The organism is Candidatus Dormiibacterota bacterium (genome assembly GCA_035544955.1).
GTDB lineage: Bacteria > Chloroflexota > Dormibacteria > CF-121 > CF-121 > CF-13.
Window position 1 is genome coordinate 57,268 of record DASZZN010000023.1, and the last position, 49,544, is coordinate 106,811.

Annotated in this window: 40 protein-coding genes, 1 tRNA gene and 1 pseudogene (1 of these 42 running past the window's edge); 17 read left to right on the forward strand and 25 right to left on the reverse strand. The window is 65.5% G+C overall.

Features of this window, described 5'->3' with window-relative positions; translation table 11 throughout:
* From VHK65_08420 to VHK65_08435, 4 genes are all read right to left on the reverse strand, one after another.
* A protein-coding gene (locus tag VHK65_08420; protein HVS06178.1) for a bifunctional transaldolase/phosoglucose isomerase crosses the window boundary here: on the reverse strand, nt 1-2,034 show its 5' portion. It extends 762 nt beyond the left edge of the window; 2,034 of the gene's 2,796 nt are visible here — the first part of the coding sequence; its start codon is at nt 2,032-2,034; the stop codon falls past the left edge of the window.
* A gap of 105 nt (nt 2,035-2,139) precedes the next feature.
* Nucleotides 2,140-6,381, reverse strand: coding sequence for a choice-of-anchor D domain-containing protein (locus VHK65_08425; GenBank protein ID HVS06179.1), 4,242 nt, complete (start codon nt 6,379-6,381; stop codon nt 2,140-2,142).
* A 61-nt stretch (nt 6,382-6,442) separates the two neighbouring features.
* Nucleotides 6,443-7,588, reverse strand: coding sequence for a hypothetical protein (locus tag VHK65_08430; GenBank protein ID HVS06180.1), 1,146 nt, complete (start codon nt 7,586-7,588; stop codon nt 6,443-6,445).
* Nucleotides 7,588-8,787 (reverse strand): hypothetical protein, encoded by a 1,200-nt coding sequence (locus VHK65_08435; GenBank protein ID HVS06181.1) that lies wholly within the window; start codon nt 8,785-8,787, stop codon nt 7,588-7,590. Before VHK65_08435 ends, VHK65_08430 begins: the two co-directional genes overlap by 1 nt.
* A gap of 179 nt (nt 8,788-8,966) precedes the next feature.
* Between VHK65_08435 and VHK65_08440 the strand changes: the two genes are divergently transcribed.
* Nucleotides 8,967-9,617 (forward strand): response regulator transcription factor, encoded by a 651-nt coding sequence (locus VHK65_08440; protein HVS06182.1) that lies wholly within the window; start codon nt 8,967-8,969, stop codon nt 9,615-9,617.
* A gap of 5 nt (nt 9,618-9,622) precedes the next feature.
* Here VHK65_08440 and VHK65_08445 read toward each other — a convergent pair whose 3' ends face one another.
* The 3 genes from VHK65_08445 to VHK65_08455 all read right to left on the reverse strand — a co-directional run bounded on the left by VHK65_08445 (nt 9,623) and on the right by VHK65_08455 (nt 13,732).
* On the reverse strand, nt 9,623-10,417 hold the full coding sequence (locus tag VHK65_08445; GenBank protein ID HVS06183.1) for a hypothetical protein: 795 nt from the start codon (nt 10,415-10,417) through the stop codon (nt 9,623-9,625).
* Nucleotides 10,344-13,256 (reverse strand): hypothetical protein, encoded by a 2,913-nt coding sequence (locus VHK65_08450; GenBank protein HVS06184.1) that lies wholly within the window; start codon nt 13,254-13,256, stop codon nt 10,344-10,346. The genes VHK65_08445 and VHK65_08450 overlap by 74 nt, the downstream gene beginning before the upstream one ends.
* A gap of 323 nt (nt 13,257-13,579) precedes the next feature.
* A complete protein-coding gene (locus VHK65_08455) occupies nt 13,580-13,732 on the reverse strand; it encodes a hypothetical protein (protein ID HVS06185.1) in 153 nt (50 codons plus the stop codon).
* Between the two features lie 280 nt (nt 13,733-14,012).
* On the opposite strand from VHK65_08455, the gene VHK65_08460 reads away from it, so the two are divergent.
* Nucleotides 14,013-14,747, forward strand: coding sequence for a DUF4157 domain-containing protein (locus VHK65_08460; protein ID HVS06186.1), 735 nt, complete (start codon nt 14,013-14,015; stop codon nt 14,745-14,747).
* 6 nt (nt 14,748-14,753) lie between these two features.
* Here VHK65_08460 and VHK65_08465 read toward each other — a convergent pair whose 3' ends face one another.
* Together VHK65_08465 and VHK65_08470 are read right to left on the reverse strand one after the other, a co-directional pair.
* Nucleotides 14,754-16,880, reverse strand: coding sequence for an ATP-binding protein (locus VHK65_08465; protein ID HVS06187.1), 2,127 nt, complete (start codon nt 16,878-16,880; stop codon nt 14,754-14,756).
* 4 nt (nt 16,881-16,884) lie between these two features.
* Entirely contained in the window at nt 16,885-17,703 is an 819-nt protein-coding gene (locus tag VHK65_08470) for a DUF4255 domain-containing protein (GenBank protein HVS06188.1), read from the reverse strand.
* Nucleotides 17,704-17,936: 233 nt separating this feature from the next.
* On the opposite strand from VHK65_08470, the gene VHK65_08475 reads away from it, so the two are divergent.
* The 13 genes from VHK65_08475 to VHK65_08535 are packed head-to-tail and all read left to right on the forward strand — an operon-like array spanning nt 17,937 to nt 29,983.
* Entirely contained in the window at nt 17,937-19,460 is a 1,524-nt protein-coding gene (locus tag VHK65_08475; GenBank protein ID HVS06189.1) for a phage tail sheath family protein, read from the forward strand.
* Nucleotides 19,461-19,471: 11 nt separating this feature from the next.
* Complete coding sequence (locus VHK65_08480; GenBank protein ID HVS06190.1) at nt 19,472-19,933, forward strand: phage tail protein; 462 nt, start codon at nt 19,472-19,474, stop codon at nt 19,931-19,933.
* Nucleotides 19,934-19,947: 14 nt separating this feature from the next.
* A complete protein-coding gene (locus tag VHK65_08485) occupies nt 19,948-20,352 on the forward strand; it encodes a hypothetical protein (GenBank protein ID HVS06191.1) in 405 nt (134 codons plus the stop codon).
* Complete coding sequence (locus VHK65_08490; protein ID HVS06192.1) at nt 20,349-20,513, forward strand: DUF6760 family protein; 165 nt, start codon at nt 20,349-20,351, stop codon at nt 20,511-20,513. The genes VHK65_08485 and VHK65_08490 overlap by 4 nt, the downstream gene beginning before the upstream one ends.
* Nucleotides 20,514-20,570: 57 nt before the next feature.
* The gene (locus VHK65_08495) at nt 20,571-22,367 is read left to right on the forward strand and encodes a hypothetical protein (protein ID HVS06193.1); all 1,797 of its coding nucleotides are present in this window, start codon (nt 20,571-20,573) and stop codon (nt 22,365-22,367) included.
* A gap of 11 nt (nt 22,368-22,378) precedes the next feature.
* The gene (locus VHK65_08500; protein ID HVS06194.1) at nt 22,379-22,807 is read left to right on the forward strand and encodes a phage tail protein; all 429 of its coding nucleotides are present in this window, start codon (nt 22,379-22,381) and stop codon (nt 22,805-22,807) included.
* Between the two features lie 7 nt (nt 22,808-22,814).
* Nucleotides 22,815-23,504, forward strand: a complete 690-nt coding sequence (locus tag VHK65_08505; GenBank protein HVS06195.1) for a peptidase M23 — start codon at nt 22,815-22,817, stop codon at nt 23,502-23,504.
* Between the two features lie 4 nt (nt 23,505-23,508).
* Complete coding sequence (locus tag VHK65_08510; protein HVS06196.1) at nt 23,509-25,308, forward strand: VgrG-related protein; 1,800 nt, start codon at nt 23,509-23,511, stop codon at nt 25,306-25,308.
* On the forward strand, nt 25,308-25,640 hold the full coding sequence (locus tag VHK65_08515; GenBank protein HVS06197.1) for a hypothetical protein: 333 nt from the start codon (nt 25,308-25,310) through the stop codon (nt 25,638-25,640). Before VHK65_08510 ends, VHK65_08515 begins: the two co-directional genes overlap by 1 nt.
* Nucleotides 25,637-26,038, forward strand: coding sequence for a GPW/gp25 family protein (locus VHK65_08520; protein ID HVS06198.1), 402 nt, complete (start codon nt 25,637-25,639; stop codon nt 26,036-26,038). The genes VHK65_08515 and VHK65_08520 overlap by 4 nt, the downstream gene beginning before the upstream one ends.
* A gap of 32 nt (nt 26,039-26,070) precedes the next feature.
* A complete protein-coding gene (locus VHK65_08525) occupies nt 26,071-28,020 on the forward strand; it encodes a putative baseplate assembly protein (GenBank protein ID HVS06199.1) in 1,950 nt (649 codons plus the stop codon).
* Nucleotides 28,017-28,622: a phage tail protein gene (locus tag VHK65_08530; protein ID HVS06200.1), complete on the forward strand. Its 606-nt coding sequence runs from the start codon at nt 28,017-28,019 to the stop codon at nt 28,620-28,622. Before VHK65_08525 ends, VHK65_08530 begins: the two co-directional genes overlap by 4 nt.
* A complete protein-coding gene (locus VHK65_08535; GenBank protein ID HVS06201.1) occupies nt 28,619-29,983 on the forward strand; it encodes a zinc ribbon domain-containing protein in 1,365 nt (454 codons plus the stop codon). Before VHK65_08530 ends, VHK65_08535 begins: the two co-directional genes overlap by 4 nt.
* On the opposite strand, the gene VHK65_08540 is transcribed toward VHK65_08535, so the two are convergent.
* Nucleotides 29,980-32,877 carry a BTAD domain-containing putative transcriptional regulator gene (locus tag VHK65_08540; GenBank protein ID HVS06202.1) on the reverse strand — a complete coding sequence of 966 codons (2,898 nt, stop codon included), beginning with the start codon at nt 32,875-32,877 and terminating at the stop codon, nt 29,980-29,982. The genes VHK65_08535 and VHK65_08540 overlap by 4 nt on opposite strands.
* Nucleotides 32,878-33,357: 480 nt before the next feature.
* Here VHK65_08540 and VHK65_08545 point away from each other — a divergent pair.
* Nucleotides 33,358-33,431 (forward strand) — tRNA-Arg (locus VHK65_08545).
* A 115-nt stretch (nt 33,432-33,546) separates the two neighbouring features.
* Nucleotides 33,547-33,843: pseudogene (locus VHK65_08550) on the forward strand (leucine zipper domain-containing protein).
* Between the two features lie 342 nt (nt 33,844-34,185).
* Here VHK65_08550 and VHK65_08555 read toward each other — a convergent pair.
* The 15 genes from VHK65_08555 to VHK65_08625 all read right to left on the reverse strand — a co-directional run.
* Entirely contained in the window at nt 34,186-34,758 is a 573-nt protein-coding gene (locus VHK65_08555) for a hypothetical protein (protein ID HVS06203.1), read from the reverse strand.
* A gap of 20 nt (nt 34,759-34,778) precedes the next feature.
* The gene (locus VHK65_08560; protein ID HVS06204.1) at nt 34,779-35,690 is read right to left on the reverse strand and encodes a DMT family transporter; all 912 of its coding nucleotides are present in this window, start codon (nt 35,688-35,690) and stop codon (nt 34,779-34,781) included.
* Nucleotides 35,691-35,713: 23 nt separating this feature from the next.
* A complete protein-coding gene (locus VHK65_08565) occupies nt 35,714-37,156 on the reverse strand; it encodes a pilus assembly protein TadG-related protein (protein ID HVS06205.1) in 1,443 nt (480 codons plus the stop codon).
* A 14-nt stretch (nt 37,157-37,170) separates the two neighbouring features.
* Entirely contained in the window at nt 37,171-37,695 is a 525-nt protein-coding gene (locus VHK65_08570; protein HVS06206.1) for a TadE/TadG family type IV pilus assembly protein, read from the reverse strand.
* Nucleotides 37,692-38,231: a TadE/TadG family type IV pilus assembly protein gene (locus VHK65_08575; protein HVS06207.1), complete on the reverse strand. Its 540-nt coding sequence runs from the start codon at nt 38,229-38,231 to the stop codon at nt 37,692-37,694. Before VHK65_08575 ends, VHK65_08570 begins: the two co-directional genes overlap by 4 nt.
* 218 nt (nt 38,232-38,449) lie before the next feature.
* Entirely contained in the window at nt 38,450-39,727 is a 1,278-nt protein-coding gene (locus VHK65_08580) for a cytochrome c biogenesis protein ResB (protein ID HVS06208.1), read from the reverse strand.
* A 33-nt stretch (nt 39,728-39,760) separates the two neighbouring features.
* Entirely contained in the window at nt 39,761-41,215 is a 1,455-nt protein-coding gene (locus VHK65_08585; protein ID HVS06209.1) for an NADH-quinone oxidoreductase subunit N, read from the reverse strand.
* Nucleotides 41,212-42,741 carry an NADH-quinone oxidoreductase subunit M gene (locus VHK65_08590; protein HVS06210.1) on the reverse strand — a complete coding sequence of 510 codons (1,530 nt, stop codon included), beginning with the start codon at nt 42,739-42,741 and terminating at the stop codon, nt 41,212-41,214. Before VHK65_08590 ends, VHK65_08585 begins: the two co-directional genes overlap by 4 nt.
* Nucleotides 42,738-44,621: an NADH-quinone oxidoreductase subunit L gene (nuoL, locus tag VHK65_08595; protein ID HVS06211.1), complete on the reverse strand. Its 1,884-nt coding sequence runs from the start codon at nt 44,619-44,621 to the stop codon at nt 42,738-42,740. The genes VHK65_08590 and nuoL overlap by 4 nt, the downstream gene beginning before the upstream one ends.
* 6 nt (nt 44,622-44,627) lie before the next feature.
* Entirely contained in the window at nt 44,628-44,933 is a 306-nt protein-coding gene (gene nuoK, locus VHK65_08600; GenBank protein ID HVS06212.1) for an NADH-quinone oxidoreductase subunit NuoK, read from the reverse strand.
* A complete protein-coding gene (locus tag VHK65_08605) occupies nt 44,933-45,439 on the reverse strand; it encodes an NADH-quinone oxidoreductase subunit J (protein ID HVS06213.1) in 507 nt (168 codons plus the stop codon). Before VHK65_08605 ends, nuoK begins: the two co-directional genes overlap by 1 nt.
* Nucleotides 45,433-45,945, reverse strand: a complete 513-nt coding sequence (nuoI, locus tag VHK65_08610; GenBank protein ID HVS06214.1) for an NADH-quinone oxidoreductase subunit NuoI — start codon at nt 45,943-45,945, stop codon at nt 45,433-45,435. Before nuoI ends, VHK65_08605 begins: the two co-directional genes overlap by 7 nt.
* Nucleotides 45,945-46,952, reverse strand: coding sequence for an NADH-quinone oxidoreductase subunit NuoH (gene nuoH, locus VHK65_08615; GenBank protein HVS06215.1), 1,008 nt, complete (start codon nt 46,950-46,952; stop codon nt 45,945-45,947). The genes nuoI and nuoH overlap by 1 nt, the downstream gene beginning before the upstream one ends.
* Nucleotides 46,949-48,838, reverse strand: a complete 1,890-nt coding sequence (locus tag VHK65_08620) for a molybdopterin-dependent oxidoreductase (GenBank protein HVS06216.1) — start codon at nt 48,836-48,838, stop codon at nt 46,949-46,951. The genes nuoH and VHK65_08620 overlap by 4 nt, the downstream gene beginning before the upstream one ends.
* The coding region (locus VHK65_08625; GenBank protein ID HVS06217.1) for an NADH-ubiquinone oxidoreductase-F iron-sulfur binding region domain-containing protein at nt 48,838-49,544 on the reverse strand (707 nt) is incomplete at its 5' end. The genes VHK65_08620 and VHK65_08625, both read right to left, overlap by 1 nt.

Genomic DNA, 49,544 nt, shown 5'->3' on the forward strand with positions numbered 1-49,544 from the left:
ACCCAGCGCTTCGTCCGCGACCGGCACCAGGCCCTTGCCTTCTTTGCCGGTGCTCTCGGCGATCAGCTGCTCCGCCCACACACCGAAACTCTGTACCGCGGAGGGCGTAACAATCGTGATCTTGTCCCGCCCGACCATTGCCGCCTCGGCGAAGACCGCCCCCAGCCAGGCTCCCGGGTTCTCGCCCACCGGGACGGAGGGGGAACACGCCCGCATCATGGTCGCCGCTCGGTCGAGCAGGTCCGAAAGGTCCACCCCACCCAGCGCGGCCGGCACCAGGCCAAAGTACGAAAGGGCCGAGTACCGGCCGCCGATATCCGGGGGGTTGAGAAAGGTGCGGCGGAATCCTCGCCGTGAAGCCTCGTCGGCCAGCGATGTCCCCGGGTCGGTAATCGCGATAAACTGCTTCCCTTTCTGCCCCGTCTGCTGCCAGAAGTAACGATAGTGCGACAGCGTCTCCAGCGTGGTCCCCGATTTGGAGGCGACGATGAAGACCGTCTTGCGAACATCGATCGCCTTCTCCATGGCGATGATGGCGGCGGGATCCGTGGTGTCAAGGACATGCACGTCGAGCGCGCCCTTGGGCGCCCCGAAGGTTTGCCGGAAGACTTCCGGAGCGAGGCTGCTGCCGCCCATCCCCATCAGGAGGACGTCGCTGAATTCCTCGCCAACCAGCTCTTTGCGCAATGCCTCGAGCTCGGGGACGCGTTTCTCCATCCGGTCAGCAACCTGGAGCCAGCCCAGCCGCTCGCGGATCTCACTTTCGGCACTCCCGTTCGACTTCCAGAGCCCGGCATCCTTCTCGGCGATCCGGCGAACGACCGCCGCCTGCTCCAGTTGTTGCAGGCGACTATTGACCGAGGCGTCGAGTGCACCCAGTTGTGCCTCGTGGGCACCGACCGATCCCTTTTTCAGCTCCTTCTTCTTGTTCGTGATCTCTTCGAGTAGCTTGTCGATCGAATCGGCGAACAGCTTGACGCCATCGATGCGCAGGTCAGAGGTGACTTTGTCCATGTCGATGCCAATCGCCGCCAGATCGCTCAGAACCTTGTGGGCGCCATCGACATTTTCGAGCAGGCTGGGACGAACCTCGCCATGCTCCTTGAAGGCCATCATGGTTTGCTGCGGCATGGTGTTGACCGTCTCCGGGCCGATCAGTTCCTCGACGTACATCACATCGCTGTAGGCAGGATTCTTGGTTCCGGTGCTGGCCCAGAGGCAGCGTTGCACCGACGCGCCCTCCGCCCGAAGGTCGGCGAACTCGGGCCCATTGAAGATCCGCTGGAATGCCTGGTAGGCCATCTTCGCGTTGGCAACGGCGGCCTTACCCATGAGCTGCTGCAACCTCGCCCGTTCCGCCGGATCCTTGGCGGCGGCGATCTTCTGCTCGAGCAGCTTGTCGACGGCGGTATCGACGCGACTCACAAAGAAGCTCGCGACCGAGGCGACGTCGACGGGGTGCCCCTGCCGCATGCGCTGCTGCAAGCCGCGGATGAAGGCGCGGGCGACGTCTTCATAGACTTTGACCGAGAACATCAGCGTGATGTTGATGTTCAGGCCGTCGGCGATGCATTGCTCGATCGCGGGGAGTCCGGCGTCCGTCGCCGGGATCTTGATGAAGATATTCGGTCGCCCAACGCGATCGAACAGGTCGTGGGCCATCGCGATCGTCCCCTTGGTGTCGTCGGCGACCCGTGGCAACACTTCGATGCTGACGTAACCGTCCTTGTGCTTGGTCTGGTCGTAGACGGGCTTGAGCACGTCGGCAGCCATCTGGATGTCCTCGACGATCAGGCTCAGCATGATCTCCTCGTCGGGGCTGCCGGCCTCCACCAGCGTGCGGAGTGCGTCATCGTAATCGCTGCTGCCGCCGATCGCCTTCTCGAAAATCGTGGGGTTGGAGGTCATGCCCACCACGGCATCCTCCTCGATCATTCGTTTGAGCTCGCCGGACGTCATCAGGCTCCGGCGGATGTAGTCGAGCCAGACGCTGGTGCCTGCCTCGTAAAGCTCGAATAAGGGGTTCTTCGCCATCGCTCCTCCTATGGCCCGAGCGCTGTGGGGCCACGTACTAGAGTCTCACACCGCGCGGTGGCAGGTCTCCCTCCCCCTCTGGGGGAGGGTAGGGTGGGGTCCGGCTTAGGTCCCGACGCCGCTCAGGGTAATCCGCTGGGTCCCGGCATTGTCGATGATCGTGACGACGCCGGAAAGGGCCCCAGTGGCCTGCGGGAGGAAGGTCACGCTGATCGTGCAGCTGACTCGGGGTGCCAGGGTGCTGCCGCAGTTCGTGGTCATCGTGAAGTTATCGCCGGCGAGGCTGATGCTGCCGATTGACAGCGGGCCGTTCCCTGAATTGAACAGGACCACCGTCTGCGGCAGGGTCGAAGTCCCGGAGGTCACGCCACCGAAGTTCAGGTATCCGCTGCTCAGTAATGGCCTGGCCGCGGTTCCGGTTCCGCGCAGACTGACCGTTTGAGCGCCGCCTGGGCCGTCGTCGTAGAGCGTCAGGGCGGCGCTGCGAACGCCGTACCCGCGTGGCGCGAAGCCGACCGTAATCGCGCAGGATGCGCCGGGTGCGATCGCCCGCAGGCAGTTGTTCGTCTGCGTGTAGTCGCCGGCGGCGGCTCCACTGATCCCGACCGAACGGATCGTGAGCGCGCCGTCGCCCGTGTTCGTCACCGTCACGACCTGCGGCGCCGCTGTTCCGCCCACGTTCGCGCCGGGCGAGAGCAGCGCCGCGCTCAAGGTCGCCATCGGCTGGTAGGCAAGGCCCGTGAGCCGCACGACATCGCTGGAGCCGGGAGCCGCGTTGGCGTCATCCGTCACGACCAGGCTGCCGCTGCGGGCCCCGCCCGCCTGCGGCGCGAAGGTCACGTCGATCGTGCACGAAATCCCCGGGAGCAGTTGCGCCGGACAATGCGGGGTGGCTCTGAAATCGCCGGTGGCCGCGATCGCGCCGATGGTGAGCGGCCCGTCGCCGCGGTTCGTCAGCACGACGCTTTGCGGCGCGCTATTAGACCCGACGTTCTGGCTGAATTTGAGGCGGTCAGGACCGAGGTGCGACAGCGCCATGGTCGCCACACCCATCACCTGGATCCGCTGCGGGCTGTCGGCTGAGTCGTCGGCCACGACGATGTAGCCGTCGCGCTCCCCGAGGGTGCTGGGGATAAAGGTAATCGTGATGGCGCAGCTGGCGCCAGCTGCGAGCACCGGCGGGCAGTTGTTGCTCTGCGAGAAGTCGCCGTCCTCACGGATGGCGCTAAGGTGGAGCGCCGCCTGCCCGGTATTGACCAGCCTGATGGTTTCTGAGCCACTGCTGCTGCCCAGGTTCTGGGTGAAGATCAGCGATTGGCTGTTGAAGCTCGCCGCTGGTTGCGCCACGCTTCCCGTAAGCGGCACCGATTGCGAAGCGCCCCCCGACGATCCGTTCCCGCCGGCATCGTCCTTGATGGTGAGCGTGCCGCTGCGCGTCTTCTTGTCGTCGGGGCCGATCTGGTTGAGCGTAATCGTGATCTGGCAGCTACTATGGCCGGTCATCACACTCGGACAGTTATTGCTCTGGCCGAAATCCGGGTCGGTACCTTTATCGAGGGCGATCGAGGTGATGTGCAGCAGGCCACCGCCGTTGTTCGTCAGCGTCACGGTCGCCGGCGTGGGCGGCGCGTTGACCGGCTGATTGATGACGACCGCGGGCGGACTGAAGGTCACGAGGGCTGCCGTCGCTTCACCCTTCAGGGTGATCAGTTGCTGACCTCCGACCGCATCGTTGGGAATCACAGCGCTGCCCGTGTGGGTGCCGAGGGTCGCACGCGGCTGAAAGGCCACCTCGAAGGAGCAGCTCGTCCCCGGCTCGAGCTTCGCCTGGGCGCAGGTGTTCTTCAAGGGGTCGAGGTAGAAGTTGTTCCGATCCGCACCGAGATCGACCGCCCCCATCACCAGTAGCCCGCTGCCCGTGCTGGTCACAGTCACGCTCTGCGGTTGGCTGCGCCCGGACAGGTTGGTTGGATCGAAGTTGACCTGGGTGCGCTGGATCCCGGCCTGGGTGACGCCCAGCCAGCGGACGCGGCTGTTGAAGCTGTCGGCGACGAGCATCGCGCCCGAGTCCCCAAGCATGCTGAGGCCACGTGGCGCATCGACTTCGGCGGCGTCGGCCGGGCCGGCGTCGCCCTGAAGTCCCGAGGTGCCGATTCCCCCGAAGGTCGTCACCGCCTGACCCGTGAGGTCAATGCGACGAACGCGGTGGTTCAGGTAGTCGGCGACGTAAACGGTACCCTGGTCAACCGTCGCACTCCAGGGACGATTGAAGTGGGCTTGGGCCGCCGCGCCGTCGCCGAATGCCGGTGCGCCATCCCCGGCGATCGTCTGGATCACGTCGGATGCCTTCGGATCCGCGCTGACGGCAGCGACCCGGCGGATCCGGTGGTTGAAGCTGTCGGTGATGTAGAGGTTGGGCGAGGCCGCGGTGTCGAGCGCAACACCAAAGGGGAAGTACAGATCGGCCTGGCGCGCGTCGCCATTTTCGCCGCTGTACCCGAGCCGGCCGCTGCCGGCCACCGTGAAGATCGAGCCCACCGACGATACCTTGCCGTTTCCATCGAACCGCAGTCCACCCACGACTTCGCGCACGCGACTGTTGTAGGTGTCGGCGATGAAGAGGTTGCCCGCCGGATCGACGGCCAGTCCGGTCGGATAGCTCAGCGACGCCTGGTTCGCGGGTTTGCCCTCGTCGGTGCTGGCATAGCCTGCCGTCCCGGTGCCGGCGACGGTCGCGATCGTCTGATGCGTCAGGTCGATCGCGCGGACGACATTGTTGAAGGTATCGGCGACATACAGCACGTTGTGCGGGGTATCGAGCGCCCCACCCATCGGGTACGCCAGCCGTGTGTCCGTAGCCTGGGTCGAGGGGATCCCCGGCCCGCGCACCCCACCGATTCCGGCAAGCGTGCTGACGTCGTCGTCGTCGTTGTCAGGCTTCGTGTCGTCGTCAGGTTTCGCATGGTTGGCCGCGTCCGTGTCGTTCGTGGTGAAGGTTCGCACCGAATGATTGAAGGTATCGATCACGTAGCGTTGGCCGGTCACCGCTGGCACCGCCGCGTTCAGTGGCGACCCGGTTCCTAGGTGCGAGAGCACGGCCGCCGGGGCTGCAAATTGGGCTTGGCCCGGTGGCTGGCCGTTGCCGGCGAAGCTCGCCGTCCCGTTGCCGGCTTCGATATGAATGTTGTGCGCGGGCGTCGTGGAGAGGGTGCCTTCCAGCACTCGCAGCAGGTTGTTGCCGGTGTCCGCGATGACGACGTCGCCGTTCGGCCGAACGGCGACCGCCGTCGGTGCGGCGAGCTGCGCCAGGATCGCCGGGCCACCGTCGCCAAACTCGCCGGACTTGCCGGTCCCAGCGACGGTTCGCAGGAAGTGATCCCCGATCGCCAGCTCGCGAACGACGTTGTTGCCGGTATCGGCGATGTACAGGTTCGCCTTCTCGTCGAAGGCGAGCCCTGATGGCTGCCTCAGCAACGCTGTCGTGGCGAGCACGCCGTCGGTATAGCCGGCATTCCCCGTGCCGGCCACGGTTGTCAGCGAACCCGTGACCAGGTCGAATCGGCGGACCACATTGTTATAGGTATCGGCGATGTACAGCCCATCGCCGTTGATGGCGAGGCCGCGCGGTTGGTTCAGGGGTGCGGCGACCAGTGTCCGGATGATGCCGCCGCCGTCGATCGCCCGCACCCGGTTGTTGAGGGTGTCGGCGACGTAGACCGTCCTCCGCTTGCTGTCCCAGGCGATCCCGTATGGCGAGTTGAGCTTGGCCGTCGCGGCCGGGCCCTGATCGCCGGCGTACCCGAAGGTCCCGGTTCCGGCAATGGTGCTGATCACCGCCGTCTGTGCGCCGCTGGGGTTATCGATCGACGGGATGGTGACCGTCGCCTTGCGCACCTGGTGGGCGAATGTGTCGGCGATGTAGACGTCGAAGCCGGTCACCTGGTAGCCCACCTGCGTGACCTGCCCGATGGCGACCGCATACGGGCCGGCCAGTTGGGCCTTCGCCGGGTCACCAGCGTCGCCCGCGACCGCCAGGCTCCCGGCGCCGGCAAAGGCCACCTCGCTGTTGTCGATCAGCAGCCGGACCACGTGGTTGGCCGGGTCGGCTACGAACGTGTAGCGGCCGAACACCGCGAGGCCGAAAGGCTGTTGGGCGACGTCGGTCGGCTTGCCAGCAGCCGGCGCGCCGGCATAGGTCGAGAGTTCAGGACGGCCCGCGATTGGGGCGGCGAAGGCCACGATGGGCGGCGAGGTGACCGCGATCTGTGGGACGGCGAGGCTGGCAAGCAGGACGGACGGACCCAGGGCGCGCCACCACCGGCTCCCCCAGCGGCGTCCTCTCATCATGCGGTTCCCCCGTGCGTCGCGACGACCCCCGCAGGCATCATACCCTGAACTTCAGCCAAGATCACCGCCGAAGGACCAAATCGGTGGGTTGCGAGCGACCGGGCGTCACCAGGAAAGGCGCGTCCGCCTCGATGGCGGAGCCGGCTCGGTCGCCGAACGGGTTCGCTACGATCGCCTGCAGCATCCGCGGGCCCAGCAGGTCGTGATAGAGCACGAGAATTGGGAACTGGAACGAGCCGTTTGCGTCGGTCTTGATGATCTTCGGCAGCGGCGACCGCAGCGCCGGGGCACCCCAGTTGAGGAAAACGATCGACGCGTTTGCCGGGAAGCCCGCGCCGACGACGTTCGTGACGAAGCCAGGCGGCCCGATCGGCGGATCGAGTGCGACGGAGGGCTGGAAGCAGGGAATCTGGTACGTCGCGTCCGCTTCCCGTTGCCGGAAATCGTCGGCGCGCACCAGGTGCACACCCTCGGACCGGCTCCGCACCTGGATGCCCAGGTTGAAGTGGCCGAAGACGTCAGTTGTCCGTTCGAAGCTTTCGGGCGTCCCGCCCGGGCCGGCATCGAAGGTCACGAGGACCGCGCTGTACGGATTGAAGTTCACACCGTCAACTGTGATGGTGTATGTCACGGGAGGGACCGGGGCCGGCGTCGGCGTCGGTTTCGGTTTCGGTGTAGGCCGCGGTGCGCCCGGCTTGAATGTGTCGGACGTCAGCGCGATGGCCGTAGCCGGCTGGAAGCATCCTGGCGTGACGGTGATTGCGGCGGGCGACACGATCGCCGTGGCCGGCTGACCACTCTGCCAAGCGATGAACGCGCGGTTGCTTTTGTGCACCTCGAGCCCATCGGTGAACGTTGCCTGGATGACGTCGATGCGGGGATCCTTGCCGTTCGAGTAGACATAGTTCGCGTGCCCCGCTTTGTCGGTCGTCGACTTCGACACCGCGGCCTGTTTTTGCGCGTCGGTCACGTTCGCGAAGGTGACGGCAACGTTGCGGACCGCGATCCCACGCCAATCGACGACGGTGGCGGTGAGGGTGATGGGGCCCGGCATGTTGACCGGATCCGACGCCGGATCGAGCTTGATCCGCGTCGCCGGGAAACCCGCCGCCAGGCTAGCCGGCGCGGCGAGGGCCGCGCTGCCGACGACAGCGACGACCACGGCACCAACGAGGATCGCAGCCGCCGCCAACCGGAGGCTGCGCATTAACTCGGCGGGTTCTTGAAGTACCCGCTGTAGTAAACGGATGCGTCGCAGGTAGTGCCTTCCGGCGGGGTGCAGGTCAGCTCGATCTTGTCGTTCTTTTGGAACGTCAGCGGTGTGATGAAGTGAAAGTCGAGGTCGCGGAAGTTGTCGAGCTTGAGTTGCAGTAAGACCTGGTCCTGGTTCGTTTTCGCATTGAACCGTGACAGCTTCAAGTCGCCGGTCAAGCCGTTGGGATTCTCGAAGACAAGATCAGTAACCGAGAGGCCGCCATCGGCAGGAACGGTCAGACTATTGCTACCGACGAGGCGCGCGGCGTAGGCATCGCCGCCAAATGGGTTCGCGCCGGTCACCCCGCCTCCGCCACCACCCGTAGTCGGCGGGTTCTGTGCCTTCAGGCTGTTGACCTGCGCTTGCAGCGAAGAGGTCTGGGGCGCGACCGCTTGGGTTGCGGCGCTCTGGATATTCGGCTTGACCAGAAGGAACCACAACAGCACCAGGACTAGTGCCAGGGCCGCGAGGCCAATCAGGGCGGGGAGCAGCCACGGCGGGATAAGACCCTCCTGCTGCATCGTCCCGTCCACAGTGATGGGCGGCAAGTTGTCCTGGTGAACGATGACCTTGTAGGGGTTGGTCTTTGGCGGGCCGGTGAAAAAGCGCGTTTTCGGTGACATCCGCACCGAGGCAAAGCTGGCGGTGCCGGGTTCCGAACTGAGAGCCGGCGGGGTGATCGTGAAGTTAAGCTTGCGATCGGGATCGGCCGCCGTGAGGCGAGCACTGATGCGCACATTGCCACGGTTATCGAGCGCGAGGCGGGCGTGCGCACGGGACCGCCCTTTCGCTGTCCGTGGGATCAGCTCGGCGAATGTGTCGTTGAACGGACCGACTTCAACGACGCCTTCCTCGACAAGCGAGGCGCGAGCATCTTCGCGCGACTTGACCCTGACCGCAAACGGGACAGCGCGCGCCGGGACGCTGGACGACTTCGGCGGCTTGAACCTGATGCGCGCGACCGCCTCGGCTCCCGGAAAGAGGGGAATGACGGCGGGCTCCACAATTGCCCACGCGGAGGCATCGCCCAGGACCTCGATGGTGAACTGATCGACCACCGTCCCGGAGTTGCGGACGCGAACCTCGGAGACGGCCTCGCCACCCGGTGTGACAGTGACAGCCTTGCTGGCAAGCGTGGCGGTAGCAGCCATGGCGCTCGAATCATAGGTAGCGCTCCGTGGCGCGGCCATAGCCAGAAAGGAAGACCTGCAGGCATCGCCTGCTGCCCGTTAAGTCCCCGTTAAGTGCCCGGAAAGTCGAGACCATCATAATGCGGCCAGCAGCGCAAGGGCAGCAGGAACCTGCCCGGGCCCCAGGAGGAGGAAAACCCGTGATCGCTACCCGCCCATCCGTCTTGACCGACCGTACACGCGTCTACATCGCCACATCTGATCCTGTTTCGCGAGCCGGCATCGCCAGCCAGCTTCGATCCCACCACGGACTCGACATGGTCGAAGAGCGCCAGGTCGATGCTGAGGTCGTCGCGCTGGTCATTGCCGACCAGATGGACGAGGAGACCGCCCAGACCATTCGCGCATTGAAGCGTCGCGGCGTCGAGCGCGTGGTCTTGATCGTGACCCGTGTCGACGACACCGGCTTACTCAGCGCGCTGGAAGCTGGGGCCCGGGGCGTGCTGCGCCGCAACCAGGCAACACCCGAGAACCTGCTCGAAGCCATCCGTGCCGCTGCCGGCGGCGAGGGGGCGCTCTCGCCTGACCTGCTGGGCCGCTTGCTGGACCAGGTCGGTCGCCTGCAGCGCCAGGTCTTGAACCCGCGCGGACTGAGCTTTGCTGTTCTGACCGACCGGGAAATCAAGGTCCTCAAGCTGCTCGCGGACGGACTGGACACCGCGGAGGTTGGCCGCCGTCTGTTCTATTCAGAACGCACGGTCAAGAACATCGTGCACGATGTCACAAGCCGGCTGAACCTCCGCAACCGCACCCAGGCGGTCGCCTACGCGCTCAGACAGGGCCTGATCTAGCGGACCTACTCCAATAGCAAGCGAGTGAGACGCTCGCGTTGCTGAGGGTCGCCGACGACTCGGTCAAGGCGAGAGGCAGCGTCCTTTCGAAACTGCTCGGGCTCTCCGCGTAGCGCCGTGAGGAATTCCTCCCGCTTCTGCGCGTCATCGACGTTCGCCAGGACTGCGTTGACCCTGGTCGGCTGGCCGGCCAGAACCTCCAGGACGTGGCTGAGAACCCAGTCAAGATCCAACTTCGTTAGACCCGCAACCAACGATTGGCCGTTGGAAGGATCAACTACAGATCGTTTCAGGCGATCGAGTACTTCTTGCGATTGTGAGCGGGTTCCGGCGATCGCCCGCAATAGCTGCCATCGAATGTCGCTGAATCCAGGAGTTATTGCCGGGATGCCTTGAAAGAGATTAGGTCGTTCATCGAGGATGCGAAGTAGGGCCTGACCATCAAAGCCGCGAGGAAACGTTTCGATTGCTAGGATGGCGCCAGCTCGCACTTTCGGGTCGCTGTCTGTCAGGAGCGTCATGATGGCGTCCTTAACCCGTGGCTCCAAGGGCGTTCCGCGCGTTGCGTGCAAGACGGTCGTTACACCATCTTCCGGACCGTACGCCGTCCTCGATGGGAAGACGTCTTCTCCTTCAAGTGCGCGTCGAAACATCCCCACAAGGTCTGATTGAGGACCGATCCGAACGCCATTGACGACGATCTCATCTTTTCCCACGGCGGCCAGATTAACGTGTAGCCCCAGTGCCGGCTGGTTCCTTGTCTTGTACGGGCTTGACGTTCGATGGAACGGCAGCGCCACCCAGGGCCGGTGGCACGTAGGGACCGCTTGGCACAACGACCGTGCTGCCAGTCGCAGCACTGACTGGTACAGGCGGTCCGACGGCCTCCGGGACGCCGCCTTCGGTGACGCCGAATACGCTGCCCGCCGGTGCCTCCCCCCACTCAGAAAACTCGATTCCGTCGAGCGGCGTGGGTTTCTTGAAGCCAGCAGTCCTGGCCGTTACGGGATCGAGTGTGAATCGGACTGTCCCAGGAGCGTATCGCGCTCGCTGGAGAGCGAGATCGACGATGAGCTCGGCGAGGCTGTATTGCGCTGACTTGGCCCGGGGAACCCACCAACCCACCTGCTTCGACAGCATTGCACTCGGGTAACAGTCTCGGATGGGATCAAAAATCGACGGATCCTTCTGAATCGCCTCAATCCAACCATCGAATTCGGGATATTGGTTCCGGTAGGCCGGATCCAGCATGTACTGGTGTACCGACCTCAAGTCGATAATGCGAGTCATTCCGCCGTGCTCGTCGAGCACATCGAGGGGGATATCGTCCCCCTTGAAAAGGAAGGAGTTCGGGTCGTCGCGAACGACCTGTCTCATTGCTTCCCAGGGCGTCAGTTTGGGATCGGCCTGCAGCTTGACGTCGACCCGCTTGAAAAACTCCGTCTTGACGGCATCGGTCAATCCGACACTCGGGTCGCGATTGACGAAGTCAATCTTGTCAGCTCCTACAGCATCTCCACGGGCCTCCGCCTCTCTGCTCAGCGCGTCAACCAAGTCGGGCAGCTTAGTGGGCCGCGGGCCCCCGGCGGTTGTTGTTCCCGAGCTCGTTGATGTCGGCGTGGTGTCCGGTTCGGAACCGAGCTTCTCCTTAGCCCAGTCGAGGGCACCTTTGCCAACCAGTTTGCCGCCTGCCCACAATTCGGCCCCCACGGCACCGGCTCCAGTCATTCCGCCCTCAATACCCGCCGCTGGCAATTCGATGGGCCGAACGAATGGGCTGCTGCCGCCACCCTTCGCAGCCAACGCAATCATCACCAGGGAAACAAGGCCCGTTGTGATTTTTTCCGTACGTGCCTCGGCGTCGAGATTCAGCTCCTTCCCCGTCGCGATCGACGATGACGTGATGCCTTCGTAGAGGGATGTGAAACCGGTTGCATCGGACACCGAGAGGAGCAACAACGCCCCAACGCCCATGTTGGCCGTTTCCGGGCTGTGGCTACGCTGGTAATAGGCGTAAATCGCACCAGCCGCCAGGAGGATGGCTCCCGCGATCATCATGGCGCCGAACGCCGTGAGCGCGACGCCGAAGAAAGCAGCGACGAAAGCGACCACGAGGGCCAGCGCGATGACGATCACGAGGCCAATCAGCAGGCCGCCAAGCGCCTTCAGGATGCCCATACCGATTTGGGCAAACAGGCTGCGCTCGTGTTCCTCTTTGGCCTTGTCAGCAGCCGCCTTGACGTTGGCTTGCAGTCCCGGCAACGGTTCCTTTGCCTTGGCTACTGACTGGTCCGCCGCCTTGGCCGAGTCTTCCGCGAACTGGTCATTGAGCTTGACGGGACTGGCGACGGCTTGTGTCGCGGCTGTTTTGATCTGATCCAGTGACCCGCTCGTGATCGTGTCGTGGTGCTTACCCAGCGCATCGACGACAGTTGCCACTGATTCCTTCCGCTTTGCGGTCGTCGACTTGATATGGCTGATCGCCGGCAGCAAGCCTTTATCGGCGCTTTGACTCGCGGCTGAAGCAACGGCGCCGAGTCCCTGCACAACCTGCGCGCTGGTTTTGCCAAGACCGGCAGCAACGTGACCATGAGCGGCGTCGATCTGTGCCTGAGTAGCCGCACCAGCGTGAGCCAGGTTCGAATGCTCGGCTGCGAGGACCTCATCTACCGCAGACGGATCCGGCATCTGCACCGAGAGGAGCTGCCCGGTCAGTTGAGCCGCGCGCCGCTCGATTTGCGCCGACTGATCTTGTGCCGCGTGCTCGACGGCCGACGCAGCTTGCCTGCCGGCTCGATTCAGTTGCTCGGCCTGTTTCTTGCCACCCGACTCAATTAACTGGATGGCTGCGGACTCCGAGTGTGTCAGCGCCGTGCTTACATGTGACTCGACGCCGGACAGCTGCTGGACCGAGGCACCGGTAATGCTGTGCAGCTCGGCGGCTGCAGCCTGGCTCTCGGCACGGATCGCTTGCGTCACCTGTGGTACCGCGTCGGTTATCTGCTTGTCGACAGTCGAGGCGTATTCCGCATGCTTCCGGTCAAAGGTCGGCGCGCCGCCTCGCAGCTCACGGCCGATGCCTGGTCCCTTCGCGGCGATGTCCGCAGCCGTCTCCCCCGCCACCTTCATCGCGGCTTGCGCTTGTGCCCTTCCGGTGTCATCTGAACCATATTTGGCGGCCTCCCGCATGCCAATCTCTCGCGCCGCCAGTGCGCCAGCTGCGATCTCTGCTTCGGCGCGCGTGGCGTTCGCCTGCGCGGTCTCCCCTGGCCGCCCACGCTCCTCTTCGAGCTTCTGATGCATCTGCGTCCGCTGCGCTTGGGTCTCCGTGGTAAAGGCTTCGAGTCGTTTCGCGGTGGACGTTTCAATCAGCTGATGATCCTGCTCGGTAGCGGCTTGGATCGCCTGATGCTCTGCATCCACCTGCATACCGAGGTCCCCCCGTTTCTTGACGAAGCCTGCCGAGACCTCGGACTTCTTCCGGGCGATGCCACCCTGGATAGTCGCGCGCTCCGCTGCGACCTGGCCGAAGATCGCCTCTTTGGTTCCGGCAGCCTTTTGCTTGATTGACGTCGCGTGTGTCAGCGCAGCTAGCTTCAGCTGGCTTACCTGAGCCTCGACCGTAGCCCGGGCCGACACGGCATCATAGCCGGGCTGAGGCGTCGTCGATGCATCCGCAGGCGCCGCTGCCGGCGGCGGAGGAACGGGCGTTACGTCAACCGTGGGAGCAGCTTCGACGGCCGGAAGAATCTCGGTGCTGCCTGATGTCGATTTTGACTCAGCGACGATGTCGGTTGAACCTGGGCGACCCGGCGGCGCCGGAAGTTGGACCGGTGGGCCGCTCGCCACACGCGGCAGCTTGACCGCCGGCGGGCTCGGGATGGGCTGAGCCGCTGGGTGCCGTGCCAGAGATGACGTCACCAGTTGAGTAACGGCGGAATTCCCTGCGAGGCCTTGCAGGCTCAGGAGCTCCATGGGTGAGATCGGTGCCCCATGACCCAGTGGTAGCGCAGGAGTTTTCCCACCATCCTGATCACCGTGGGCAGCTTGCCGCCGGCTGGTTTCGGCTTGGTCGTCCTGAAGCGCGCGTATGCCGTCCACCTGGTGGCCTTCACTGATTGAGCATTGGAATCGGGCGACGGTCAACCGTCGGCCGGGCAGCCGCGAGTGAACCGAATTCTGCCTCATGGGGAAGTGCGCGCGTTGCGTGCTCCGAACATGGGAGTAACACTTCCGTCCACAAGCCGTCCGATCCTTGTTGCCCCTTCGGGCAAGCGGCAATGCCCCGAGACCTGCGCCGTTGAGCGTTGACCCGAGCGGCCAATTGGAGTGAGATCAGGCGGAAGGACCTTGCGCGCCTGTTGGTAGCAGCGTGAGTTCGACGGAGGCATAAGCATGCAATCGCACGAAAACGATCTTCTGATCAGTCCGGAGAGCCACCAGGCGCCAACTCGGCAAAAAGACGCCGCGGAGTCGGTCGGCCCCGAAGCGCTGATGCACGGCCGCACCGATGTATTGACTCCGTCCGCCGTGATGCACCTGCAAAAGACGGCCGGGAATGCCAGCGTCACCGCTGCACTCGAGGAACAGGTGACGTCGCCAGTCAAGGACGTCGTCGGCTCCGGAGGCGGGTCCCCGCTCGATCGCGACACTCGCAGCTTCATGGAGTCCCGCCTGGGCGCTGACTTCAGCGACGTCCGGGTCCACAGCGGTGGCAAGGCCACCGAGTCGGCGCGTTCCGTCCAGGCGCACGCCTACACCGTCGGCAACGACGTCGTTTTCCAGTCAGACAAGTACGCGCCCGAGAGTGACTCCGGCAAGCGCATGCTGGCGCACGAGCTGACCCATGTCGTGCAACAGCGATCGGGGCCTGTCGACGGCACGCCGGCCGCGGGCGGCATCCAGGTCAGCCATCCGTCAGATCGGTTTGAGCAGGCCGCGGAAACCAGCGCCGATCGGGTCATGTCGGCCGCGGCACCGAGCGCCGAGTCGCATGCGGCCGCGGCCCCTGCTGTGCAGCGCGCCGACGCGGGTGCTCCGCAAGAGGAGACGGAAGAGCCGGCGACCGCCCAGCCGTACGCGATCCAGCGTACAGAGGCTGGGGGGGAAGATAAAGACGAGGATGAGTAGCGGCCTCTAACCGAGGAAGTGGTAGTAGGGGCCGAACTCCGACTCGACACAGAGGCGACCCATTTTCAGGTACTCGCGCTGCGTCGCTCTGATCAAGTGGGCCATCGATAACGGCTGACCCTGCTCGGCGGCAGCGTAGGCCGCCGCCACGACGATGTTCCGGATCCCACCGCCGGCCAGCTTGAACGACTCGGCCAGAAAGGCCAGATCAAGATCTCCGGCGCGAGGCATCGCGGTCCCCAGGCTTCGCTCCCACAACTTCAGCCGATATTCCCGCTCGGGTTCGGGAAAGTCGACCAGTGAGTCCAGACGGCGGGTGAAGGCCTCGTCGAGGTTGGACCGCAGGTTGGTGGCCAGGATGGCGATGCCGTCGAAGAGCTCCATCCGCTGGAGCAGGTAAGCGACCTCGACGTTGGCATAGCGATCGTGCGCATCGCTGACTTCGGAACGCTTGCCAAACAGCGCATCGGCCTCATCGAAAAGGATCACCCCGTTGACGCGCTCCGCTTCGGCGAAGATGCGGTCGAGGTTTTTCTCGGTCTCGCCGACGTACTTGTCGACCACCGTGGCCAGATCCACGGTGTAAAGGTCAAGGCCGAGCTCGCTGGCGAGCACCTCGGCCGCCATCGTCTTACCCGTCCCCGAGGGCCCGGCGAACAATGCAGTCAATCCGCGGCGGCGCGCCGACGGGCCGCCCATCTTCCAAACATCGAGCACCTGCTCGCGATAACGCGCACGCGTCAGGAGTTCCTTGAGCTGCGCCATCGTGTCGGGCGGCAGAACCAGGTCAACAAAACCAACCGCGGGCTGGATACGGCGCGCCAGACGTTCGAGGCCGGCGGCGTTCTGCGCACGGGCGCCCGCTTTGAGCTCGTCCTCGTCGAGGGGGATCTCGCGGGCATGCGCCTCCATTCGGGCCGCGAGCGCAGCCCGATGCACCTGCTCCGCCGTCAGCCGGAACTGCGCCATGGTGCCTGCGAGATCGAGCCCGGGCGGCGTGTCCCCGTTGAGATTCCGGCGCCACAGCTCCGCGCGCTGGACCGCGTCCGGGATGGGCGCCTCACAAATGAAGGGCACGTCGCGCGCCCAGCCCGGATCCCAACTCCGGGCGCCGACGAGGACGACCATCGAGGGCATCTCCGAAAAGGCGCGAACCGCTGGAAGTCCCTTCGCGATCAGGACCTCGACCGGGCCGGCGACGACGCCCGCTCCCGTCAGGCCGGCCTCCCGCGCGGTCAGGGCGGCGACGATCGCGAGGTCATCTTCCGGGCGCAAGCGCTCGAGATCAAGCGCCAGCGTCGGTCGGCCGACCTGCGCGAAGGCGCTCGACGCGAGCGCCGCGCCGGATGCTCCCGGGCGCTCGCGAATGTAGGCAAGCCTCCCCCCACCCCGACCCTCCCTCCCAAGGGGGGAGGGAGATTCGGCGCTCGGTTCATCCTGCATCCACCGCACCAACGTCGCCGCCTGCTCCGGCGCCGCGGGTTCGGATTCGTAAGCCAGAGACGCGACCCCGGCGTCGGGGATGTCGCTCCCCAGCAAATGGGCGGCGACACGGTCGGGCACGCGCAGTGGCCGGGTCAGGACCGGCCGATCGTTTTCTTCAACCTGCACCAGGTACTCGTCAACCAGTGGCGCGCCGGGCGCGAGGCGGCTCCGCGCATAGGCGCTGCTCGATGGCAAACCGCATAGCTCCAGTCCGAGCCCGACGCTGGCGCGACGGCGCGAGACATCGTCCTGCAGATAGCCATATAAGCGCTCAAAGCGCGCGTCGACATCCGGGGCCATCGCGATCAGGAGTAACTCGATGTCGATCTCGTCGAGGTGAAAATTGCGGGCCAGGCGGCGCAGTCGCAGGTCGGCACCTTCCCGCTCGGCGCCATCGGCGGCGGCTTCGATCTCGTCGCATGCCTTCGCCGCGTCAGGATCGGGGGCAACCGGGCCGGCTTTCTCCGCCAGCAAGCGGTCGACATGAACCTGCGAAATGTAGAGCCCGCGAAATCGATCGTCGGTCTCCGGATCCGTCGCCCGGCGGCGCGCGACGGCCGCGCGGACGCGCGCCTCGACCAGCTCCAGCCGACGCAGCACGTGGACGAGGGACGGATCGGCGACGGCGGTCAGGCCTGGCGCCGACATCGGCTTAGGAGCGGTTGACGCCGCGAATGCGCAGGATGCGACCGGGCTGCTTCTCTTTCCCGGAGCGAACCACTTCTTCCTGGTAGGGCGCAACACCGGGCTTGTCAACCGGCTCGCCCGGCTTGAGCCGCCCCGAGGCCTTCGGCCCGCCGGGTCCGGGCGCGCCGACCGGCTTGGCACCCTCGGCGGCTGCCGCGCCGCGGCGAGCTCTGCCGCCCCGCGCTGCTGGCGTCGCCCCATCTTCGGCCTCGCCGTCGGGTCCCGCGAAGGTGAATCGCGGCTCTTCGAGGACCGGCGGACCGGCGGGAACGGCCACCTTGACTTCGAAGGGTGCATTCACAACCAGGTCGAGGGACGCCTTGAGCTCGCCGCCCAACGCTGACCAGACGTCGGAGATCGACCGGTCCTGTGGGGGCGGAAGGGCGATGTTGAGCAGGATTGGTTGACGCGCGTCGGCGAGCACCCCGCTGAGCGTGTCGGCCGGCATGGTTGGATGCCGCAAGAAGCACGCGAGCAGCGAGGAGAGCAGACGGTGTTCGTCTTCGGGCCGCTGTGTCCATGCCGTCACGAGATAGGAGAGCTTGAATCGGCGTGGCGGCGGCCGGCGCTCGGTGACCAGTCGGGAATTGCTGGCATCGCCGCGGATGTCCTGCCACATCACCTCGCGCTGTTCGAGGTCCTCGCGGATGTCGTAGAGATAAAGATCTACGGTCGGAGTGTTGCGCCGCGAAGACCATTCCTTGTTCGGCGCATCGAATGCGATGTCGGCTTTCGATCCGTTGAGGGCATCCCGTTTTACGAGGGCGCGCAGGGACTCATCCACGTCCTGGATCATCGCTCTCTAGGGTTGCCGCTTCGGTCGCGCCTCACAAGTCGTCTGCGGGCAGCCGTTGGGGTCAAGTTCCTGCCTGATTGGGCAACCTCGAGCAAAGCTTGCCGTCCCTTCGGGCATTGCCGCTTACCCGTTCACTGGCCCGCTCGTCCCTTGTGGCGAACGAGCGCCGATGCGACGCTCGGTTCCGTACCTGACGGCATTCAACAGGGAGGAGATTGCCCATGCCCAATTACTTGTCGCCCGGCGTATACGTAGAGGAGGTCGAAGCCGGCTCACGCCCCATTGAAGGGGTTGGGACCGCGACCGCCGCCTTTGTCGGCCTCGCCGAGAAGGGTCCGGTCAACGCCCCAACGTTGGTCACCAACTGGAGCCAGTTTTCGCAGACGTTCGGCGGATTCCTGGAAGGGTCGTATCTCGCGCATTCGGTCTACGGCTACTTCCTGAACGGCGGTGGGTCCGCCTACATCGTCCGGATCGGCGCCGACGGCCATGCACCATCAGCCCAGGCCGAGCTGCCGAGCGCGAAGGACAAGTCACTGGCAGGGTATCGCGTCCTGGCGCTGGAGGGCGGTCAGCCCGGCAACGACATCCAGGTCGAGGTCGCGGAAGCCTCGCAACCCTCCGAGGACACCTTCAAGCTGATCGTCACGCGCGGAAAGGATCGCGAGGAGTACGACAACGTCACGACGCGCAAGGGCAAGAACAACGTCCTTACGGCCGTGAAGACCGCGTCGAAGCTAATCCAGCTCGAGGAGATCGGGACCGCCGGCGCACTGGAGAAGGTCCCCGCCCCGGGCAAGGTTACGCTTCAGGGCGGCGGCGGCACGATGCCCGCCCGGGTCACCCCGGATGAGTACGTGGGCAATTCCGCCGATCGCACCGGGTTCGCGGGTCTCGAAGCCGTCGACACCGTCACCATGCTCAGCGTGCCTGACCTGATGGCCGCGTACCAGCGCGGCATGATCGACTCCGAGCAGGTCAAGGCCGTGCAGCTTGCGATGATCGCACACTGCGAACTGATGGGCGACCGAGTCGCCATTCTCGATGCACCGCCCGGACTGAACGCGCAGCAGATCCGCGAGTGGCGGGTCGACAAGGCGGGCTACGACTCGAAGTACGCCACCCTCTACTGGCCGTGGGTCAAGGTCTTCGACCCCCTCGCCGGCCAGGCGAATTTCGTTCCGCCGAGCGGCCACATGGCCGGCATCTGGGCGCGCAACGACGACACCCGCGGCGTGCACAAGGCCCCGGCGAACGAGGTCGTACGCGGCGCGATCTCCCTCGAGCTACAGGTCACCAAGAGCGAGCACGATTTGCTGAACCCGCAGGGCATCAACGTTATTCGCGCCTTCCCCGGCCGCGGCATCCGGGTCTGGGGCGCGCGGACATTGTCGAGCGATCCGGCCTGGCGGTACATCAACGTCCGCCGGCTCTTCAACTACATAGAGGGCTCCATCCTGCTGGGCACCCAGTGGGTGGTCTTCGAGCCCAACGACATGGCGCTCTGGGAGCGGGTCAAGCGCACCATCAGCGCCTTCCTTGTTCGCGTCTGGCGCGACGGCGCACTCTTCGGGGCGACACCCGGCGAGGCGTTCTATGTCAAATGCGACGGCGAGCTGAACACGTCCGAGACGATCGACGCCGGACAGCTCATTGTCGAGATCGGCATCGCGCCGGTCAAACCGGCGGAGTTCGTCGTGTTCAAGATCGCCCAGTTCTCGGGCGGTACATCGCTAACCGAATAAAGGAGGAATAGATGGCAACTGGTATATCGAATGTCTCGAACAACGACGCACTAGCCGCCCGGAACTTCGCCATAGAAGTTGACGGCACAACCATCGCGCAGTTCACCGAGGTCGGCGGGTTGACCTCCGAGATGGATGTCACCGAGCTGAAGGAGAACGGCCCCGACGGCAAGATGATCATCAAAAAGATCCCGGGCGCGCACAAGACGCCGACGCTGACGCTGAAGCGGGCCAAGAACGTGTCGATGGAGCTCTACAAGTGGCACAAGCTCGCGCTCGACGGCAAGGTCAAGGAAGCTCGCAAGAACGGCTCCGTGATTCTCTACGACTACGAAGCCGGCGAGGTTGCCCGCTGGAACTTCGTGAACGCCTGGCCATCGAAGCTCACCACCGGGAGCCTCAAGGCGGGATCGAATGATGTCGTGACCGAGGAAGCCACCATCGTCATGGAAGGCTTCGAGCGAGTCAAGTGAGTCCGGTATCCAGCATGGCGGAGGTCGATCGCTCGACCTCCGCCTCCACCCTGCACACGGAATTCGCCTTCGCGCTGCCGCGCGGCTACGTCGACGAAGCCGGAACCGTACATCGCGAGGGTGTGATGCGCCTCGCAACCGCGCGCGACGAGATTCTCCCCCAGCGCGATCCGCGGGTGCGTGATAACGAGGCCTACCTGACTGTCCTGCTGCTGTCCCGGGTGGTCACCCGGCTCGGTACTGTGCCGCAAGTGACCTCCGGGACCATCGAAGGTCTCTTCGCATCCGACCTGGCCTTTCTGCAAGATCTCTACCGCCGGATCAACCAGGAGGGGCATACGCAGGCGGCCGTGACTTGTCCGGACTGCAAGCACCAGTTCACCGTTGACATGGCAGGTGGTCGCCTGGGGGGGTTGTGACGTACGCGACCGACCGCCTCTTCGAGGAGATCGCGTACGTGGCGTATCACCTGCACTGGTCGTTCGAAGAGATTCTCGATCTAGAGCATCCCGTTCGGCAGCGCGTCGTCGAGGAGATCGCCGGCATCAATCGGCGTCTCGCGGAAGAGCAGGAAGCGTAAACAATGTGGCCGTTCAAACAAAAGGTTGAGGCGCCGGCGGCAGAGGGACCGAAGCCTGTGCCGGCGCCCGTGATTCGCCGCGATTGGGTCGGGCTGCCGCCCATCCAGCGGATCGTCGGCGCACACCCGCTCACAGCACCCAGCGATCGGTTTCGCGATGACCTGGTGACGCATCAAGATCCATCAGTCAGCTCGGACACGATGAGCCATCAGGTCAGCGCCGAAGCCCCGCCGGGTCTGGTTCTGGCCCTTGCTCGGCCGACCACCCGCAGCGACGGCCCCGCCATGATTCCGCGCCCACGCGTGCAACGAAGCGTGGCGAGCGCGGCAGCCGAGTCGGGGGAGTCGGATGGGGATGAGGCCGCGTCCGAGTCGGCGCGGCCCACCCCTATTCCAGCAAGTGCGCACACGGTCGCGGCTCGGGAGCTCCCCGTCGTGGCGCTCGAGCCGGCCGTTCAGCGCCTCGTCAGCCTGCCGCCGGACGCAGCACCGACTCCCCTTCCGACGGTGGCACAGCGATCGGGCGCCGTGTCGACGCCGTTCACGATGTCCGCCCCAGGCGATGAGCCGGCTGAAACGCCGTCGGCGCCCTTGCAACGGCTGACCCTGGGCCAGTCGCGACGAATGGGGCTGGGAGCTCCGATCAACCGCGTGACAGACCGCAGCGTGCAGCGCGCCGCGCCGGAACTCCCTCTCCCTACGATCCCGGAGAGCGTGAGGCAACCCGCTGAAGCCCCCACCCGGCCGCCCGGGCCGGTGGACACCTCAATGGGGGAGCGCGCGCCGATGGACCACCCCGTGCTGCAAAGGGCGCCAGTGGAGATGCCCATCGTCGAGGAGACACCGACCGACCTCCCGTCCGCCGTGAGGAGCAGGACGTCATCACTCGGCGCGCCGCTGATGCCTTCGCCGGAAGCAAGCGATGCGCCCAGGCTGGACCTGCCCCTCGTCGCCCGCCGCCCCGCGGCGGACGAACCCAAAACTGGCGATCGCCAGGAGCGTGCACCGGCGCCTTCGGTCCAGCTGAGCGCTGCGTCTCTCCCAGAGGATGTGGGTGATTCGTCGAGTGCCGCGCCGCCGGCCGTTCAGCGTGTTGCCGCCGGCAGCTGGCCAGCGCCGTCGTCGACCGAAAGCCCCCAGACGTTAGGCCTCGCCTACCTCCCGACACCAGCTTTACAGCGCCTGCCGAGCTCGAGGCTGCCGCTGGTTACCGAGTCCGCAGCCCGCGTCACGGCCGTGCCCGCGGCATCTGCGCCGGACGCGGCGACGGCGCCTCTCGTCAGCGCCCGGCCGCTGCGTCCCTCCAACATGCTTCAACCAGACGCATCGACAGATTCCTCTACCGCCCACCCCGACGCTACCCCGCAAGAGGCGAGGGAGTTTCCACTCCAGAGGGCGATGGAAAATAGCCCCGATCCCGAGCCTGTTCCGCGCGGGACGGCGAGGCACCTTCCTCTCAGTGCACAAGGGCCGAGCGAGGCTCCTCCCATGGCACGGCTGCCGCTGGCGCCGTCACGCGGCTTCGCGGTGCAGCGCGCTCCGCAACCGATCGAGGACGCGGAGGTGGGATCCTCGGAGCTTCCGAGCGAAGGCGGCGCGCCCGTGGTTCAGGGCGCCTGGTTCGACTCGATTTCGAGTGCAGCCAGCAGCCTCCCCTCGGGCGCGGCGAGCGCCGGAGGGAGCGCGATCGGGTCGGCAATCGGCGGCGCCGCCTCGGCCCTGGGGGGCCACAAGCCCGAAGAGACGGACATGGATGAGCTCGCTGGAAAGCTCTACGACCGGATCCGCAACCGATTGAAGACAGAACTGTTGGTCGATCGGGAGCGCGCCGGCTTCCTGACCGACTTGCGCTGAGGAGGAAATCAATGCCTGACCATGCCCACGCTCAAAGCCTTCGGTTCCGTGTCAAGATCGACGGCCAGGGCGACCTTGGGAACTGGTCGAAGTGCGACGGCTTGTCCGTCGAGTACGACGTCTTCGAATACAAGGAGGGCGGCGAGAACGGTTTCGTCCACCGCATCCCTGGCCGTGTCAAGTACCAGAACGTCAAACTGACACGACCGGTCAACAAGGACACCAGCAAGGTCGCCAACTGGATGGCCACGCTCAAGGTGGCAGTCAAGCGCCAGACCGCGGAGATCTCCGCGCTGGATACCGAGGGCCATGCCATCGCGACCTGGAACCTCGAAGGCGTCTTCCCCGTCAAGTGGAATGGGCCATCGCTCGACATCGGCGCCAACCAGGTGGCGACGGAAACCCTCGAGCTCGCCCACAACGGATTCCTCACCGGATAGGAGCAGCATGGAACCGATGAAGATGGTCAAAGCGAAGCTCGAAGAGGTCGACGGGATGGAGAAGCTCGAATTCAAGTTCAATCCGAGCGAATATTCCGTGCAGAAGACGGCGCAGTGGGATGCCCCCAAACGCAGCATGAGCACTAAGGCCGGCGCCAAACCGGAGTTCATTGGCAGCGGCCCGCAAACGGTGAGTCTGCAGATTTTCTTTGACGACTGGGAAGCCCCTTACGGCGACGTGACCAAACACGTCGAGAAGCTTTTCAAGTGGTGCCAGCCAAGTCAGAAGTCGACCGCCCGCGACAACCCTCATCCCCCACTTCTACGCTTGATCTGGGGAAGCAACCTGCACCTGGCCGAGCACAAGTTCTACCTGGCATCGGTGAACGCCAAGTACACGATGTTCGGGCGCACCGGGAACCCGCTGCGGGCGACGGCCGATATCAGCCTCAAGGAATCCCCGGACGAGCCGGCCGCCCAGAACCCCACCTCCGGTTCGATCCACGCGCGGGCCACCCACCTGATCTCCGAGGGCGACACCCTCCAGTCGATCGCGACCAATGAGTACGGCAACCCCAATCTGTGGCGAGGGCTGGCCACCTTCAACGACATCGATGATCCGTTGCGGCTAAATATCGGCAGCCGGATCCTGATCCCAAGCCGCGACGAAGCCGCGGACGGCGCGAAGGGCAGCTGACACGATGGCGCAGAACTTCCATGTCTGGCCGGACATCCAGCTCAACGGGTCGAAGTTGTCTGATGAGTTGGAGGCTCTGCTGGAACAGGTCGTCATCGATCATCACCAGCACCTTCCGGACATGTTCGCGATCACCTTCCACGATCCGGACCGCGACGTCCTGGGACAACTGCACGCCGCGATCGGCGACACGGTGACGATCAAAGTCACACCGCCGGGCGGTTCTCCGGAAACCCTGATCAAGGGCGAAGTCACCGGCTTCGAGGCGGAATATGGCGCCAGCCGGCTGCGCACGGTGCTGCGCGGATACGACATGTCGCATCGACTCCATCGCGGACGTCGCACCGAGACCTACAAGAACGTCACGGACTCCGACATCGCCCGGACCGTGGCCAGTCGCGCGAACCTGACGATCGGCAAGATCGACTCGACCAGCGGGACGCACGACCATGTCTCGCAGGCCAACCAGTCTGACTGGGACTTCTTGAAGTCTCGCGCTCGTGAGATCGGCTTTGAGCTGGCCATGGAGGACGGGAAGTTCAACTTTCGCCAGCCGATCCAGGCGTCGGGGGCGCCGCAGAGCGGCACCTACCAGAGCCACAGCGATCCCCTCCAGCTCGTCTTCGGCGAGGACCTGATCGAGTTTCGGCCGCGGGTCACGTCGGCCGAGCAAATCAAGGACGTCAAGGTACGCGGCTGGGACCCCGTCCAGAAGCAGGCCGTCATCGGCTCCGCCAACTCGGGCACGGTGGCGACCGATTCGCTGCAGGACGACCCGTCCAAGTTGGCGAACAAGTTTGGCGGGGCGACCTTTACCGCCGTGAACCGGCCGCTAACCCAGCAGGCAGAAGTCGATGGGGCGGCCGCGTCGATCGCCGAGTCGATCTCCAGCGCCTTTGCCGAAGCGGACGGCCTCGCGAATGGCAACCCCAAGCTCAAGGCCGGCACGACGATCAGCGTTGGCGTCGTCGGCGATGAGTTCTCCGGCAAATACACACTGACCAGCGCGCGCCACATCTTCGGCGAGCAGGGCTATCGCACGCATTTTGTGATCAGCGGCCGGCAGGACCGCTCGCTGCTCGGCCTCGCATCATTGGGCTCCTCGAACGGCCACGCGTCGGCGGGCGGCGCCCCGATCAATGGCGTGGTCGTGGCTCTGGTGACCGACAACAACGACCCTAACAACGCGGCGCGGGTCAAGCTCAAGTTCCCCTGGCTCGACGACAACTACGAGTCCGACTGGGCGCGGATCACGCAGCTGGGCGCGGGGCCGGACAGCGGCGCGCATTTCATTCCCGAGGTCAATGACGAGGTGCTGGTCGCCTTCGAGTTCGGCGACATCCGCCGACCCTACGTGATCGGCAGCCTCCACAACGGGCAGGACAAACCGAAGTTAGGCAATGGACTGTTCGACAACGGCAAGGTCAAGCGGCGTGGCTTCATCTCGCGCAAGGGCCACCAATTCATCTTCTTCGACGACCCGAACAAGGCCGGGATGGCCTTCATCAGTAGCGATGGCAAGCTCAAGATCTCGCTCAACGAGACCAACTCGGAGATCCATATCGAGTCGCAGGGGAAGATTCACGTCGAGAGCCAGAAGGACATGATTTTCGAGTCCCAGGCCAACCTGAACCTGAAGGCGGGGCAGGGGCTCAAGGTCGAAGCCGGGACCAACCTCGATATGAAGGCCAGTTCCGGAGCCACCCTGGACGGCGGAGGGCAGCTCGAAGTCAAGGCAAGCGGGCAGCTCAAGGTCACCGGCGCCATGGTTGACGTCAACAGCGGCGCCCTGCAGGTGATGTGATGCCAGGACCAATCGTCAACATGGGCGGCACGGTGACCTGCATGCACGGTGGCCAGGGCCAATGCACGACCGTCAGTCCGAAGGTCATGGTCGGCAGCCAGCCGGTTGTCACCATCCCCGCCTCCTACGTGGTCGCCGGCTGCGCGTTTCCGCCGCCGCCGGTGGCGAATGGTCCCTGCGTCAGCGGCATCATCCCCTCCGGCAGCACGAAGGTCCTGGTCGGCGGGATGCCGGTGCTGCTCGCCCTGCCACCGGTGGCCGGCACGTGCATCCCAACCGGCACGCCGATGATGATCGGGTCGGCAGGCCAGACGAAGGTGATCGCGCAATGAGCGAAGAATTCATCGGATCCGGATGGGCGTTCCCGCTCCGGACCGACCCGACCGGACGGATCGCCCTGGTCTCGCGTGAGCAGGAGATCGAGGAAAGCATCCGGCTCATCCTTGGCACCGCGATCGGCGAGCGGCCGATGCGCCCGGAGTTCGGTTGTGCGATTCATGACTACGTCTTCGACAGCGCCGATACCGAGACCGCCGCCCGGGTGGCGGCGGCGGTGCGCGCATCACTTCGCCGCTGGGAGCCTCGCATCGAGGTGCGTGATGTCCTGGTCAGCTTCGATACCGAGGACTCGAGCATCCTCTACATCGACATCCGCTACTCGATCGGGGAGACGAATGATCCCCGCAACCTCGTCTTTCCCTTCTACGTGATTCCACCGGAGACAACGTGAGAAACCACAAATCTGCAGGAGGAGGCTGAGCCATGGCACTACCGGTCCCGAACCTCGACGATCGACGTTTCCAGGACCTGGTCGACGATGCCAAGCGCCTCGTCCAGCAGCGCTGCCCCGAGTGGACCGACCACAACGTGTCGGACCCGGGGGTCACGCTGATCGAGACCTTCGCCTGGATGACCGACCAGGTTCTCTACCGGCTGAATCGTGTTCCCGAGCGGAACTACATCAAATTCCTCGAACTGATCGGCGTTCGGCTTTTTCCGCCGACGGCGGCACGGGCCGCGATCACCTTCTGGCTCGCGGGCCCGCAGCCGGGGGTCATCCAGATCCGGCCCGGTACCCAGGCTGCCACCCTGCGCACCGAGACCGATGAGGCGATCGTCTTTACCACCATCGGCGACCTGGCGATCGTCCCCTGTTCGCTCGCCCGGGTAGCCTCCACGCTTGGCGGCGAGAAAGAGGTCAGCGACCACAGCGAGGCGCTGCAGGCACGCACGTCCTTCTACTGCTTCGACAAGGTGCCGAAGCCGGATGACGTCCTCCTGGTCGGCCTCTCCGAGGCCGTGCCTGGGTGCGCCGTGACGTTGCGCTTCAACTGCGACATCGAGGGCGTGGGCGTCGATCCCGAGAACCCGCCGCTGGTCTGGGAAGCCTGGGATGGCTACGCCTGGACGCCGTGCGACGTCGACCGAGACGGCACCGGTGGCCTCAACCGGGACGGCGACGTGGTGCTGCATATCCCCAAGAGCCACACCGTCTCCGTCATCGAGCAGCAACGCGCGGGTTGGTTGCGGGCGCGGGTGCTCAAGCCAGAGCCCGACCAACCGACCTACAGCGCCTCGCCGATCATCAAGGGCCTGTCGGCCTTCACCATCGGCGGAACCGCCGAGGCGGTGAACGCCGAGCTGGTGGAGAACGAGCTCCTTGGGGCGTCGGAAGGAGTCCCCGGCCAACGCTTCACGCTCAAGCACCACCCGGTGGTCCCTGGAGGTGCCGCCAACATCCTCGAGGTGAGCGGCATCGACGGCTGGCAGGAGTGGAAGCAGGCCCAGCATTTCGTCGACAGCAAGGCCGACGACCGGCACTTCGTGCTCGACGCCGTCAGCGGTGAGGTCCAGCTTGGGCCTGGCGTGCGCGAGCCCGACGGCACGTTCCGAAGTTATGGCGCCGTGCCACCCAAGGGGTCTCGGCTCCGGCTTCGTTCCTATCTGATCGGTGGCGGCCGGAAGGGCAACGTCGCCCGCAACACCATTACGGTGCTCAAGTCCTCGATCCCCTACGTGTCCAAGGTGCAAAATCGCCGTGCCGCGGAAGGTGGGGTCGACGGCGAAGACATCGAGAGCGCCAAGGTGCGCGGCCCGATCGTCCTACGTACGCGCGATCGAGCCGTCACGATGGAGGACTACGAACACCTCGCGCGCGAGGCGGCACCGGAAGTGGCGCGCGTCCGATGCGTCACCGCGGGCGATGGCGCGGATGCGGGCGGCGTTCGCATCCTGGTGGTGCCGGCGGCGGGCAGCAGCGACGGCCGCCTCCGCTTCGAGCAGCTCGTGCCCGCCGAGGAGACACTGCAGCGCATCGCCCGTCGCCTGGAGGATTCGCGCGTGATCGGCACGCGGGTGCTGGTCGAGCCGCCGGTATACCGCGGCGTGACGGTCGTCGCCAAGCTGCGCCCGCGGGCGAGCGCGAATCCCTCGCGGCTGCAGGGGGATGCGCTGGAGGCGCTCTACCAGTACTTCCATCCGATCAGCGGCGGCCCCGACCGCAATGGCTGGCCTTTCGGCCGGCCCGTCCACGTCGGCGAGGTCTACTCCGTGCTCCAGGGACTGCACGGAACGGAGCTGGTCGAAGACGCCCGGCTGTTCGGGGCGGACCCGGTGACGGGCCAGCGCGGCCAGGCGGTTCAGCGGCTCGTCATCGAGCCCCACGCCCTCGTCTACTCCTACGAGCACCAGGTGCTGGTGGAAGGCGCGTGATCGCCCAGGCTCCGACGGTCAACCAGGGGCGCGGCCTGGTGCGGGCCCTGATCAGCCCGCACCCGCTGGGCGAAGCGCTGCCGGCCCTCTTCCAGGAAGACGGCTTCACCCAACGCTTCATGTCCGCGTTCGATACGGCGCTGGCCCCGCTCTTTGCCACGCTGGACAACCTACCCGCTTATCTCGACCCGTGGCTGGCGCCCCCCGACTTCCTGGAGTGGCTCGGCAGCTGGTTCGGGCTGGTCCTCGACGACGCCTGGTCGGTCGAACGCCGCCGCGCCCTGCTGGCTAACGCCTTCGAGTTCTATCGCATGCGCGGCACGGTCAAAGGATTGAAGGCGCAGGTCGAGACCCTCACCGGGGGCACCGCGGAAATCATCGATACCGGCGGGGTCGCGACCGCGACCAAGGCAGGCGAAGCGCTGCCGGGGTCGCCGAACTTTGCCCTCATGGTTCGAGTCTCGGTCGACGATCCGTCCAGCATCAATACGATCAGGCTCGACGCGCTCGTCGCTGCCGCCAAGCCGGCGCACGTGACGCACAAAGTACAGGTTGTCAAACGATCGAAAGTACAGGAGACTGTGGAGGTGACAAGCGGGTGATCGTCTGCAAGCAGTGCGGACACCACAACGAAGACAACGACACGTTCTGCGGGTCGTGCGGGAAGTTCCTGGAATGGACCGGGGAACGCGTCGCGGTCGCGCAGCCGGAGCCCGAACCGTCGGCGCCTGAGCCGGTGCCCGAGCCGGCCCATGTCGGCCTGATCGACCGAGTCAAGCACGCGGTCGGGATCGAGGAGTCGACGACGCAGCCGGCAGCGCCCACCGCAGCCGCCCCCGCCCCGGTTGTGGCGCCGGCGCCCGCCACCGCGGCAGCGCCGCCAGCCGAGCCAGCGGCCCCCGCCCCACAGGTTGTGTGGACCGTCCCGGTGACCTCCGCCGCCCCCAGCGCACCGTCGGCCGCGCCCGCGCCACCGGTCGCCGCACCAGCCGCGCCCACGGCCGCGCCCGTCCTGGCGAGCGTCGCTGCCCCTGCCGCTCCCGCCTCACCACCTGCCGTCTCGGTTGTCCAGCCGGACGAGCCACTGTCGCGCCGGCCGACGTCCGTCGCGCCGACGGTGGCCCGGCCGCGCCCGGAAGCCCGCACCATGGAAGCGCCGACGCGCCGGCACCCCGGCGACCTCATCTGCGGCCAGTGCGGCGAAGGCAACGACCCGACCCGCCATTTCTGCCGCCGCTGTGGCAGCTCGCTGGACGAGGCGATCGCGGTCCGCCTGCCCTGGTACCGTCGCTTCTTCAATCGGGTTTTCGGCATCCGCACCCGCGAAGCCGGCTGGCGGCCGCGTCGAGTTGGCCCGCCGAACGTGATGGGCGCCGTCTGGCGGATCCTCCGCCTTGCCGTCGTCGCCCTGATCGCCGTCGCTCTGCTCGCCTTCCTCCTGGTGCCGTCATTCCACAACGCGGTCGTCAATCGGGTGACGAGTACGGTCACCACGGTCCGCAAGGCGATCTTTCCGCATTACAGCGCCGTCTACGCGACGGGCGCGTCAGCCAGCACCTCGATCGCGGGCCATCTACCGAACCTGGCGATCGACACTCATACCAACACCTACTGGGCAGCGCGGGTTGGCGATCCCGCACCGTTTCTCAAACTGACCTTCCACGATCCGGTCGACCTGGCGCAGATTGGTTTCGACTCGGGCGCCGCAGGCACCGCGCCGGTCGACGATTACCTCGCCCAGCCGCGCCCGCATCAGGTCCACCTGGTGTTCTCCAATGGCACCACCCTCGACCTTACCCTCAAGGATGAGGATCCCAAGGTCGCGAAGAACGCCCAGTTCTATCCGATCGACGCCAAACAGGTGACCTTCGTCGAGATCCACATCATGTCGGTCTATGCGCCGGCGGGTGCCTCGCCCTCATCGGTTGCGATCGCCGAAGTGGAATTCAAGGTCAAGGACTAGGCGCGAGAGCTCGCGGTAAGGCCGAGCTCCTCGAGGACGCGCGCGTAGTCGCGCCGCGCCCGGCTTGCCGCACCGGGATCACCGCCTTGTTCGCGCGCCTGGATCAGCAGCTTCCAGAGCGGGTCGTGAAGCCGATCGACCCAGAGCCCGGTCGCGCAGGCGTTGGCGGCCGCGGCGGGATCGCCCTGCTTGAGCAGTAGCTCGGCGAGGCCTTGCGCCGCCTCGAGCGCGCCGGCACGAAACCGCTCCCGTGGTTCGATGGCCCACTCGGCCGGACCGTCCTCCGGTAAGAGCTCGCCGGCGTAGAGCTCGAGCGCTTGCTGGAAGTGGGCGACGACCGCGTCGACACCGCCCCGCAATCGCGCCACCCGTGCCGCGGCGAGCGCCTTCGAAAACTGCACCAGGTCGACCTCGGCGTCCGCCTGGATCGCCAGGCGGTAGGCATCGCCTTCCCGCAGCAGCAACGATGAACCGCCGCGGCCGACGCCCGGTTCGAGCCACGATCGAAGGGAGGAGACAGCCACGTGGAGGTTGCGCGCCCCGGTCTCGGCATCGGCGTCCGGCCAGAACGCCGCCTGCAAGACCTCGCGATGCACGGGATTGCCGGCATGGACGGCCAGCAGCCGCAGCACGGCACGGACGCGCGGCTTGATCGTGGTCAGATCGACCGGCCGACCGTTGATCGCGATGCTGAACCCGCCGAAGCAGCGAATGCTGAGCGAGGGCACCGTCCGGACCACACCGATCGGGATCACGTTCTCCGGTGCGGGTGCGGGAGCGGCCAGCGGCGCCAGGCAGCATTCCTCCTGCACGGACACGGCCAGGCTGCGATACTCGGCCCCGCGCTCCGGTTCGGTTTCGGCGAGCGCGAGGTAGGGGAAGTAGCGGGCGCCCGGCGTGCCGCTGTAGCGCGCGAGGTTTTCCGCCTGCAGGGCCGCGTCGCGGGCCTCCGGGGCGCCGTTGCGGGCGAGGCCCAGCGAGAGCAGCGCTCGTGACCACGCCTCCAGGACACCGGCACCTAACTGGTGGAAGGCGTCGGTCGCCTGCTCGAGCGGCGGGACGGCATTGTCACCGGCATAGATCGCGGCCCATCCGACCATCAGGCCCACGAGAGCACTTCCCCACCGATCGCCGTCGCGATCGCACGCGGCACGCAGGCCCTCGGCTTCCCGCGCGCTCCCCGGCCGTTGGGTCAGCACCAGCGCCGCGCGGGAGAGCCGTGCCACCCAGCCCAGGCCGAGGGTCTCCGCACTCTCGGAGGCCTCCTCGATATCGAACACACCCTGCAGATCGCCGCTGAGCAGCGCGGCGACACCGGCCCAGAGCCGGGCCGCGGTGGCCAGCGCCGCAGTAGCGTCACGGCTGTCGGCCGCCGCATTCAGGTGGCGGCGCGCCTGGTCCATCTGTCCGGCCAGCAAACACACGACCCCGACGGTCAGCTTGCCCGTCGCCTCCGGCAGCTGGCTGGCGAGTTGTTTGGCGGCGAGCGGGTCATGGGCAACAGCCTTGCGCAAGAGACCGGCCCAGTCATTGCCGGGCATCGGAGTCGGCTCGAGCCAACCGGCCAGCGCCTTGCGCTCCGTCGCGCAAATCAGCCCGGCATCGCTCGACCCAAAGACCCGTTCGGCCCGATGGTAGGCATCGATCGCCTCTCGCCAGCGCCCCTCGGCACGATGGCGACGGGCGCTGCCGAGCATCAGCCAGGGATCCTGACGAAGCAGCGCCGGGGGCAGGGCATCGATCCAGGTATCTGGTCCTTCGAGCAGTTCGCCGCCCTGGTGGTGGAGCATCCGGTCCACGGCCTCCCAGTCTTCCCCGCGGGAATAGGCCTGCACCGCGTCGGGGAACGCGCCGCTCGCTTCCAGCAGCCTCGCCGCCCGCCGGTACGCGGCACGCGCCTGAACCTCACCGAGCTCTTCCATGAGCACCTGTTCGAGGTGCGAACGCAGCACTTCGTGATAGCGGTAGCCGCCGCGATCGTCGGTAGCGGTCGTGAAGATCTGCCGCCGCTCCAGCTCCTCGAGCACCTGCTGGCTCCCCGTGCGATCGAGGAAGGCATCGCAGATCGGCCCGGTGAGCCGGGTCAGCACGCAGGTCCGGACGAGGAACCAGCGCAGCTCGGCCGGCAGCTGGTCGAGAACGTTGCGTGTCAGATACTCGCGGGTCAGCCGCGACCGGCTGCCCAGGGCGGTCAGGATGCGACGGCGTTCCTGGGGCGACTTCCCGCGGGTCGCGAGGTGAAACAGCTGCAGGCCGGCCGCCCACCCCTCGGTGCGGCGCGCCAGCTCGGCGAGCTCTTCCGGCGGCAAGGGCGCGCGATAGAAATCGCGGAAGAGACGCTCGACTTCCCAGGAGCGAAAGCGCAGGTCCTCGCTGCCGATTTCGAGCAGCGATCCCGAGACGCGCAGGCGGGAGAGGTTGAAACCGGGCAGCCCGCGTGACCCGATCAGGAACGTGATGCTGGGCGGGGCGTAGTCGATGAGCCGCTCGATGGTGCGCTCGGCCGGGCTGTCCTCGAGCGCGTGCAGGTCATCGATGATCAGCACCGCACGCCGTCCTGCCCACGACTCCAACGCACGAGCCGCCGTTTCGACGGAATCCCAGCCACTCGGGATGTTGCCAAGGACAGCAGTGAAGGCAGATTCGAGATGGCTGAGTAGCGTGGTGGTCTTCGCATCCCAGCTCTCTGCGCGATACCAGGCGACGGGAACATCGGCTGAGGCGGCGAAGCCGGCCAGCAGCGTGCTCTTCCCCGAGCCTGCCGGGGCGACGACCAGCCCGACTCGATGCTGCCAGATGCGGGCAAGAAGAGCATCGACGCGCTCGCGGGCAAGGGACTGTACCTGCGGAATCAGCACCTTCGCTGATACCACTGCCGTGGTCCCTTCCCTCACCCTGGTCTCCCCTCCCCACTTGGGCCGACCAGCGCAAGCTTCGCCAGTGCGCCGCCTACGCTATCCCTTCAACGTCCTGCCTGCTACCCATCGCCGCCGCGCTCGGTACGTCGCCACACTACTCGCACATTCGCATTTGTCAATATGGTTATCGCTAATAGTCCAGTCCTCAATCTTCAGCACGCACGTCTGTTCGCCAGAGGAAGGCAAGGCTGAACAACAAGAAGAAGCGTTGTCCCGTTTTCTAACCCGGCTTGCAGTATCTCGGCGTAGACGGCCCCTCGGGGTGGATTCTTGAAGGTAAAGTTCTTCATCGCGTGATTCGTTGATCGGGATGTGGTTTATCGGGCCAACAGGACTTCCGGTAATCGGCGGATAGCGCGCGGGTATCGACCCCGCATCGTTACTCGTCAACGGAAGGGTCGACCAATCGTGTCGGCATCCCCGGCCCCGGTTCATCCTTATAATCCGCGGTGCCGCGCCCCCTTAGCTCAGTGGACCAGAGCGGGTGCCTTCTAAGCACTAGGTCGCAGGTTCGAATCCTGCAGGGGGCACGATTCCATCTGTAGTAGTTCGGCTGAGGTGTCCCATTGGGCCTTCGGCTGATGCGTCCCACACCTTCGGGTGATGCGTCACAGGTACTTCGGCTGATGTGTCTCACTTTCCCCCATGAGGGAAATGAGCGTGACTGAACAGCGGTACCAGGCAGTTCTCGGCGTCCTCTCGGAGGGGCGGGCGGTCATGGAGGTGGCGAGCCAGCGGGGCGTGAGCCGGCGGACGGTTCACCGCTGGTTGGCTCGATATGAGGCGCAGGGACTGGAGGGTTTGCCCGACCGCTCCCATCGGCCGGCGCGGTGTCCGCACCAGATGCCGGCCGAGATCGAAGTCTGGGTGCTCGAGCTGCGCCGGGCGCACCGGTACTGGGGGGCGCGGCGGCTCGCCCTGGAGTTGGTGCGCAAGAAGGTCACGCCGGCGCTGCAGTACTGGGTGGGCAACGACCTGGTGAAGACCGTGGCCCGGCAAACCCAGGGAGAGATCCGCAAGAAGTACGCCGACGGAACCGCGCCGACGAGGGCAAGAGAGTGAGACACTTCAACCGAACTAGGTTTGCGACAGATCAACCGAAGGTGCTCAGGGGCACGATTCCACAAGAGTGCGACGCGACAACGATTGCGCTGCGTTTGGCTCATTTCGTTGCTTGACACCAGCGCCTCGTCCGTTGATGATTCGCCTACGCCACGTTCATCAAGCGCATGGGAACGATCCGGCGCTTTTCTCGGGGGCCCCGAATTGGGTGTCAGATGGAGACTAGGCGACGAGTTGAAGCCAACGCCCGTCGAGTTGCTCTTGTGTCTCCATTCGGGCACGACGCCCGCTTTTAGCGGCCGCCCTGATGAGCTCCACCAATCTTGGACCGAGTTCCGAGCGCGTGATCTCGAATTCGTCCCATCGTGCATCGCCGGTGGTCCGGCAATCGAAATTGAACTGGACCATTCCCTTCGCGAGAGAGGTGCGATACGCCGGTTTGTAGAACTGGGCAGCAGGTACGACCCAAAGACGAGTTGGCTCCATCTTCTGTTTATCGAGGAGGCAGAAGACGTAGATGAATTTGGGGTCCGAGGGAATGTGACCTCGGTACAGACGGACCGTGCCACGTATCCGACGATCGCGATTCAGCCCGAGGGCGCACTTGACCTGAAGATAGATGCCCTGAAACCCTCCGGCGAGATCGATGATGATGTCCTTTCCGTCGACATCCGTAAACGGTCGATATGAACTGAGCTTGCCACCGGCGCTGATCAGAGCGTACGCGGCAACGAGCGCCTCGGCGACCGCGCCGCAGAGCTTGTCGTTTTTATGCAGCTTCCGAGAAGGAGTCATCTCTACGAGAGCGCAACGGCCTACTCGCGTGTCGTTTGCGCTAACGCCCGGGCCGCGCGCCAGCCCTGACCTTCGAGCAGCACGACAGAGGCGAGGATGAAGGCGCCACCGAGGTACTGGATCGGATTGGCGCCTTCCCCAAGAATGAGCACCGCCAGCAGCACGCTGCTCGCCGGCTCGAAGGTGCTGAGGATCGCGGCCCGCGAGGGGCCAACCAGCCTGAGACCAAGGATGAACGTCAGCACGGGGACGGTGGTCCCGATAACCACGAACCCCGCCAGCACCGCCAGCCGCGATGGCGTCCAATTCACGGACAGCTGATCGGTCGCGGCCGCGAATCCGCTCCACACGATCGCGGCGGCCGTCATGATGGTGGCCGTCGCAGAAACGGGCGGGATCCCGGGGAGCAGCCGGCTTCCGTAGAGGATGTAGCCGGAGTAGACGGCGGCCGACGTCAGGCCCAGGACGATGCCGATGAGCGGAGCGGATTTCAGCTGCGCCTGGACGACCAGCATTGTCCCGATGAACGCCACGAACACGGCTCCGATCTTTGTCCAGCCAAGCGGCTCGTGGAACAGCAACGTCGCCAGCAGCGTGACCACCACGGGAAACGTGTAGAGCAGCAGGGCCGTCGTCGATACCGGGATGAAATGGAGGGCGCTGAAATAAGCTGCAGACTGGCCGACGTAGCCGGCACCACCCATGATGGCAAGGCCAATCAGGCTGCGTCGTGATGGTAGGCCCTGCCGAATCACGATCGCCGCCAGCCAGAGCAGCAGTGCTGCCAAAGCGAAGCGATAGCTGAGCAGCTGCGGCGTGGTCAGTCCGAGACGATAGGCGAGCTTGCCGAAGACGCCCAGCGTGCCGAAGCAAATGGCCGATCCGACGACGAGGGCCACGCCGGCCGCGCTCCGATTCGCGGACGGGCGCACGCCGACATTTTACGAATGCCCTTCTACTGGGTCAGGCCTTTCATGTAGGGCAGCTGACTCGGGGTGAAGTTCACGTCGAGCGTGCCATTCCCGTCCAGAGTCAGCGTCCAGGCGATAACCTGGCCGACACTAGTGCCGCACGCGCTGGCCGTCAGGTTCATGTTTTCGGCGGGCGCGTAGATCGCGCCGCCAATGTCGTAGCAGGCGCCGGCGGAGAATTGGACGACGTTGGTACCGAGCGGCGCCGACGTACAGGTCGTTTGCCACCCCGGCATCGTCTCCACATAGAGGTTGACGTTGAAGTATTTCAGCGAAGGGGTCAGGCTGATTGTTGAACTGCCGCTCGCCGCGAACTGGTTCTTGTTGCAAACTGTGCTGCCGGAGTTGTTGTCTGGTCTGACCTCGATGATGACGCCGAGATCAGCGCCCGACGTCACGGTCTGGCCGCAGCCGGAGATTGGCAGGTCCGCGGCCGTCAAATTGCGCAGGGTGCCCTGCACGTTGACGCCGCCTGCCTGCACCTGGTAGACGCCGGGAAACAAGATGGCCGTCCCAGCGCTTTGGACGTTGATCTGGTTCGTGTATTGACCGGGACACAGGTACGCAGTCCCACTGCTCACTGTCGTGCCGCCGAAGCTGGCCGCCGGGGGTGCCGGCTCAGGATACGTCGGCGAAGCGAGGTGCGATGCCAGCCGTGGCAGTGTTCCTCCCGTCTGCTGTCCCGTGACCCGACCCGCAGCGTTCAATAGCCATCGGTCGCCGCTCGCTTCGTTTACCGCCCAGAGATCACCCGCGTTACCTGCCGGGCTGAAGCTGATCGCGGGGATGCCATTGCCGGGATCGATGTTCGCGTTGGAAAAAACACCGCCGCGGGCGTCCGGACCGCCGCCGCCGTGCAGCGCGAGCACGCTGGTCGATCCCGTGATGTTCAAGTCATGGTATTGCGCATACGCCGGTTTGTCCTGCAACACCACCACGGCATAGGGCAGGTTCGCGTTCTGCGCCGTGGCGCGTGCCGCCAAGGGGATCGTCGACTGGAAGCCGTGGATCGGTGCCACTGCCACCTGGTGGGTGTGCCAGACGGTGACCTGGTAGGTGTACGAGGTGGTCACCCAGAGCTGAGCGAAGTAGCCGGCACCGAGGTTGATCGTGCCAATCCCGCTCCCGCCCGGGATGCCGATGTTCGCCAAGTTCGGGCACGAGGCGCTGCACACGGTCGCGCTGGTGCTGGTGCCCGGGAGATTCTTGACCAGGTTCGCAATCGCCTGGTTGTGGATGCTGCTATAGCTCGGCGGCACCGTCATCAGGAGCTCCGCCCCCGCGAGCGCGGCCGAGTCGGCCGCGTTCTGGACCTGTCGCCGATCGAGGTAGATCCCCCCACCGTCCAGCGCCAGCGCCAGGATTGCGGTCAACACCACCACCGCGACGGCGACGAGGACAACCGCCTGCCCTGACTGCTTTCGCAACCAGGATCTCTCCATCAATACTCGGTGCTCATGGTGCTGGTAACAGTCATGACGATCCCGCCCGGGAAAAACTGCGAGCCGAAGGGGGTCAAGGGCTGGAAATTGTATTTGATGGTGACTGCCAGCGCATGGTGGCCAGCGTAGCTGGGGATGACCGGGCTGCAGCCGCCGAGAGCCGCGGCCGGTGCCTGGCCCGCAGGGGCGTTGGTCGTGGTGTTGCCGCTCCCGGCACCAACGTAAACCAACCCGGTGTTCGCGGGCATGCTGGGACTGGCCGGCGGGGCATCATTCATACACGTCCCGGGGTTGAGTTGGACGCCGTAGGCGTTCTGCTGGACGGCGCCGACTACCCAGGAGTTGTCCGGCCGGTTGCTTCCGGTCGTGATCGCCGACCGGGCACCATCCCTCGCCGCATTGGCCAGCGTGGCGTAGGCATAGGCGGCACGGCCGCAGTCGATCATCATCAGCAGGATCATGATCAGAAATGGCGAGATCATCGCCATCTCCACGAGCGATTGGCCGCGTTTCTTGCGCTTCATTGCCCCTTCTGTACCTGCATCGCAGTGGTCGCTTCGACCTGGATCAGGCTGGCGCCAACCACCTGCGCCAGCGGCGTCACCGGCGAGAAGTTGTAGAGGATCGTGACCTGGATCGTCTGCGTCGCGGCCGTTGTCTGGCTGTCATTGCCGTCGAAGCAGATGAAGACGTAACCTTCGTTCGGCTGCGTTGGGTAGTAGATCGACCAGCCCGAGGGGGCCCCTGTCAGGCAGTGGGAGGGGGTGCTCAGGGGGAGGCTGAGCGTCACGTCGCTCGGTACTTCCTTCTGCGCGGCGGCCAGCACCTGGGCGTAGCTGTCGTAGGCGTTGCTACCGGAGATCGGGTCGTAATACGTTCCCTGGCGGGCTGCCTCGCGGGCCGAGTTGGTGACGGCGATGGCGTAGTAGAAGACCCGCCCCAGGTCGGCGCTGCCCATCACGAGCAGCATCAGGATGGGGAGCAAAAGGGCGGTTTCGACGATCGCCTGCCCCTTCCGGGAATGGGTAAGACGGTGGCACCGCATATCGGCCTTCAGCATGACCCTCCGAATACGGTTTGAATCCCTGCCGTTGGGACCATTCACTCTGGTCATACGACGACAGAAACGTTACGGAGGCCGTTACCTTACCCGCGCAGGTGCGCCGTCCAGCGGCTCGCGGCGCCCTCGCGCCAAGGGCGGGGATGCGCTCGGATGCTCGCACGAGCCGCATACGGCGCCTGCGCTTACGCGCGAAAGCGCGGCTCGCCCTGGGCTCGCTAGCCGGTCAGTTCGCGGGAGGGGACGAGGCGCTGTTCGGGCCCCATCAGCGGCAGGTAGAGGCTGATCAGCAGGGCGGCCAGCCCGATCACGAAGGCGGCCAGCACGATCGGGATCCCGGGGTCCTTGTTCAGCGTCAGGTCCGTATACGCCTTCAGCGAGCTGAAGGTCAATTTGTAGCCGTCCGGAGTGACCACGCTGTCCCCGACGCGGAGGGCCCCGCGCCAGCGGAGGTCCATGTTGCTGGTGTCGAGCGAGAAGACGTTCTGGGGCTGCGTCAGGTGGAGGTCACCCCGGTAGAGCCGGACCAGCAGGATCGGGTTGCGTAGCTGGGGCGTACCAGGCGCGATCGACTGGTTGACGATCTGCGGATCCGGCATGAAGATCGCCGTGGCGCCCAGCTGCTCCGAGGGCGGTCCGGCGGAGGGAACCTTGATCACCCCGTTCGCGAACTGCGGATCGCCGACGAAAATGGTCGCCCCGTCCTCGAGCACCCGGCCGTCGGGGGCTTCGACGCGCAGCGTCGGCGCCCAACCGTACCCCGCCTGGTAGATCTTCACGCCACGGTATTCGACGTAGTGGTTGACCTGGATGCTTCGCGTGTCGACCAGACGGCCGCCGTCGAAGATGCGGACCTGGGAGGTGAAGTCCTTGGGCGCGCCGCTCGGCCAGTAGGTCGCACTGAAGTGATCGACCTTGACCTGGAATCCGGCATGGTCGGTGGCAAGCTTGCCCTCGCTGAGGTTGTCGTAATTGGCGCGGGCTTCGACGAAGCTGTCCCCTTCCACCACCGCCGCATTACCGACGAAGCCGCCCGCCTTGCCGTAGATCACGCCGACCAGCAGGATGAAGAAGCTGGCGTGGAAGACGATGCTCGCGACCTCCGCCCAGAGCCCACGGTTGCGTTGCGCCGGATCCTTGGCACGCCGCCAGGCGGCCGGCACGCGAATGAACATGCTCGCCCCGATCGAGGTGTACATGAGCACGGCGGTGATGATGAACGGCCACGAGCTGAAGATGTCGAAGAGGCCGAGCCGGGCAAACCAGGGCGCCGTCACCGGATGGCGGAGGACGTAGCCCATCACGCCTCGCGGATTCTGCGGAATCTGCGGGAGGAGCGTGCCGATGGTGGCGAGCAGCGCCAGGATCGCCAGCAAGATGATGGCGGTGCGCATCTTGCGCAGTTCGCGCCAGGCGCGGCCGAGCCAGCGCAGGGGCGCGATTCGCCGCCCGGCCGCCGGTCGGATCGCCGGGCGAACCGGCGACGGAGCGATCACGGGCGCGCCCTCGAGCCGAGCCTCATTTCGACCCTAAAAGTGTAGAGACGCCGCGCTCCTCGCCCAGTCGAGGACAACCGAGGGAAAGAGACCGAGGAAGACGGTGGCGACCGCCGCCGCGCCGAGCACGGTGCTCGTCGAGAAGCCGACGTGACCCTCGGCGACCTTCCCGTCGGGTTGGGCGAGCATGACGACGATCACGCGCAAGTAGTAATAGAAGGAGACGATCGTCATGATCACCGCGACCACCAGTGGTGCCCAGAGCTGCGCCGTGACCAGGGCCTGGAAGACGAACAGCTTGGCGAAGAAGCCCACGGTCGGCGGGATACCTGCCAGGGAGAGCATGAAGATCGTCATCACGGTGGCCAGGAACGGACGCCGGTAGAACAGACCGCGCCAGTAGCTCAGGTCGGCGGTCTGCTCGCCGCCGGCACCGATCGCCGTGACGACCGCAAAGGCGCCGAAGTTCATCACGGCATAGGCGGCGATGTAGAACAGCGTGGCGGTGAAGCCCTGGGTCGTGCCCGGGAGGACGCCGAGCAGGATGTAGCCCGCGTGCGCGATCCCCGAGTAAGCCAGCATGCGCTTCAGGTTGTCCTGCGTGATCGCGACCAGGTTGCCGATGATCAGCGAGAGGATGGCGATCAACACCAGCGGGAAGTACCAGCGCGTCCAGAGGGTGGGGAAGGTCGCGATGAAAATGCGCCCCACCGCGGCAAACGCCGCCGCCTTGGTGGCCACCGACATGAAGGTCGTGACGACGGTGGGCGCCCCTTCGTAGACATCGGGCGTCCACATATGGAAGGGGGCCGCCGAGACCTTGAAGGCCAGCCCAACGGAGAGCAAGGCGATGCCCACCAGGAGCAAGACGTTGCTCGTGGCGGCCGCGGTCGTGTACGCCGCGATCGCCCGCAGCGTCGTGGCGCCGGTGGCGCCGTAGATGAGGGCCATGCCGTAGAGCAAAAAGCCGGTGGCGAAGCCGCCCAGCAGAAGGTATTTGAGCGCAGCTTCCTGCGAGCGCAGGGCCGTCCGCGCGAAGCCGGAAAGGACATAGAGCGAGATCGAGAGCAGCTCGATGCCGAGGAAGATCGTCATCAGGCTGGTGGCGGCGGCCAGCAGCATCATGCCGGCGGTGGCGCCCAGCAGGAGAACGTAGTACTCGCCGTAGTCGAGGTCGAGGGCGCGAAGGAAGCGCGGCGAGATCAGCGCCGTGAGAATGCTGACCGCGATGAGGAGAATGTTGAAGAACGCCGCCAGGCTGTCGGCCACGACGGTATCGCCGAAGGCGGCGCGGTTTTGACCCCAAAGCGGGAAGCTCGCGGCGAGCGCGCCGAGCAGCCCGACCACGGTCACGGCGGCGAGCCAGCCGCGGCGTTCGGGCGGCACCACGAGGTCCAAAAAGAGAACCACGATCGCCGTGCCGACCACGATCAGCTCGGGCAGGATCGCTCCGTAATCGATGCCGAGGCCGTTCAGGTTGATCGTCATCGCAGGATCACCGGCAGCGCCTTGACGGTCGCGTCGACGGCGGCGGGAAAGAAGGCTGGGCTGATCCCGATCACAAGCATCAAGGCGAGCAGCGGCGCGAGCACGCCGACGTCGACCAGGCGCACCTCGGGAAAGCTCGCCGGCTGCGGTGGCGCTTCCTGCGTGCTCCCCTGGTAGAAGCGGAGCACGTACCAGGCCGCAAGGATCACCCCGATGCCGGCGCCGACCGCGAGCGGCAGGAACGATGCCCAGGCACCGAGCATGATCAGGAACTCACCGACAAAGCCGTTCAGGCCAGGCAGGCCGAGGGCGGCGAGCGACACGACGAGGAAGAGCGCTGCGAACAAGGGGGCGGTTGCCGCCAGCCCGCGTAGCTCGGCGCGCAGCCGAGTCCCGGCGCGCAGCTCGATCATGCCCACCACCAGGAAGAGTGCCGCGATGATCACGCCGTGGTTGATCATCTGCACGAGGGCGCCCTCGATGCCGAGCAGGTTGCCGGTGAAGATGCCGAGCCCGATGAACCCGAGGTGGCTCATCGACGCGTAGGCGACCAGCCGCTTGAGGTCGGTCTGGACCAGCGCCATGAAGGCGCCGTAGAGGATGCCGATCGTCGCCAGCACCGCGAGCGGCCCGCCCAGGCTATGGGCCGCATCCGGGAAGAGCGCCAGGTTGAAGCGCAGGAAACCATAGGCGCCCAGCTTCGAAACCAGCCCGGCAAACACGATCACGACGGGAATCGGCGAGGCGGTGTAGGCGGCCGGCAGCCAGGTGTGCAGTGGCCAGATCGGCATCTTGATGGCGAAGGCGAGCGCAAAACCCACGAAGAGGAGCTGCGGGATGCCGATGCTCGGAAGCCCGCCCGGTAAATGCCAGACCCCCGTCGCCGGATGCTGCACCAGGACCGTCCAGTCGAACGTCAGCTGGCCCGTCTGCGAGAAGTTGATCCCCGCGACCGCAAGGATGGCGACCAGCATCGCGAAGCTGCCGACGACGGTGTAGATGAGGAATTTGAACGCGGCGTAGATCCGACGGCCCTCGCCCCACACCCCGATCAGGAAGTAGAGCGGAACCAGCATCGCCTCCCAGAAGACATAGAAGAGGATGAGGTCAAGCGCCAGGAGGATGCCGGCGGTAGCGGCCTCCAGGATGAGCAGCAGCAGGATGAACTCCTTGAGGCGGCGCGTGGACGAATCGGTGACGACGATCGCGATCAAGAAGAGCAAGGCATTCAGGCCGAGCAGGAAGAGGCTCAAGCCGTCGATGCCGAGGTGATAGCTGATCCCCAGCGAGGGAATCCACTGCAGCGTTTCCTCGAACTGCAGGTGGAGATTGCCCACGCCCTGCTGGAATCCACCGATGACGGCGACCACCAGGGCCAGGGTGAGCACCGAGGTGAGGATCCCAAGCTGTTTGATGACACGCCCCGCGACCGAAGGCGTGATCGCCACGAGGAGGGCGCCAACCAGGGGAAGCACGAGGATCAGCGTCAACCACGGCACGTTGGTGGGCAGGGTGTACCAGCTCATGCGCCAAACTTCCAGGGCAGATACCCGAGGTACCAGGCGACGATGACGAGGACGCCGACCGCGCCGCCCAGGGTCACCAGGGCATAGCTGCGTACCCGGCCGGTTTGGATCGCGCGGACGTCCTGCGCCTCAACCATCACGGCCGCCGCCACGGCATTCACCGCGCCATCGATCACCCGTGGTTCCACCACGTCGTTGAGGAAACGGGCGAGCGCCAGCCCGGGCCGGACGAAGAGGCGGTCGTAGAGCTCGTCGATGTAGTACTTGTGCTCGACCAGCGTGTGGATCGGGCCGAGCCGGGTCCGCCAGGCCACCGCCAGCTCGGGGCGGCGGGCGTGCAGCAGGTAGGCGACGGCGAAGCCGACCAGCGCGACCAGCACCGAAAGCGCGGCCAGGCCGACGAACGCGGCCGTCCCCACGTCGACCGCGCGGCCGAACACCGGTGTCAGGAAGCTGGCCACCGGGATGTAGCCGCCGACCACCGCGCCGGCGGCGAGAATCACGATCGGGATAGTCTGGATCGGCAGCGCCTCATGCAGGTGGCGGTCGTCATGGGCCAACCACTCCCAGCCGAAGGCGATAAAGAAGAGCCGGAACATGTAGTACGCGGTCAGGCCGGCCGTGAGCAGCGCCAGCACCCCGAGCCAGAACTCGCCTCCGGTCGCGTTCAATGCCGCGCGGATGATCTCGTCCTTGCTGAAGAAGCCGGCAAACAGCGGGAAACCACTGATGGAGAGCGTGCCGATCAAGAATGTCCAGAACGTGATGGGGAGACCGGCACGCAGATTCCCCATGTGGCGGATGTCCTGGTCCTCGTGGAAAGCGTGGATCACGTTGCCCGCCGCGAGGAAGAGGAGCGCCTTGAAGAAGGCGTGTGTCATGAAATGGAACATGCCGGCGGTGTAGGCGCCGATCCCCACGGCGAGGAACATGTAGCCGATCTGGCTCATCGTCGAGTAGGCGAGGATCCGCTTGATGTCGACCTGGGAGGTCCCGATAGTGGCCGCGAAGAAGGCGGTCACGCCGCCGATCACGGCGACGGTGGCGGCCGCGGTCGGCGCCCAATCGTAGAGCAGGTGCATGCGCGCCACCAGGTAGACGCCGGCGGTGACCATGGTGGCGGCGTGGATCAGGGCCGAGACCGGCGTCGGGCCCTCCATGGCGTCCGGAAGCCAGGTGTGGAGTGGGAGCTGTGCGGATTTCGCCACGGCCCCGACCAGCAGCAGCAGGCAGATGGCGGTGATGACGGTACCGCCCTTGGGGAGCTGATGAACGCGGTTGAAGAGGTTCTGAAAATCGAGAACGCGGAGGTTGAGGAAGATCAAGAAGGCGGCGAAGACCATGCCGACGTCGCCAATGGTGTTCATGACGAAGGCCTTGCGGGCCGCCAGCACCGCCGACTGGCGCTCGAACCAGAAGCCGATCAGCAGGTAGGAACTGAGGCCGACCATCGCCCAGCCGATGATCAGCCAGACGAGATTCCCGGAAAGGACGAGCAGGAGCATCGAGAAGACGAAGAGGTTCATATAGGCGAAGAAGCGCGAGTAGCCGGGGTCATCCCGCATGTAGCCGATCGAATAGACGTGGATCAGGAAGCCGACGCCGGTGATCACCAGGACCATCAGGGTCGATAGCGCATCGACGTAGAGGTTGAAGGGGACGTTGAAGTCGCCGCTCTGCCACCAGGTGAAATAGGTCTGGTCGATCTTCTGACCGCCGAGCACTTGCGAGAAGATCAGCAGCACGAAGACGAAGGCCAATCCGATGCTGCCTGCTCCGACCCATCCGACCACGCGCTTGGGCAGCAGCCGGCCGAAGAGGGCGTTGACCAGGAACCCCGCGATTGGCGCTAGGAGGACCAGCGGCGCGAGGATCTCCACCGCCCGCTACTCCTTCATCAAGTCGAGCTCGTCGACATCCATCTGCCGGCCGGCCCGATAGACCTGCACGATGATGGCGATCCCGACCACCACCTCTGCCGCCGCGACCGTGATCACGAGGAAGGCGAAGACGACGCCGTCGAGCGAGTTCAGGTAGCGGCTCATCGCGGCGAAGGCCAGGTTGACGGCGTTGAGCATCAGCTCGATGCACATGAAGACCACGAGCGGGTTACGCCGCACCATGAAGCCGATCGCCCCCAACGTAAAGAGGACGGCGCTCAAGAGCAGGAAGGTCGAGGCGGGAACCGGCATCAGCGGATCCTCCGCATCGCCAGGTAGACCGCGCCGACCGCCGCGATCAGCAAGAGGACGGACGTGACCTCGACCGGCAACAGGAACCGGGTATAGAGGAGGATGCCGATAGTTTGCACGTTGCCCGCGGCAGCGATCACCTCGGGCGTGAACGTACCGAGACGGCCGGTCAGCCCGCGGTTGAAGAGCAAGCCGCCCAGCAGCGCGGCGAAGATGACGCCGAACACGACACCGTAGATCCACTCCGTGCCCCGTGGCCTGAAGCTGATATCCGCCTCCGGGTTCATGAGGGCGATAATGAAGACGAAGAGCACCATCACGGCACCGGCGTAGACGATGATCTGCGCGGCAAACAGGAACTGCGCGTTCAACATCAGGAAGAGCACTGCCAGGCCGAGCATGTTGGCCACCAGCGAGAGCGCGTTGTACATCGGCTTGCGGAACGCCACCACGCCGACCGCCGTCACCACCTCCCAGGCCGCCACGATGGCGAACCCGACTACCACTTGCGCGGCACCGGCTGGGCGGACGGGGATCCGGACGGGACAGCCGTATCGCTCAGGCTGGCGGAGAGCGGTTCCAGCATGTCCTCTTTCACGGCGATGAACTTGTCCGGATGGTCGTCCGCGAGGTCGTAGCGGGGGCCCATGGTGATGGCGTCGTAGGGGCAGGCCTCCTCGCACATGCCGCAATAGATGCAGCGCAGCAAGTTGATCTCGTATCGCTTGGCGTAGCGCTCTCCAGGTGAGACCCGGTGCTCGGGGGTGTTCTCGGCCGCCTCCACCACGATGCATCCCACCGGGCAGGCGATGGCACAGAGCTCGCAGCCGACACACTTCTCGAGGCCATCGGCATAGCGGTGCAGGATGTGGCGGCCGCGCTCGCGCGGTGGAACCGCCTTCTGCCGCTCTGGGTACTCGATGGTGACGATCGGCTTGGTGTTGTGCTTGAAGGTTGTCGCCAGGGCGCGGGCGATGTAGAGGGGACCCAGCAAGATCTCGCGAAGCGCCATCAGAGCGTCCCCTGGGCGGCGACCACCACGATGGCGGTGATCATCATCATCGCCAGCGACAGTGGGAACAGCGACTTCCAGCTGAGCGCCATCAATCGGTCATAGCGCATGCGGGGCAGCGTGGCGCGCAACCAGACGTAGACGTACAGCAGCACAACCACCTTCAACACGAACCACCACGGGCCCGGCAGGATGCCGAGTGGGCCCCACCAGCCGCCGAGGAAGACGATGGTGGCGACCGAGCTGACGATGATCATGTTGATGTACTCCGCCATGAAGAAGAGCGCGAAGCGCAACCCCGAGTACTCGGTGTGATAGCCGGCAACCAGCTCGGTCTCGGCTTCCGGTAGATCGAAGGGCGCACGGTTCGTCTCGGCGATGCCCGCAATCAAGTACAGGAAGAATGCCGGCAGCAACGGGAGGATGAACCACCAGGTGTGTTGGGCGTTGACGATATCGACCAGCCGGGCGGAGCCGGCCAGGATGAAGACCGGGACCAGCGAGAGGCCGAGCGCCATCTCGTAGCTGATCATCTGGGCTGATGAGCGCAGCGCACCGAGCATCGAGTACTTGCTGTTCGATGAGTAACCGGCAAGAAAGATGCCATAGACGCCCACTGACGTCACCGCGAAGTACCAGAGAACGCCGATGTTGACGTTCATCACGTACCAGCCGACTGGATGGCCGAAGAAGTTGAGCGGACCGGGCCCGCTGATCGGAATGATCGCGAAGCTGGCGAGCGCCGCCATGATCGAGATCATCGGCGCCAGCAGGTAAAGAAATCGGTCGCGGCTCGACGGTGCGCTGCTCGACTTGAAGAACAGCTTCAAGCCGTCGGCCGCCGGCTGCAGGAGTCCCCAAGGGCCGACCCGGTTCGGTCCCGGCCGCTGCTGCATGCGCGCCTGTACCTTCCGCTCGAACAGCGTGAGATACGCAAAGCCGGTCAGCAAGGCCCCGATCACGATGACCGCCTTGATCAAGGTCTCGACGACGACTTCGAGCGTCATCGCTGTTCGCTCCAGCGCACCGGCGCGCCCTGGTTGACCGCGGCATAGGGTGGCAGCGCGCGGACCAGGTCGGCCGTGATCCCCTCGACGCTCGCGTAATCCCAGGAGGCGCCGAGCTTGTTCGCGATCTCCTGGAAGACGCGCCAGTCTTCCCTCACCCAAGCGGCGTCGATGCCCTTCGAAATCCGCTGCACGCGACCCTCCATGTTGGTCACGGTGCCGTCCTTTTCCGTGAAGGCATGGCCCGGGATGATGACGTGGGCGACCTCGTCGAGGAGCGATGGCTTGAAGCGGTGGAAGATCACCAGCGGCAGCGCGGACAGCCACATCGATTCGGCATCGGTCGGCACGAAGCCGTTCAGCGGGCTGGACTCGTGCACGTAGAGCGCCTTGACGCCGGCGCCCGGCCACTCCACCCTCCCCTTTCCCGACGTTCCGTTGAGCGAGACATAGCCAGGCCCACGGTGCGGCAGGATGCCGAGGTCCTTGGCACCGCGCCCGTTGGGTCCGGTGGTCACGATCAGCCGTCGGACGCTGCCCTTCACCTTCTTTTGCAGTTTGCCCTGGAGCTCGACGGCCGCCTTCTTGTTGGTTTCCGCCGCCAGGATGCCAACCGCGTGAGCCTCCGCGGGGACGGCGTCGAGAGCTTTCTTGACGTCGGCAGCGCCGACCTTCGAGACCTGGAGGCCCTTGCGCTGGCTCTTGAACAGACGCAGGTGGAGCACCGGCGCCGCATCGATGACATCCTGGCCACCCAGCAGGACGACATGGTCGCAGCGCTCGATGTCGGCGATCGGCAGCGTCATATCGTCCGTCTCGGCATCTTCGAGGACGCCGCTGCGGTGATCGATGTTGGGCGAGCCGAGAACCTCGCGGAAGAGTCGCTGGAAGAGGAAGAGCTCCTCGTTGCTGGCCGCCGGCGAGGCCCACCCCGCCGCCTGGGCACCGGCCTGCTTGAGCTGCTTCAGCGCATCGGCCGTGAAGGCGATCGCCTCGTCATAGGTGACCTTTTCCAGCGCGCCGTTGCGGCGGATCTGCGGCCGGTCCTGCGTGGTGCGCTGGAAATGCGGGAAGCTGTAGCGACCCATATCGCAGAGCCAGCCGTCGTCGACCGCGAGGTTTTCTCGCGACTGGAAGCGTCCGATCCGGTTGCTGCGGGCGTCGAGGTGGATGTTGCAACCCATGCTGCAGCCGGGGCAAACGCTGGCGGTGCGGTCCAGGTCCCAGGGGCGGCTGACGAATCGATACTGCCGCGAGGTCAGCGCGCCGACCGGGCAGATCTCTGTCCAGTTGCCCTGGTAGTTCGACTGGGCCGGTTCGTCGTTGAAGGTGCCGATGATGGTGTGGACCCCCCGCTGGATCAGCGCCAGCTCGCGCTCCCCTGAGATCTCCTCACTGAACCTGGTGCAGCGCCAGCACAGGATGCAGCGCTCGCGGTCGAGGACGATCTTGTCGGAAAGCGGCACACCCTTGTCGAAATGCGCCTTCGGAAATTCGAAGCGGCTGGCGCCGGGGCCATATTGGAAGGTCTGGTCCTGCAGCGGGCATTCGCCGCCCTTGTCGCAGATCGGGCAGTCGAGGGGGTGGTTGATCAGGAGGAGCTCGAGGACACCCTTCTGGTACTTGCCAACCTGCTCGGTGGTCGTTTTCACGACCATGCCGTCGGCGACGTACACGGCGCAGGCCGGCTGCAACTTCGGCATCTTCTCCACCTCGACCAGGCACATCCGGCAGACGGCAACCGGGGCCATCTTCGGATGCGAGCAGAAGATCGGGATGTCGATGTTGATCGCCTTGGCCGCGTCGAGGATCAGGGTGCCCTTGGGAACGGTGACGGACTGCCCGTCGATCGTGAGCGTGACCTGGTCGGTCTGGACCGTGGCCATCAGGCGACCGCCTCCTGCGCCGTCTTCTTGAAGGGACAGCCCTTTTCCGAGACGTGCTCGAGGAACTCGTCGCGGAAAAACTTGATGACGCTGCGTGGGAACCAGGTCGAGGCATCGCCGAGGGGACAGAAGGAGCGCCCATCGATGCTGTACCCGATGTCGAGCAGCAGGTCGACGTCGGTGGCTTTCGCCTCCCCGCCTTCGAAGCGATCAAATAGATTCGACATCCAGAAAGTGCCCTCGCGGCAAGGCGTGCACTTACCGCAACTCTCGTGGTGGAAGAACTTTACGTAGCGCCGAGCGGCGTCGACCATACAGGTGGTTTCGTCCATGACGACCATCGCGCCGGCGCCCGCCAGCGAGCCGGCCTTCTGGATTGCGTCGAAGTCCAGGCCGACGTCGAGATGCTCGGGCAGCAACACCATCATCGAGGCGCCGCCCGGCTGGAACGCCTTGAGCTTGCGGTTCTTCCAGACGCCGCCACCGTGCTCCTCGATCAGCTCGCGAATCGGCGTGCCGTTTTCCAACTCATAGTTGCCCGGGCGGTTGACATGCCCGCTCATGCACCACACCCGTGTCCCCTTCCCGGTTGGCGTCCCCATGGTGCCGAACCAGTCGGCACCGTTGATGACGATGTGCGGCAGGTTGCAGACCGTCTCGACATTGTTCATGATCGTTGGCTTGCCGTAGAGGCCCTTGATCGCCG

Coding starts and splice junctions, on each gene's coding strand:
- VHK65_08425 (HVS06179.1), bottom strand. CDS start 6,381: ATGATGAGAGGACGCCGCTGGGGGAGCCGGTGGTGGCGCGCCCTGGGT.
- VHK65_08430 (HVS06180.1), bottom strand. CDS start 7,588: ATGCGCAGCCTCCGGTTGGCGGCGGCTGCGATCCTCGTTGGTGCCGTG.
- VHK65_08435 (HVS06181.1), bottom strand. CDS start 8,787: ATGGCTGCTACCGCCACGCTTGCCAGCAAGGCTGTCACTGTCACACCG.
- VHK65_08460 (HVS06186.1), top strand. CDS start 14,013: ATGCAATCGCACGAAAACGATCTTCTGATCAGTCCGGAGAGCCACCAG.
- VHK65_08465 (HVS06187.1), bottom strand. CDS start 16,880: ATGTCGGCGCCAGGCCTGACCGCCGTCGCCGATCCGTCCCTCGTCCAC.
- VHK65_08475 (HVS06189.1), top strand. CDS start 17,937: ATGCCCAATTACTTGTCGCCCGGCGTATACGTAGAGGAGGTCGAAGCC.
- VHK65_08480 (HVS06190.1), top strand. CDS start 19,472: ATGGCAACTGGTATATCGAATGTCTCGAACAACGACGCACTAGCCGCC.
- VHK65_08485 (HVS06191.1), top strand. CDS start 19,948: ATGGCGGAGGTCGATCGCTCGACCTCCGCCTCCACCCTGCACACGGAA.
- VHK65_08500 (HVS06194.1), top strand. CDS start 22,379: ATGCCTGACCATGCCCACGCTCAAAGCCTTCGGTTCCGTGTCAAGATC.
- VHK65_08505 (HVS06195.1), top strand. CDS start 22,815: ATGGAACCGATGAAGATGGTCAAAGCGAAGCTCGAAGAGGTCGACGGG.
- VHK65_08510 (HVS06196.1), top strand. CDS start 23,509: ATGGCGCAGAACTTCCATGTCTGGCCGGACATCCAGCTCAACGGGTCG.
- VHK65_08515 (HVS06197.1), top strand. CDS start 25,308: ATGCCAGGACCAATCGTCAACATGGGCGGCACGGTGACCTGCATGCAC.
- VHK65_08520 (HVS06198.1), top strand. CDS start 25,637: ATGAGCGAAGAATTCATCGGATCCGGATGGGCGTTCCCGCTCCGGACC.
- VHK65_08525 (HVS06199.1), top strand. CDS start 26,071: ATGGCACTACCGGTCCCGAACCTCGACGATCGACGTTTCCAGGACCTG.
- VHK65_08555 (HVS06203.1), bottom strand. CDS start 34,758: ATGACTCCTTCTCGGAAGCTGCATAAAAACGACAAGCTCTGCGGCGCG.
- VHK65_08570 (HVS06206.1), bottom strand. CDS start 37,695: ATGAAGCGCAAGAAACGCGGCCAATCGCTCGTGGAGATGGCGATGATC.
- VHK65_08575 (HVS06207.1), bottom strand. CDS start 38,231: ATGCTGAAGGCCGATATGCGGTGCCACCGTCTTACCCATTCCCGGAAG.
- VHK65_08585 (HVS06209.1), bottom strand. CDS start 41,215: ATGACGATCAACCTGAACGGCCTCGGCATCGATTACGGAGCGATCCTG.
- VHK65_08590 (HVS06210.1), bottom strand. CDS start 42,741: ATGAGCTGGTACACCCTGCCCACCAACGTGCCGTGGTTGACGCTGATC.
- nuoK (HVS06212.1), bottom strand. CDS start 44,933: ATGCCGGTTCCCGCCTCGACCTTCCTGCTCTTGAGCGCCGTCCTCTTT.
- nuoI (HVS06214.1), bottom strand. CDS start 45,945: ATGGCGCTTCGCGAGATCTTGCTGGGTCCCCTCTACATCGCCCGCGCC.
- nuoH (HVS06215.1), bottom strand. CDS start 46,952: ATGACGCTCGAAGTCGTCGTCGAGACCTTGATCAAGGCGGTCATCGTG.
- VHK65_08620 (HVS06216.1), bottom strand. CDS start 48,838: ATGGCCACGGTCCAGACCGACCAGGTCACGCTCACGATCGACGGGCAG.